Below are 57076 nucleotides of genomic sequence, written 5' to 3'. Positions count from 1 at the left end.
GGTCGAGAACCATGAATAAGGCGTTGCTGGCGACAGCTTTGTCATCTGCATAATCAACGGGTAGATATTGGCGGTTCTCGGAAGAGTGTGCGGCAACCAAAATTGACGAGGCTTCGCCTTTGCCGGGTGACTGGACAAACCGGTGGGGTGTTCGAGCATACTTTTGGGTTGAAGCAGCGGAGCTTGCGGCGCGCATTTTTGCGACTTGATCAAGGCGACTTTGAATGCCGAGAATCTTTGAGGCTGCATCCGCTTCGCTATCTTCAATCCAAAGACAGTAGCGCAGCGTCCCGTTTATGAGTTCCTCAGCCCCCAGATAGCGGGCCACATAAGCCTTGGCCTCAGGGTAAACCCTCAAAAAGTCAGATTTCTCTTCGAAGTTGAGGCTTAGATGGCCACCATCACGAGGCATATTTCCGAACAGCATTTCAGGAAGGCCGGATATGTTGACCTCACTCGGAGAAACAGCACTCACATTCGAGGCTGTCAAATATGGACTGATTGCGTCCGCCTCCTTTACAACCGTGCCTTCGAAAATCAACCGTGTCGGTCTGGTTCCCTTCGCTGCAACTCCAACGATTGCAACGGTGACTCCCGCTGCATTAGCGGCGAGATTGCCCCATCTGAAAGATTGGTGTGCGAAGATGATTTCGAGATCGTCTTTCAACACGACCGGCCATAACAGGCCAACCTGTAGGCCCTGATTCAGCGAGTTTGTCGCTACGAATGCAAATGCCGCTTCGGTCTTGCGAATATAGTCTGCAGCTTTGATAACCCATCCAGCGACATAATCCAGAGACTTCCACGACCTGATTAGAGGTTCAAGCACAGGCCCAAGATCGTCCTTATGCTCCTTCGACTGTGTGCGGCTGCCAATGTATGGAGGATTGCCGCAGATGTAGGTCTCGCCCCCTGCATTCTCGAAGTCGATCTCCGACTGATCAAGCGGAGTCTCGAATAGATCGTCACTGCGCACCCTCACGCCCGTTCCAGTTGGCGGGAAAATGCTCGGCCAATCAAGCCGCAGCGCATTGCCGCAGGTGATCCAGTTCGCTGAATCTAGAGGTAGAAATTCGGCCAGCGCCTCCTGTTGGCCGCGATACAGCACATCGCATTGAAACTCGGCGATAATGAGGGCGAGGCGCGCAATTTCAGCAGGGAAGTCGCGAAGTTCGATGCCTCGAAAGTTGGTTAGCGGTATGTCGCTGCGCCGATCGGGTTCACCCCGTTGCCGATTAATCTCAGCCTCTATCTCTCGCATCTGCTTATAGGCGATGACGAGAAAATTGCCCGACCCGCAGGCCGGATCGAACACCCTGATCCGCGCCATGCGGTTGCGCAGGTTGAGCAGCTTGCGGCTATTATTGCCCGCTTCTTCCAGCTTTCCTCGCAGATCGTCGAGGAACAACGGGTTCAGCACCTTCAGGATGTTCGGCACACTGGTGTAGTGCATGCCAAGCGCGCCGCGCTCCTCGTCGTCGGCCACGGCTTGAATCATCGACCCGAAGATGTCCGGGTTGATCTTCTTCCAGTTCAGGTTGCCTATATGGTTGAGGTAGGATCGGGCGATCTTGGTGAAGCGCGGCACCTCGGTGCTGCCGCTGAAAAGCTGGCCGTTCACATAGGGGAACTGGTTGGCGTAGCGCGCGATTCCCGCCGACTGGCGATCCGCGATCTTCGTGTCCATCGCACGAAAAATCTCGCTGATGACTGCATGCGTGTCCGAGGAATCCCGCGCGCTCATCTGCTCGACGGTCTTGGTGAATAGCCCTTCGCCGACGAAGATGTCGGTATCCTCCGCGAAGAAGCAGAAGATCAGCCGCGCCATGAAGTGGTTCATGTCTGGGCGGCGCTCGGCCTTGGCCCAGTCCGGGTTGTCCTTCAAAAGCTCGACATAGAGCTTGTTGAGACGACCCGTCGCCCGGATGTCGAACGAGCTTTCCCGGATTTGCTCGACGGTGGTTATGCCCGCCAACGGCAAGAAAAAGCCGAAGTGATCCGGGAAATCGGCATAGTCGCATGCGACCGTCTCACCGCTGGTCCGATCCTCGGCCTGAAAGGAATCGCCGTCCGTCGCGAGAATGAACTTCGCTTTGACCGTCGCCGTTTTCGGGCTGTCGCGAAGCAGGCCGAGCGTCGCCTCGACCTCACCGGCATCGCAAGTCGCGATGTGGATATTGCTGCGTTGGAGCACGCCGCCGACATCGGACTGGTTCGTCGAGCCGGTGCGCAGCCGCTTGATGGTCGTCTCAGGGTTGCCGAACGCGCGCAGGAACGAAAAGGGAAACTCCCCCCGATCAAAGGGTTCAAGCGCAAGCTGCGAAACGGCTTCTTCGATCTCAACAGGATTCATACAAGCACTATAAAGGTGAGCGCATCATGCCGCCAGCGAAACGCATCTTCATTGCAATTTTACGATCTTCAACCGATCTGGTGCCCGCAGAACGGGGGGGGGGAGGCTGACCAGCAAGAGAACTCACCTTTCAGGTTACGCAGCACCTTCTTGCTCCTCTCCGGCCATCGCAACTGGAGATCAGTCTGACTTTCGTGCCTTCTTCTCCCGCTTTTCCAGCGCCTCTTCCAGTAGCAACCGCACGAAATCCCCCTGCCTCGTCTCGCCGCGAAGGGCGTCGAGGCGCGCCCTAGTGCCCGCTTTCGCGCGAAAATGGATTGCCTCGTCAAAGAGTTTGGGTTTGGTCACGTGGCCACGAATAGCGATACCGCTTTCTTTCATCTAGTCCCCAACACATCGATCGTCGAAAAACTTATGCGATACCGGATAAGTTAAACGATACCGCTTGTAAACGGGTTGACGTGTATAAATGATACCGGTTATGGGCGTTACCCGGTATCGGTTTACAAGCTCAATGAGCTGCTCTTGGGGGTATTGATGGAAGGCTTGCGTCCACTTTTTCGCTATTTCGAACTGTCCGGGCGTTCGGGCCGTGCTGAGTTCTGGAAGTTCTGTGCGTTCGTGCTGATGGCTGAAACGCTGGCAGCATTTCTGGATACTGGATCGAACAACAAGGTCCCGGTCATCACCAGCATCATCGTGGTGGTCACAACCATTCCCCAATGGACCGCCACGGTCCGCCGCCTGCACGACATCGGCAAGAGCGGATGGGCTATGCTGTGGCCGATCGGCATTGCAGCCATCGGAGCTGTGGTTGCTGGCATGTCTCAACAGGTCAACGAATATGGCGAAAAGGCCCAGTCTCCGATCGGCCTGATCGCTATCCTGCTGATTCTCGGCAGTTTCGGATACGGGCTGTATCTGTTGACCAAGGCCGGGGATGAATATGAAAATCAGTATGGCGACCCAGACAACCATGTCCCGACCGCCTTTGCCGAACTCATCGGCATGTCCGTGGATAGCGCCGATCGCCCCTCTGCCGCGCACCGCCCTGCGTCGAAAGCTGGTGGCGTGGATGAGGCAATGGCCCAGATCGAACGGCTCGGCCAGTTGCGCGAGAAGGGCCTGCTGTCCGACGAAGAGTTTGCCACCCAAAAGAGCGCAATTCTCGCCCGAGTTTAGTGCCGATCTGACCGTTCAATTTCGCGCCGAGAGTAGCAATCCCGCCGCAAGCTGGAAGAATAGAAAGGCGATATTTGTGGTGCCTGACGGTCGATGGCGCGCGGTTGCGATGACCGTGATGTCGCTTGGTCTCGCCGGATGCGACGGAGCCGGGATGCCATCGTGTGATTCCGTCGAAGAGGATGTCATACGTCTGGAGGAGGGCGCGCTCATCAAAATCGTCAAGGCACGCGAGGTATCCCGCACATCCCGCGAGGTCGTCTGTCGAGGAGTGGCGGTCTATCGCGACGGCGATGAAATCAAAATGCGATACCGGGCTTACATCGACGAGGATCGCGATCTGATGATCGCCTACGATACGGATGAAGCACAACAGGAGGCAATCGACCGTGTAGAGGCAGAAGCCGAAGAGGCAGGCCGCAAGGCTGCTCAAGAATTCGAACGCGAGATGGATCAGTCTATGCGCGAAGCGATCGGCTCTGACCGCTGGGAGGCAGCTAAGCCCGATCCCGACGGTTACGGTTTCTGACCGTTGACCCGTGCGACCGCTTCAGCCGGGCCGACCCAAGAATAGAGGTCAATAAAGTCCTCGATCTCCCTTTCGGTGTTGCCCATGGCGCGGCGCTTCTCTCTAATGATCGGGACCATCTTGTCCCGCAGTCGCTCGAAGAAATTTGATGAAATGTCGTTCATAGTGAAGTATTTAGCGAGATTCCATGATCCCGCGCAGGAGGCCCGCCATGACAATATAATCTGATCTAGGAGAATGTTATGACGTCCATTGCACCCCTGTCGGGCTGGATGCTCGACCAAATCGTGCGTCTGGATGAGGTTAAGCCGGGCTTTGCAGGCGAGATGTTGCGTGCAAGCGCAGAGCGGCGGCAGGTCGTTTCTGCTTTCTTGGCGGTAACCGACCACGCATATGAAGCCCCGACCGATACAGCTGCTTTTCTCTCCAGTGCTGACCACCGCAGTATTTTGGGCAAAGCGTTTGGCCGCGTCCCCCACGGATTGCGCGGAGCCCTCAAGCGTAGTGGCCCGCAGCCGCATGATCGGAAATTCTATTACCGACTGTTCAAACATTTGGCCGACTCCCCACGACACGTCACCACTGCGATCGCACGATCTGAAAAACTTGATCAGGAGCGGTTTGCAGTGATCGAGGCGTTGCCCGCAGACTTGTGTGACATCCGCATCGTTTCACGCATCGACGATCGCAAAAAGGCCGCCGATATAGTGTTGGCCATCGACTTGATGGAAAGGCGTGGCCTTTGTCGTGCGACCGTCGTCGAGGGATTGCTGCGCTCGTCCCGGCCAATTGCAAAGGTCGTTCGGCGCTGGTCGCTCAATATGGCGTTTCCGCCGGGGCCGATCCCCGCGTGTCAAGGATTCCGGCCAATTACCAATGGAATCGAATTGAGGCGCGTAGCCAAGCAATACCGAAACTGTGGTCGCAACTACCTTATGCCGGTTCAGTGCGGCAACCATGCGTTTGGCGAATTTTCGCATGATGGCCGAGAGGTGCTGATCAGCTTTGACCGGGCCAATGGGATGTGGATCGTGGATGGGGTGTATGGATTCAGGAACAGGGACGTGCATCCGGATTTGTCGGCCGCAGCATATGCTTTTGCGGCAAGGCATGGTGTCCCGGCGCACGAAATTCGAAATAGGGGCGATCAGGGAGTCGAAGCTCTGCGTCGTTTGGCGCTGCGCTTCGTGGACTGGAACTCGTGACGAATGTCGATCAACCAGCACGGCCATTTGCCGTGGCATTCATCGACTGGTTCGCCGCCAAAGCCGATCTCCACGACGCCATGGTGATCGCACCGCACGCCGATCTCGATGCTATTACTTTCAAATTTAGCATCGGCGGCGGCGCACTTCATGGATATGCTCATCCGCGACACATTCTGGATGCACAACTAGCGTCTGGACGTGATCGAAATCGCAGATTCGCTTTATCCATATTCATATGCGCCAACGGATCACACGATATCGGGCTAATTTCTGTTCCCGTGTGATGGTGCCCACATCTACGAAAGATGAGTTGGTCGCATTTTCCCTTTTTATTCGCGCAAATTCCCGCTGGGCTTTCCTGATCGAATTGCCCCATGTGAAGACATCCGTCTTTATGGGCTCGACTTTAATTAACTTATTTTCATCGCCATGCCAAAACCGGCATAGAAGCCCAGCATCATCATCAACAAAGACGCCAATCCCTTTATCACTGTGCCGAATGATGTCGCCTGATCTCGGTCGGTGTTTTATTATAGGAACCCAAACCCCATATTTTTCTGCTACGAGATTCTGTTCGGCAACGATTTTCCAGAATGCCTCTTCAGACAATTGCGTCATTGAGCCAATTTTAAGATTATTTGGCTGAATATCGATCACAATAGCCCGATCGCGCCGCCTCTTTTTTCTCGCGATTGATACATCGAGTTTTTCCATAGTTTCTTTGGATCGCTCGGACAGTTCAAGTTCTCCAGTCATTATGTTCGGACGAGCGACAAGATGAATGGCTATGTCGTCCGATTGTTCGCCAGCCGGTCTATGGACATACTTATGCAGCGCCTTGATGGAGATGCCCATCTTGACCATTTCCACAGATGCCAGCGGTCGCGTCCATGCTACACCCGTTCTTGTCGGAACCGGCGGAGAACCATCGCTCCAGTTGTTGAGAATGTCACATAGCTTTTGAAGACTGTTCGCTCCTAAGGAAGCCGCTCTCGCAATTTCGAGGGCAATGCGAAGGTCATGCCGTTCCGCGCGCTCCCTTCGACCCTGAAGGATTTTCTGTCGGCCGAGGGCGCTGTTAGGCGGCTGCTTATTCATCAGGATAAATTAATCTATCTGAGTCGCTTGGTCCATCTGGCTGACGGGCATTTCGCCACTCTCGACCTTGTTGATCATTTCTGTCGCTGCCCTGAAGCTCTGGGCGACGTCGCTGTCTCGTCCAGCGTCTATTCGTTCTTTCAAGTTCATGTTCCGTTTCCTTGTGCTTGCCAGTGTGCGTAATAAGAGGTCGACCTCCCGGACCGGGCGCTTGAGGGCGCGACGATCCAGCCCGCCGGAGCGGACATTTTTTTAGAAAACCTTGGGAAGCCCCCGTGAGGGCACCAAGATGGCGCTCGATCAAGGAGCCGTGGCTACCCTGATCTCCCTACGCCGAAGGGATGGAACGGCTGATGCCCGTGGACATCGAACCGGTCTCGCGCTGGCCAGCATCGTGACAAGAAGCGTCTTACATGCACCGTTTTTCAGGGTCGAACGATTGATCTCAAGATTCAAAGCGAGGTGAGGGGAAATCGTATCGCCTCGGATTGATCAGGCTATAAATGGCCAGAATACTGACGTTCGAGCAGGAGCCGCCCACGCGCTATTCACACCAGTGGCGGGTGCTATGATATAGTTACCGGCGCAGGGGCGATCGCGTGGATCATCGAGACAAGAGGTCAGTCCGGCTGATACGTCGCTGATGATTTCGACTGATGGATGTCTGCGAGGACGCTCTCGGCTCGGCCGCCTTCGCGTCGCTCGTGATCAAGGACGGATCATCCGCTCTGCTACGCGCCGCGTCCATCCGTCCCTGATCAAGTGCTTTGAATGGCTGATTGCCCCCCAGAGGGGGGGGCTAACTGGTTTTCCTAATAATATAGCCCAATACCGATAATACCCCCCCGCGAGAGTGGGGGGGGAGCCAACGGCTGGGGGGTAGCGCAGCGGGCGCGCGCGGGCGGTCCAGTATCAGCCGGACTCGGCCTGCTTCCCGTTGATGTGCATTGAGATCAACTGACAACGATCGAGGAGCTGGTCCCGGCGGGAGCAGCGGGGTGATCGGCAGGCAGTCCGAGTGACGCCGCCGGGCGTCCTCGCCGACAAGATCACGCCATCGGATGACCGGTCGTCCCTTCCACCTCATTGATCAGCATCACCGACATTCCTGTCCGCGATTTTGACCACACGATCCCGCCATCACGATCGGCCGCCGACACTTCTTATATACGGTGCTCCCACAGCCCTGATTCCACGACGGTCGCGCCCGTCACTTCATTGATCATCAGGCTGGACGATCCCCAGCTTTCCCCGATCATCCCCAGACGATCTCCCGGCACGATGCCGTCGATGATCTCCGGGCTGACGATTTCCACCGACGATCTCGCCCAACTATGGCTGACCACCATTGATCGCGGGCAAGGTTCGCCGGGGACGATCCTCCAGACCATACATCTGGATGTCCTCGGGGCTGGCCTTATATATGGTCGGCTTGTCGGAGGCGTCGATGCGATAGGGATATGCGGTGCCGGTGGTGATATCGACCCAATCACGGCATTGGAAGCCAGCGTTCAAATAGCTGATCCTCGCACGGATGTGCAGGACCTCGCCGATCAGGCGACCGTCGAGCTGGTCCTCTTTAATGACGTAGTCGCCGAGGCGGAGATCGTAGAGGTCCATCGTTGGGCTCCCATCGTTGCCGGTCGATCATATGCCCAGATCGGAATTTTGTCGAAGTTGTTCAACAGCTTGCCTATGATCCGACTTCATGAGAATCTGCCCCACATGGGTAAGGGGTGGCAATACGATCGGCGATACGCGATCGGCGTGCTGTATGGGGCCAATATCGGCTTACAAGACAGTCGGATGCCAACCTCTAGACCCATATGGGGCGATTGGAGACAACATGGGCAAGGTTCTCGGTTACGCACGCATCTCGACTGATCAGGGGCAGGACATCGCCTCCCAGAAGGCCAAGCTGGAATCGCTCGGTGCCGTGGTCGTGTTCTGCGATGTCGGGAGCGGCATGAGCCTGACCGGTCGGGACCAGCTTGAGGCTGCACTTCGACTTCTCGATTGTGGGGACCAACTTCTTTGCCTTCACCCGGATAGGATCGCACGAGATACCTCCGACCTCCTCGCCGTCGCCAAGCGCATCATCGAGAAGAAGGCGATCCTGCGCATCCACGATCCCGCGATCACGATCGACGGCAGCGATCTCATGGGGGAAGTCCTCCTGACCGTCTTCGGACTCGTCGGTCGCATCGAGAAGCACTTCATTTCTGCCCGGATTCGGCGCGGAATAGATGCCCGCAAGCTCAAGAATGACGGTGCCTATATCGGCCGCCGCCCTACCATCGATCCGGACCGTATCCGGGAGCTTCGGGATCAGGGACTGGGACCTACCCAGATCGCCCGCACGCTCAAAATCGGCCGCGCCAGCGTCTACCGGCTTCTCGCCGCCTGATCATCTCGTCGACCAGATAGGCGTCCAATCGGAACCCCACCTTCACCGCCCACGGTCATCACCAGCATCGCGCCGAGATCATCTCGCCCGATCGTCGGCCCGGTATCGTCGCGGCCGCATCGTCATCCACCGACTATCGACGCTCATGCTCTGGGCGACCGTCGATCCACATCATGGAGACCAGCATGAAATCACGCTCGAAGAAGCCGGAGGCAGCGTCTGCCGCCCATGCTCCTTCCCATGATCAGGGAGAGAGCGTTGCCGGGATCATCATGGATATCGAAGGCGAAGCTGGGGACGATGGGGTGGAAATGATGGGTATGGACGCTGGTTCACCGAAGCACGCCAAAGCCACCCGTCAGTCCCCCGCTACCCGCTCCACGCTGTTTCAGCGGCCCGGCGACGGCGGTCCCGAACTGCCCCTTTCGACCAGCGTGAACAGGAATTCCGGTGCATCGACCGGGCCGTTGGCGAGCGCGTCGATGACGGACCGGCCCATCTCCTCCAGCGGTTGGCGCACGGTGGTCAGCGGCGGCCAGGATGTCAGGCTGGCGCTGGTGTCGTCGAACCCGGTCACCGACAGATCCTCCGGCACGCGCAGCCCGATACGATGCGCCAGCGTCAGCACGCCCAGCGCCATCTCGTCATTGGTGGCGAATATGGCGCTGGGCGGCTGGGGCAGCGCCAGCAACGCCTCACCCGCCTCGATGCCGGACGCGAAATCGAACTGGCCCTGCACGAACAGCGCATCGTCGACCGGGATGTCCGCCCCCCCCAACCCGTCGCAAAACCCCTCGACCCGGCGCAGCGCCGCGCGGTGGGTCGGGGGCGGAGTGATGACGCCGATGCGGCGATGGCCGAGCGCGATCAGATGATCGGCGACCATGCGCCCTGCGGCGCGTTCCGGCGTATGGATGGTGAAGCTCGCCGCGACCACCGACCCGGCGATGCGCGCATAGGGCAGCTTCATGTCCGCCAGCCGGGCCAGCAGCCCTTCATCGTCCGACAGCGGCGGCACCAGCAGCACGCCGTCCGGGCGCAGCGCCGCCACCAGCCGGTCGAGCACCTCGAACCGTTCCTCGCCACCCGGCGAGATCGGCTCCACCACCAGATGATAGCCCAGTTCGCGGCATCGCCAGGCCGCGCCGATCTGGATGCGGCTGACATAGCCGGGCGCGGGGTTGTTGTAGAGGAAGGCGATCATGAAGGACTTGCCCCCCGCCAGCCGACGCGCCGACTGGTTGGGGCGATAGCCCAATTGCCTGATCGCGGCGTCTACCCGCGCCTGCAATTCTGGACTGACATTGGGCGCCTTGTTGACGACGCGCGACACCGTTTTGATCGATACCTGGGCGAGAGCGGCGACGTCGTGGATGCTGGTCATGGATCTTCGCAATGTTGGAGCGGAACGACTGGAACGGGAAGCGTCGACCATGGCGACAGCGGATGGCGATTGGCAAGTCGGCCGTCGCAAGTTTATGATCGGGTCGCGGCACAAGAGCGACGGGAAGACCGATCATGACCAACATCGTCAATCTGCGGCAGGCGCGCAAGGTGAAGGCGCGCACGGACAAGGCGCAAGCCGCGCAGGAGAACCGCGCACGCTTCGGCCGGACCAAGGGACAGCGCCTGGCGGATACGCAGGAAGAGCAGCGCCGCGCCGCCCTGCTGGATGGCGCAAGACGCGAGTCCGAAGAAGGCTAGGGCGTCGCACCATATCTATAGTTATTATTGGTGCGATATGCGGATTATTCTGTAAATGAGCCGTTCATATTGAGATGAACGCCTATTCATCTCGTTCATCCTGACTGCGAACTGTCACAATTCGTCGCGATTCTGATCCACTGGCTGCGTTGAATCGCGCGGTCGGCCGTTGGTCCTCTGCTATGACTGGAAATATTCGCACAAACCGCCCCGCCAGGGCCGCGATTGCCGCTGTTCTGGCTTTGACTGCAACTCCGCTGCTGGCCCAGACCGCCGCGCCGCCGGTCGCCCCGACCGTTGCGCCCGCCACGCCTGCCCCGGTTACGGCCGCGCCTGCGCCCATGGCCGCCCCGATGACCGCGCCGGCCGCCACGCCGACCCCCGAATTCACGCCCGGCCAGCCGGTGGTGCAGGCTACCCCGCCGCTGGAGGAGCGCATCGCCGCCGCGACCGCCGCTGCGGAAGCGGAACAGGCTGCGGTCCAGGCCGCCAAGCCGCGTTCGACGCCCGCTAAACCCATCGCCCGGACCACCGCACGCACGGCTGATTCCGTCGCCCAACGCCCTGCGCCGCGTCCCGCCACTGTGACGCCGATCGCAGCCGCACCCGCGGAAACGGCGGCGCCGGCACAATCGACCCCGGCCGTTACGCCGATGCAGGAGGCCGCGCCCGCTCCGGTCGCCCAATCGCCCGCACGCACCGACCAGGCGATGCTCTGGGCGCTGGGCGGCGGCGCGCTGCTGCTGCTGGGCCTGGGCGGCGCTGCGCTGATGCGCCGTCGTCGTCCTGACGAGGATGCCGTCGATGCCCGCGTCGAGCCGGTCACCTACGCGCCTGCGCCGATTGCCGTCACACCGGCCCCTGCCATGGCGGCGAGCGCCCCGATCGCACCCCGCCCGGCGTCGGCTGCGGCGCGCACGCAGGATGCGACGCTCGAAGCCATGGTCGCTGCCGCGCCCAGTGCGGACAATCCGTTCCTCACCCGGACGAAGCGCCTGCGCCGCGCCCAGCATCTGATTGCTCAGCGCGAAGCGGCCGCGATCGCTGCGCCCGCGCCGCAGACGATCCATGCGGAACCGGGGCCCGCTGCGGCGCTCGACCGTAGCCAGACCGTCTATCGCTTTGGCAACGATCGTAAGCCCTCGGGCTTCCTGAAGCCGCGCACCAGCTAACGGCGCGCAACAGCTCATCCCATGGGACGGAAGGCCAACCGGCTTTCCGTCCCTTTTTCATGGGCCGCATCGGTTGCGCTTTGGGCCCCCGCCTGTTACCGGCGCGCCGGTCATTCCCGCGCCATTTTACAGAAGGCTCGCCCGCACATGTCCGACAAGATCAACCGTATCGTCCTTGCCTTTTCCGGTGGTCTCGACACCAGCGTGATCCTGAAATGGCTGCAACAGACCTATCAGTGCGAAGTGGTGACCTTCACCGCCGATCTGGGGCAGGGCGAGGAGCTGGAACCCGCCCGCGCCAAGGCCCGCCTGATGGGTGTCAAGGAAGAGCATATCTTCATCGACGACCTGCGCGAGGAGTTCGTGAAGGACTATGTCTTCCCGATGATGCGCTCCAACGCGCTCTATGAAGGCCTCTACCTGCTCGGCACCTCGATCGCCCGTCCGCTGATCGCCAAGCGCCAGATCGAGATCGCCAAGCAGCTGGGCGCCGACGCCGTGTCGCATGGCGCGACCGGCAAGGGCAATGACCAGGTCCGCTTCGAACTGGGCTATTATGGCCTCGCCCCCGACATCAAGGTGATCGCCCCCTGGCGCGAATGGGATCTGACCAGCCGCACCAAGCTGATCGAATTCGCCGAAAAGCATCAGATCCCGATTCCGCGCGACAAGCGTGGCGAAAGCCCCTTCTCGACCGACGCAAACATGCTGCACACTTCGTCGGAAGGTAAGGTTCTGGAAGATCCGTGGGAAGAAACCCCGGACTATGTCTATTCGCGCACGGTGAACCCGGAAGATGCGCCCGACGCGCCCGAATATATCACCATCGATTTCGAGCGTGGCGATGGCGTGGCGATCAATGGCGTCGGCATGTCGCCCGCGACCCTGCTCGAAACGCTGAACGAATATGGCCGCAAGCATGGCATCGGTCGCCTCGATCTGGTCGAGAACCGCTTTGTCGGCATGAAGTCGCGCGGCATGTATGAAACGCCGGGTGGCACCATCTATCACCTCGCCCATCGCGGCATCGAGCAACTGACGCTCGACCGGGGCGCCGCGCATCTGAAGGATGAGCTGGCCCCCAAATATGCCGAGCTGATCTATAACGGCTTCTGGTTCTCGCCGGAGCGCGAAATGCTCCAGGCCGCGATCGATTACAGCCAGGAAAAGGTGGCCGGCACCGTCCGCCTGAAGCTGTACAAGGGCAGTGTGTCCGTCGTCGGCCGCAAGTCGCCTTACTCGCTCTACAGCGAAAAGGTCGTGACCTTCGAAGACGATGCGGGCGCCTACGACCAGCGCGACGCGGCGGGCTTCATCAAACTCAATGCGCTTCGCTTGCGCCTGCTGGGACGCCGCGATTGTTAATCAAGGGAAGTCAGAGGGTTAGCAATCTGCACCCGCGCGCTCATCGCGGGATGATTGAGGGCGGGGTCATCGGATAACGGGATACAAATTGCGACATTTGCCTCCGTTGCATGACATATCTGCGGGACAACTTCCTTTCATAAGCGTTTTCAAGGACGGCGATCAGCCGTTCGTGAGACACACGAAAAGGAAGACAGACATGCTTCGCAAATTCTTCACCACCGTCGCGGTCGGTTCGTTGTTCGTCGGCGGCCTCGCGGCGACCCACCTCGCTTATGCCCAGCCGGGCGCTAAAGGCGGCCACCGTGGCGGCATGATGGCCATGGCCGACACCAACAAGGACGGCAAGATCAGCAAGGCGGAATTGACCGCCGGCCTGGAAGCCCGCTTCGCCAAGATGGACGTCGATAAGGACGGCCAAATCACCCAGAAGGATCGCGACGCGATGCGTCAGCAGCGGCAGGACGCCCGCTTCGCCGCGCTCGACGCCGACAAGAACGGCCAAATCAGCAAGGCGGAATTCACCGCCGCGCATGAAGCCCGTGCCGACAAACGTCAGGAACGCCGCGCCGAGGCCGGCAAGCCGGGTGGGCGTGACGGACGGGGCTGGGGCGGCCGCGGTGGCCATCGTCGTGGCGGTATGATGGGCCATGGCGGTCCGGGCGGCGGCTTCGGCGACGCGAACAAGGACGGCGCGATGACCAAGGCCGAATTCATGGCCCGCCCGATCGCCATGTTCGACAAGGCGGACGCGAACAAGGACGGTTTCGTCACCGCCGACGAAATGAAGGCGGCGCGCCAAATGATGCGGGCGGAATGGAAGGACCGCAAGGGTCCGCCGGCTGCGCCCCAAAACTGATCATACGCTGATCGACCCATCGGGTGGCGCAGGACGCGGGGTTCCTCCCCTGGCTCCGCTCAGGCGCCACCGTCGTGGAAGGGCGAAGGCTTGCCCCCCTTTGCCTTCGCCCTTCCAACCTTTCTCCAGCCATGACACACAGGCAGCATGAGCGACCGACCCCATCTCCTGCTCGTCGATGACGAGCGTTCGATCCGCGAACCGCTGGCTCAATATCTGGGCCGCAACGGCTTTCGCGTCACCGCCGTCGAAAGCGCGTCCGAAGCGCGGCTGCGCTTGAACGCCAATGCGATCGACATGGTGATCCTCGACATCATGATGCCGGGCGAGGACGGCCTGTCGCTGTGTCGCCATATCCGTGAGACGAGCGAAATTCCTGTCATTCTGCTGACAGCCCGGACCGAGGAAACGGACCGCATCGTCGGGCTGGAAATGGGCGCGGATGATTATGTGCTCAAACCCTTTTCACCGCGCGAACTGGTCGCCCGGATCAAGGTGATCTTTCGCCGCGTCGCAACCGGCGGCCAGCGCGTCACCGCGCCCGACGGGGCCAATTACAGCTTCGCCGGCTGGCTGCTCAAAACGCAGGAACGCACGCTGGTCGATAGCGAAGGCGTATCGCTGCCGCTCTCGACCGCCGAATATAATCTGATGCTCGCTTTCGCCACGCGCCCCAATTCTGTGCTGAGCCGCGACCAGTTGCTCGACATCACTCAGGGCCGCGAAGCCAATGCCTTCGACCGGGCGATCGACAACCAGATCAGCCGCCTGCGCAAGAAGATCGAACCGGACCCCAAAAACCCCACGCTCATCAAGACCGTGTGGGGCGGCGGCTACACCCTGTCCGCTGAAGTCCGCAAACTGTGAAGCGGCCCGCATGAAAAAGCTTCGCCTGTGGCCGCAAAGCCTGGTCGGCCAGATCATCGCGCTCGTCGCGATCGCATTGTTCGTGGCGCAGGCGATCAATTTCGGCCTGCTGCTGCGCGAACGGCAGCGGCTCGAACTGACCGGCCAGACCGCGCCCGCCGTCTATCGCGTCATCGATGCGCTCGACAATCGGGCCGACCGCCGCGTGGAGCGGGAACGGGAAGGGGATCGGCAACGCGGCCGTATGCGCGCGCGCTTCGTCACCGGCGCGCCCGAACTGACCGGGCAAGCACGCCCGGATGTCGAACGGCGTGCGACGGCGATGTTCGAAGATGTCGGCCTGCGCATCCTGAGCGTCCGCGCCGTGCAGTCGAGCGAAGTCATGCCGGTCCGGCGCTGGGAACGTATCCGTATGCGCGCCAATGGAGATGGGCCGCACGATCACAGCATCGGCCTGCTGACCCTGGCGGCGGAATATGAACCGGGCAAATGGGTGGTGGCGCAGGCGCGCTCCGGTGCCGACCGGCCAAAGCGTTTTGGCGGCTGGCTGGTTGGTCAGACGCTTATCCTCTATGTCATCGTCCTGCTGCCGCTGCTCTGGGTCGGCAGCCGCCTCGCCCGGCCCCTGAAGCAACTCACCGGCTCCGCTCAGCAATTCGCCCGCACCGGCGCGGCCGACGCGGTGGACGAACGCGGGCCGGGCGATGTCCGCGACCTTACCATGGCGTTCAACGCCATGCGCGCGCGGATCATCGCTATGCTAGACGAAAAGGACCGAATGCTGGGCGCGATCGGCCATGACCTGCGCACACCGCTCGCCTCGCTGCGCGTCCGCACCGAATCGGTCGAGGACGACGCAGAGCGCGCGCGCATGTCCGAAACGATCGAAGAAATGAACCGGATGCTGGAGGATATCCTCTCCCTCGCCCGCGCGGGCCGCAGCACCCAGGCCGCGCAGAAGGTCGATCTCGCCGCGCTGGCCGATGCGGTAGTGGAGGATTTCATCGAACTGGGATCGCCGGTCGATTTGGCCGACTGCGATCGCGCCGTCGCCTTCGTCCACCCCCAGCAGATTCGTCGCGCGCTGCGCAACCTCATCGAAAACGCCATCGTCTATGGCGACCGCGCCCATGTGTCGGTGCTGCATGAAAACGGCGCCATCCGCATCGCAGTCGCCGACGAAGGGCCGGGCATCGGAGAGGACCGGATGGAAGAGATGCTGGAACCCTTCACCCGGCTGGAAGGCTCCCGCAACCGCGAAACCGGCGGGTCTGGCTTGGGCCTGGCGCTGGTCCGCGCGATCATGGCCGAACATCAGGGCGAATTGCGTCTGGCGAACCGGGCGGAAGGTGGACTGGAAGCGAGTTTGGTGTTGCCGGGTTAAAGGTCGCCTAACGACCATGATCGGACATGTTCCCCTCCCGCTGGCGGGAGGGGAATGGTTGCTACCCACCCAAAGCCGGCCATTCTCACTATCGTTGCTCTGCCGGCAGCCAACGGCGCCTGCCCCCTCAGGCCGCTTTCCCCTTCAATGCCTTCTGCCGCCGCCTTTGCACCGATGAGCCGATGCCCAGCGCCTCGCGATATTTGGCGACAGTGCGTCGCGCTATGTCCATGCCCTTGGCGCGGAGCAGGTCGACCAGCGTGTCGTCGGACAGGATCGCCTGTGGGTCTTCGGCGCCGATCAGCGCCTTGATGTGGCTCTTGACCGCTTCGGCCGAGACGGAGCCGCCATCGCCGCCCGATGACGACACGCCGCTGGTGAAGAAATATTTGAGTTCATACAGCCCGCGCGGGCAGGCGAGATATTTGTTGGAGGTCACGCGGCTGACGGTGCTTTCGTGCATCCCGATCGTGTCGGCCACCGCGCGCAGGGTCAACGGCTTGAGATGCGCGACGCCCTGCTGGAAAAAGGCCTCCTGGCTGCGCACGATCTCGCTCGCGACCTTGATGATTGTCTTTTGCCGCTGGTCCAGCGCCTTGACCAGCCAGTTGGCGCTGGCGAGGCAGTCGGCCAGCCAGGCCTTGGCGCTCTTGTCCTGCGGCCCGGCGGCCAATTCGACATAATAGCTGCGGTTGATGAGCAGGCGGGGCAGGGTGGCGCTGTTGATCTCGATCGCCCAGCCGCCCCTGGTCGGTCGCACGAACAGATCGGGGGTGACCGGGGCGGCGCGGTCATTGGCGAAGCGCAGGCCGGGTTTGGGATCGTAACCGCGCAGTTCGGCGATCATGTCGGCCATATCCTCTTCGTCCACGCCGCAGATGCGGCGCAACTGGGGCAATGCCCCCTTCGCCAGCAGGTCGAGATTGGCGAGCAGCCGCGCCATGCAGGGATCGTGGCGGTCGGCTTCCTTCGCCTGGAGCGCGAGACATTCGGCCAACGAGCGCGCGCCGACGCCGGTGGGATCGAATGTGTGAATGACGCCCAGCACCCGTTCGACATCGAAGAGGGGCACGCCAAGGCCATGGGCTGTTGCAAGCAGATTCGCCTCCAGATAGCCCGCCTCGCTGATCTGGCCGATCAACTGGGTGGCGATGAACAGGTCCATGTTCGTGCACGCGGCGCGGGCCTGCCCCATCAGATGTTCCTGCAAGCCGATGTCGGGCGCGGCGAAACTGTCGAAGTCGGGCGCGTCCTCGGCATAGCTGCCCGACAGCGCGTCCATGCCGCCGCCGCCCGCGCCATGGGCGTCGGCCATCCGGTCGCCGGGGCCGTCGTCGATGAAGCTGTCAGCGCCATGATCGACGTCGAGCGGGCTGTCCGCGCCGCCCAGCCCCTGCGCGATCAAATCGTCGCTCGCGCCGGTTTCGGCGGACAGGGTGGGGGCGTCGATCGTCCGGTCGATGCCGTCGGGCGCGGGCGGAGCGTCGTCGCCGCTCGATTGTTCGAGCAGCGGGTTTTTTTCCAGCTCGCCTGCGACGAACGCCTCGATCTCCAGATTGGACAGCGCCAGCAGCTTGATCGCCTGCTGGAGCTGGGGCGTCATGACGAGCGACTGGCTCTGGCGAATGTCGAGGCGTGGCCCGAGCGCCATTATCGCGCTCCCCGATCGCAAAGGAGAGTGCGCGCGATCATCATATCAAAGCTGGAAATTCTCGCCCAGATAGAGGCGGCGGACGTCGGCATTGGCGACCAGTTCGGTGGGATTGCCCGCGAACAACACCTGGCCGTCATAGATGATGCAGGCGCGATCGACGATTTCCAGCGTCTCGCGCACATTATGGTCGGTGATGAGGACGCCGATGCCGCGGGTCTTCAAATCCTTCACCAGATCGCGAATGTCGGCGATGGAGAGCGGATCGATGCCCGCGAACGGCTCGTCCAGCAGCACGATCGACGGGTTGGCCGCCAGCGCGCGGGCGATTTCGCAGCGACGGCGTTCGCCGCCCGACAGCGCCATCGCGGCCGAATCGCGGAGGCGCACAAGGCCGAACTCGCTGAGCAACTGTTCCAGCCGGGCGGCGCGGGCGGCCTTGTCCGGCTCGGCCTGCTCCAGCACCGCGCTGATATTCTGCGCCACGGTCATGCCGCGGAAGATCGACGTTTCCTGCGGCAGATAGCCTAGGCCCAGGATGGCGCGGCGATACATGGGCAGGTTGGTGATGTCCTGCCCGTCCAGCACGATGCGGCCATGATCGGGACGGACCAGGCCCATGACCGAATAGAAGCAGGTCGTCTTGCCCGCGCCATTGGGGCCGAGCAGGCCGACGACCTCCCCCTTGCCCACGGTCAGCGACACGTCGGACAGGACGACGCGCTTGTCATAGCTTTTGGCGATCGAAATGACTGACAGGCCGTCGCTCACTTCCTGCGGGATTTGCGGGCGTTGCGCCGTCCGTTCCGGGGTCATCACGTCGTCCATGCGTCTTGTCCTTGCAGCCCTTTGACCAAGCACCCCTTGAATTTCGGAACGCATACGGCAGTTGGCAAGCTTTGTGCATGGGATTGCCGTCGGGGCAAGGGGAAAATGCGCCGGTGCGCGCCGATCGGGCGGCAGGCGGCCTCAGCGATCCCAGTCGAGCAGGGCCGGTCCCAATGCCTGTTCCAACGGCCCCAGCCAGGGGGTGAAGCGTTTCCAATGGTCGATCCCGTCGGTGAAGATCGGCTGGCGCACCTGTTCGCTGCTGGCGGTCCGCACCGCGCGCTTGTTGCTCCAGAAGGCGAGGCAGGCGTCTTCGAACGGTAGGTTCAGGTGGGCGAGCAGGCGCGCGACCTCGCCGGGGGTGTCGGCGACCATCTGTTCGTAGAGGACACGGTGGACCCGGCCGGGCGCGGCGCTGTCGAACGCGGCCATCAGGGCGACATAGTCGCGATAATAGAGGCCAATGTCGGTCAGGTCGTAGCTAAACGCCTGGCCTCGGGCGAAATGCTGTTTCCAGCCTGAAAAGCCGCAGGCCATGGGATGTCGGCGTGCGTCGATGATACGGGCGTTGGGCAGGATTAGCCGGATCAGGCCGACATGCTGCCAATTATTGGGCATCTTATCGATGAAGTGCGGCCGGTCGGTCTGGCGATGGACGCGGGTGCGGTCGATATATTCCTCGCCTAGTCGGAGCCGGTCGGCGGGAGTGAGGGAGGCGATCATCGCGGCGAAATCGGGAAATTCGCCATCGTCCACGCGCGACTGGAGGCGGCTGGCGATCATCATCATCTCCGGCAGCTCCATCGTGCCTTCGATCCTGCTGTGGCTGGACAGGATCTGTTCGACCAGCGTCGATCCCGCGCGCGGCAGGCCGACGATGAAGATCGGGTCGGACGTCGCGCAGCCGCCTGCGCCCCGGTCGGCGAGGAAGACGCTGGTGAAGCAGGCGCGCGCGGCGGCGACCTCGGCGGAAAATTCGGTCGCGTCGTGGCGGATCATCGTGCGGCGCAGGCGATTGCCCTGGTCATAATGGCCAAAGGCGGCTTCGTCCTCGCCTGCATCCTCCAGCGCCTTGCCCAGCGAGAAATGGAGGTGGAAGACATCCTCCTGCCGGGTCGCGGCGTCGGGCGCGAGGGTAGCGAGCGCGTTAGTCATCGTGGCGATGTCGGCCGCATCCAGCTTTACCGTCTTGAGGTTGGCGAGGCTCCACCAGGCTTCGCCCATGGTCGGTTGATGCGCCACCGCCTGACGATAGGCGTGGACGGCGTCATCCTGCCGTCCCAGTGTCTTGAGCGCATGGCCCAGATTCTGCCAGACCTGGGGCTGGTCGGGTTTGAGCGCGAGCAGGCGTTCGTAGATCGCCCGCGCGCCATCCTGATCGCCCAGTCGCACCAGCACGGAGGCGCGGAGGAGGTCGTAGCCCGGATGCTTCATCGGCGAGGCGGTCAGGATGTCGGCATGGTCCAGCGCCTCAGTCAGCCGGTTGTTCTGGAGCAGCAGGCGGATCAGGAAATCGCGCGCCAGGTCGAAACCGGGGGCGAGGGCGACGGCGCGGTCGACCAGCGCCAGCGCCGCGCTCATGTCGCCGCGCCGCCACTGGATTTCGCCGGCCATGCGGATGGCGGGCGGATCGTCGCGCGCCGCCAGTCGGGCGTTGGCGGCGTCGAGATTGCCTTCGTGCATCGCCATGGCGGCTTCGAGCAGGGTGCGGTCGCGGGAGGAGGCGTGGACGCCGGACAGGTCGGCGCGCCAGGCGTCCTGGTCCTGGCCAACCTTGCGCAACTGCGCGGCGAGCAGAAACCAGCCGGCGGCCAGGGCGGGCTGCTGCCGCAACAGGCTTTTCAGCAGGGCGACGCCTCTGGCGGTATCGCCGGCCGCGATGGCGGCTTGCGCCGAGGCCCATGGCGAAAGGGGCGGGCGAGCGGCGGCGGTCGAAACAGGGTTCATCGTCTGTCCTATTTCCTTTCTGCCTTGCAGCATGAACGGGATTGTGCGGCGGCGCAACAATCTATGAAAGCGACTGCAACTAAGCTGTTGACTCCTGCTTTCGTTGCCGCATTATCAAAGCTGGACAATCGTCATGGAATGGCGAAAGTCCAAGGGGTAGTCATAGCATTACGGATGGCGCGCGGAGGCGCGGCTGGTCTGGGAACCACCCGGTTTCCGGTCGCGGAGGCCTGTGCCTTTGCGAAGGCCAGAATGAAATCATGCCCGTCAGGGCAGGATGCAGTGCGTCATAAACACGCGGGCAAAATCGCGGGACGGGGAGAGTGAGGCGGAAGGCGCGGTTTATTCAAGGGGGAGTCAAAACAAGATGAAAGTCCCGTCGCGTCGCCGGTCGCAGTTGATGAAGATTTTGGGGGTGACCACCATATTGGCCGGGCTGTCCGCGCCGGCCGTCACCTTTGCCGCCGAAGCGGCCGAGCAGGTCGCCGCCGATCCGGCTGCGGTCGCCGCTGCCGATGATGCCGGGGGCGGCCTCACCGAAATCGTCGTCACGGCGACGCGCAGCGCCCAGTCGATCCAGAAGGTGCCGATCTCCATGCAGGCGCTGGGCGCCGAGACGCTGGCGCAGCGGCAGGTCAAGGGCCTCAGCGATTTCGCGGCGCTGCTGCCATCCGTGTCGTTCGAAGGGATCGGGCCGGGCCGCAACACCGCCTTCTTCCGCGGCATCGTGCCGGCGGGCGGCGCCTATGCCTCTGTCGGCTATTATCTGGACGACATTCCGATCACCGGCACCGAAGTTCCCGATATCCATGCCTATGACATGGAGCGGGTCGAGGCGCTGGCCGGACCGCAGGGCACGCTTTATGGCGCGGGATCGCTGGCGGGTACGATCCGCCTGATCACCAACAAGCCCAATCTCGACAAGTTCGAATTCGGTTATGACGTCGAAGCCAATAAATATGGCAAGGGCGATTTCGGCGGCCAGATCGAATCCTACATCAACATTCCGCAGGGCGACACTATGGCGCTGCGTGTGATGGGCTATTATCGTCGCGATGGCGGCTATATCGACAACACGCCCAACAACGGCCTGCTCAACAATGGCAGCCCGGCCATCTATACGCTGGGCGACAATAATCCGAACACCAATTTCGCGCTCGACAATAGCGACATCGCGAAGGACGATTATAACACGATCAAGGAATTTGGCGGCCGTATCCAGATATTGTGGCAGCCGGCCGACGGTTGGGAGATCACGCCGCAATTCACCGGCCAGCGCCAGGTGTCCAAGGGCTATTTCGGCTATGATCCGCGCGTCGGCGACCTGGAAGTCCATGACTATGACCAGACCAAGAATGACGACCGATGGTATCAGGCGGCGCTGAGCATCCATGGCCATATCGGCGACTGGGACGTCGTGTCGGCCACCGGTTTCTTCAAGCGCCGGACCAAGACGCTCAACGACTATACCTATTATACCGTCACCTATGACGGTTTCGGCGCGGGCTATGAAAGCTATCTGCAATTTTTCGACAATTGCACCGGATCGGGCGCATCGCAGCAATGTTCGCTGATCGATCCGACCCAATATTATCACGCCGACACCCACCGCAACAAATTCACCCAGGAATTGCGCATCTCCACGCCCAAAGACTGGCCGTTCGACGTCACGGTTGGCGGATTCTATCAGCGGCAGAAGAACGAAACGAACACCTATTACGCCATTCGCGGGCTGGACACGATCACCGGCTATACTGCGACCGGTGGCGGCGATGTGGCGGGCGGCCTGATCGGCGTGCCGGCGATGTATGGCATCGCCTATGACGAGGATGGCAATCCCTTTTTCGACACGAGTGATGTGATCAACCCCAACGGTAATCCGCTGGGCACGATGTTGCTAGGCACGCAGGCGGTGAAGGGCGACGGCTTCTATATCACCGAACAGAACCAACTTTATCATGACAAGGCGATCTTCGCGGAAGGCCATTATAACATCACGCCGACGCTGAAGCTGACCGGCGGCATCCGCTATTTCTGGACGGATTATGCGGTCAAGGGCTTTGCGGGTGTGGCCGGTTCCGCCGCCAATACGATTACGTCCATCTATATCCCGACAGGCGAAATGGGCTGCCCGACGCCTTTGCCGGCCGAACGCCTGCAATGCCTCAACACTAACTTCCGGGCGGCGGACCAGACCGGACGGTATAAAGAGGATGGCGAAACGCATAAGGTCGCGCTCGACTGGCAGTTCCAGCCCGACAAGATGGTCTATGCCAACTATTCGACCGGCTTTCGCCCCGGCGGTTTCAACCGGCCGCTGCGCATCCGCAATTTCGGCCCGGTCGATGTGGCGCCATTCAAGTCGGAAACGCTCACCAATTTCGAACTGGGCGTCAAGACGACCTGGAACAATATTTTCCGTTTCAATGCCGCCATCTATTATGAAAAGTGGAATAATATCCAATATGGCGTTGTCGTGTCCGGGGCGCAGGGCGCGGGCATGACGGGCAATGCGGGCAAGGCAGAGGTCAAGGGCATCGAATATGATGCGGACCTGAAACTGGGCAAGGTGACGATCTCGACCTCCGGCGCTTATAATGATGGCAAGCTGAAGGGGAATTTCTGTAATTTTGCGCTGGACCGGACGACCTCGTCCATTTCCCAGCTGTCCAGTTGCACGTTGGGTGAGGATGTCCCTGAGTCCAGTCCGCCAACGCCGCAGGTCGCCGCGGCCAATGGCACCCGCCTGCCGCGCCAGCCCAAGTTCAAGGGTACGTCGTCGATCCGCTTCGACACATATATGGGCGATTACAGCGCCTATCTGCAGGGTGCGGCACTCTACCAGACCAGCGCGACGCAGGATCTGAACGTCGACAGCAATGCGCTGCTGGGCAATACCAAGGGTTTTGTCAGCTTCGACTTTTCCGGCGGGATCAAGAAGGACAATTGGAGCCTGACGCTGTTCCTGCAGAACGCCTTCGATAAGCGCGGGCAGTTGACGCGCAACACCTTCTGTTCGATCGACTTCTGTTCGGGATCGTCGCGCACCTTCACGATCAAGCCGCAGTTTTTCGGTATCCGCTTCGGCCAGAAATACTGACGGCCTGACCTTATCGACCAACGATGCGCCGCCGCCGAATCGCAGGATTCGGCGGCGGCGCTATTTGGGGAGGGCGATGAACCGGGTATCGCATCGGGCCAGCAGAAGGCGCAAATCCGCATCGGGTTCATCCACAATTCATCGAAGTTTTTGGCGGAATAGCGTGCTTTTGCATATGGCTCCATTCAACCGGCCGGATGCACGCCCGGTCATAATCACGTTGCCGAAACGGTCCGGGGCGGCCTCCAACGATCGGGTCATGTTGACTATCAGGAGAATAATATGTCGCCCTCTTTGACGAAAATAGGGGCCCTGACCGCGGTTCTGGCAGGCTCGATGGGCCTGACGGGCTGCGCCACCAAAGGGTTTGTGCGCGAACAGGTCGCCACCGTGAACCAGCGCGTCGATGCGCTCGATGCGAAATTGCAGACGACAGACGGCACCGCGCAGCAGGCGCTGGCGGAAGCCCGGTCCGCATCGGGTCAGTCGCAGCAGAACAGCCAGCGGCTCGACCAGTTGAACGGCCGCGTCGATGGCGTCGAACAGCGGATGCAGGAAGCCCAGCGCAAGCGCGCGCGCAACTGATAGGCTTCACAGATCGGGGGCGGCCTTGCCGCCCTGATCGCGATCGGGTCGGCGCTTCCCTTGGCGCCGGCCCTTTTTGCCGAACCCCTCTTCGAGGTTATCCCATGAAGTTTGCGATATTGCTGACGGTTGCGGCGCAGGGGCTGGTGGTGGCCGGGGCGGTCGAGGCGGCGGGAACCGGCAAGGTCGCTGCCCAAGCGCCTGCGACTGACGCGCCGGTGATCCTGTCGGATGGCGCCACGCGCGTCGCTGAGTGGGTCGCCACGGCGCAGGATAATCATGCGCTGCCCTATATCATCATCGATAAGCCGGGCGCTGCCGCCTATCTGTTCGACGCGAAGGGCAAGATGCTGGCCCATGCGCCGGTCCTGATCGGCATCGCGCCGGGGGACGATGCGACGCCGGGCATCGGAACCAAGAACCTGTCGGAGATCGGACCCGCGGAAAAGACGACGCCGGCAGGGCGTTTCCTGGCGAAATTCGGCGTGGCGGCGGGCAAGCAGCGGGTGTTGTGGGTGGATTATGCGACGTCGGTGGCGCTGCACACCATTCCGCCGGGCAATCCGAAGGACAAGCGCAAGGAACGGATGCTGTCCCCAGCGATCGACGATAACCGCATCACCTTCGGCTGCATCAACGTACCCAAAATCTTCTATAACCAGAGCGTCAGCCCGCGTTTTCGCAAGAAGGGCGGCTATGTCTATATCCTGCCCGACAGCAAGCCGCTGGAAGACGTGTTCCCGCGGCTCAGGGTGCAGCCCTTCCTCAATGCGGCGGCGGGCAGCGCCGATGCGGTTGCCGGGCAGTAAGAGGCCTAGAGCGGTTTGCGATCCGACTGCATCGGATCAACCGCTCCAGATTATTGGTTTTACGCGATTTCCGAGTCATCATATGAGTCCATCTGATTAGAAATCGCTCTAGCCTTTTTCGCCCGGATAGAGCAGCCGCAGCGAGGCGGGCGCCTTGCACTGGCGGATCGCGGCATCGACATGGCGGGCGCGTTCGGCCTTGAGCGCGGTGGTGGACAGGGGATGCAGCCGTTCGCGCGCGACTTCGTCGGCCGTGAAGGGCGCGGCGCCCGGTGGCGCGCTGGGGCCGCCCAAGCCGAAGACGACGAAATTCATCATGTCGGCGAGTTGCTGATTATCCTTGATCCGGCTGTGCGCGACATTGGGCAGGCGGATGAGATAGGCGCGGGCGGCCGGCGTGCAGAGGAACCAGCCAACCCGGCCGCGCAATTCGGGTAGCCGGGCAGGTGCAACGCTGCCGGACACGCCATGGCAGCCGGCGCAATGTTCGACATAGTCAGCGCGCGCCATCTCTGGGTCCGTGATCGCGGCGGGGAGCAGGCCGATGGGGGGGAGCGCGGCGCGCAGGCCGGTGGTGGCGCCGAGCAGGAGCAGGGCGGCAAGGATCAGTGGCTTTAGTCGTCCGTCGCGCAAGGCCATTATGCCTAGCTTGCCGCGCCCACCAGAACCGCGGTGGAGCAATGATAATCCATGCTGCTGGTGCCAAAGCACCAGATCACGTCATTGTTGAGCTGCGGCACGTACAATTGCGTTTCGCGATCGGTATTGTCGCACCCGCACTGGCCGCAGGCCGGCTTGCCGCAACAGTCGCGATAGGCGATGAGGTACGCCTTGCCGTCGTCCGGGTTGATGCAGGTGCCGACCCAGGAGACGGGCGAAGGCTCCGCGCCCGGCGGGCAGCTATGGATGCCGCCGCCGCAGCAGGTGCAGAGCGCGCCGTCGATCGCGCAATAGCGCCAATAGTCGCATTTGCTATCGTCCTTCGTCTGCGCGGTGCGGGCGAAGAAGGTCTTGGTTTCGGGCGAGCGATCGGGCTTGGCGGCCTCCGCGCGGCTGACCGGCAGCAGCGGGAAGACGGGGGCGGCGACCAGCGCTGCGCCCAGGCGGGAGAGCATCGAGCGGCGCGAACTGGCCCCGGCGAATTTGCGCAGCAATTTTTCGCCCATGCTGTCGGCGTTGAATTTTTTCATGACCTTGCCCCCATTTCTGCCGTCAGGCCGCCTGCGCCTTGAGCCCGCCTATATAATCCTGCACCGTGGCGATGCCCATTTCATGCGCGACCACCAAGCTTTCGAGATGTTCGCGGCTGTTGACCAGCCCCTTGGACAGGATCGCTCCTTCCTCGTCCAGCAGCACCGCGAAGGGCAGCTTGGCGACCTGATAGGCCTGGCCCACTTCCGGTCCATTGAGGAAGGCATGGCCCTCCAGCCCATGCTGCGCGATCATCGCGCGCTGGGCTGCAACATCGTCGTCGCCCACGAAGGTCAGCGCCACGCGCTCGGCGCGGGCGAAGCTGGTCGCCATCGGGATCACCGCCTTGCAGAGCGGGCATTGCGCCGACACGAACAGCAGCAGCCGCAACTTCACGCCATGGGCATGGCCGCCGACGCTGACCGACTGGCCATCGAGCGTGGTGGCCGGGACCGCGCCGATCGCGCCGCCGACCGCCGGGCCGCCACTGGTGGCCAGCGCGCCGGCGGGGGCCACGCGGATGTGCAGCACGCCGACCTGTCGCGCCAGCGCCAGCAGCGCGACGACAAGGCCGATAATGACGATCCAGGACAGGATCTGGGAGACGATCAGCGAGGTCAGCATGGTTATCTCCGATGGGCGGGCGACGCTGCGAGCGCGGCCAGCGACTGGAAGAGCAGGCAGAGGAGCGCGCTGGCGATGCCGGCGGCAACCGCCGTGGCCAGATCAATCGCGCCGAAGGCGGGCGGTGTGGGCAGGCGCAGCGCCAGAAATGCGGCTAGCGCGCCGTTGCGGATGACCAGCGGCCAGCCGATCGTGTGGCGCAGCGCGCCGTGGCCGCAGCCGCAATCGATATGGCCGCGCCCGCGCGCGATGTTGATCGCCATCGCGGCGGCGAACAGCAGCAGCAGCGCTATGCCCAGCAGTTGCGGCAATGGACGCAGGCCGACCAGCAACGCCGCGCCGGTGGCGACCTCCACCACGGGCAGCAGCCGCGCGGCGAGAACGATCAGCCGTCGGGGCAGCAGGCGATAATTGGCGATTACGCCGGGCAGCAGCGTGCGGTGGCGCCACTGGTCGATGCCCGCGACCAGGAAAAACAGGCCGACGCCGATCGAGGCGGCGAGGCCTGACAGGGCCGGCAACTGCTCCCCCAACATCATGGTCAGGACGGCTCCAGCACGGTGATGATGCCGCCGCCAGCCTTTTCGATCTTGTGCTTTTCCTCGCCGGTGGCGACGTCCATCACATGCACCTCGCCCTTTTCGCCGTTCATGTAGAGCAGCGGCTTGTCGGTCTGGGACACCTCGATATTGTTCATCGGCTCTTTGAGCACGAAGCGCTTGACCACCTTCTGCGCGGCGACATCGACCTGCCACACTTCGTCGCCCGACGCCTTGTGCGACCAATACTCGCCCTTGTGCATCAGCACGAACAACATGTCGGTCGCGCGGTGCAGCGCCATCGGCTGGCGGCCGCCCGGATACCAGTTGACGTCGAGCGGCTTGGCGTCGCCGACGCGGATTCCGGCCGCCGCCTGGATCGAGAAGGGCGCGGACACGGTCGGCGTCGCGCTGATTTTCGCGGTGTAGATCTGGCCGGTATAGGTCAGGAAAGTGGTCTGCTTCTTGATCCGGTCATAGGCGAAATTGTCGAAGATCGGATCGTCGCTCGCGGCGAAGAAGGGGGCCGTGTGGGTGATGTCCGCCTTCGTCCCCTTGATCGCCACGGTGGCGATCGATCCGTCGGAACAGAGCGCCGAGAAGCCGACGCCCGGATTGGGCATCAGGCTGGCGCAGCCGGGCAGTTCGATCGCGGTGATCAGCTTGCGCTTGGCCAGGTCGACGATATTCACACCCGACGTCGGGCTGAAATCATAGACATAACCGGTCTTGCCATCGTCGCTGATGATGAAATTATTCTTGCGCGATCCGATCAGCAGGCGACCCGGCATCGCGATTTCCGTGACCAGGTTCAGCGTCTTGCTGTCATAGACGGTGACCATGTCCTGCCGCGTGCCACGGTCGTTTTTCGACCAGATGGTTTCGGCGACATAATAATATTTGCCGGCCGGATCGATCGCCATGTCGGCGAGTCGCCGGGTTTCGACCATGCCCTTCATCTTGCCGCTTTCGCCGTCGAAGATGCTGGTGCCCGGCATGTCCCATCCGCCGTCGACAAAGAACCATGTCGGCTTGGGCGGATCGATGGTCAACGTATCGGATTCTTCGGGTTCGACCGAAGCCTTTGTATCGGCCGGTGCGGCCTGCGCCAAGGCGGCGCTGGCGAGCAGCGATCCGCAGAGGGCGGCGGCGAATATCCTGAAACTCGTCTTCGACATGCTGGCTGATCCCCCTGATCCCTGCTGCGCCGGGGACAAGGTTTGACAGCTGTCCAGATTTGGTCAAGGGGTGGAAATGACGTGGCGACAAATAAATGTTGCGGCGCAGCGTTTTGTTATCAGGCCAGTTCGGGTTCGCGGGCCGGAGCGAGAGCGGCGATGTCCGCCGATGTCGCGTTGCGGGCCAGCGCCACCAGCGACTGGACGGCGAGCGCGGTGAAGGCGGGCATCTTGTCGGCCCAGGGCTTGCCATGGCCCAGGAAGGGCGTGGCGCCCTCCATCGTCGCGCTGATGAACAGGGCGACGGTGCGGACGTCGTCGGGCGACAGCGCCGGGTTGATCGCGGCGACATGGTCGCCGATCACGCCATGGACCCGATCGTAGAAAGCCTTGACCCGTTCGGCGACGAAGGGGTTGTGATTCGCCAGCGCCCATAATTCGGTGAACAAATGGGTGGTCCGCTTCGACCCGATATCGTCGAGGCACAGGATGATGACCAGCTTCAGCCGCTCTTCCGCGGTCAGGCCAGGCTTATGCACGACGGCGTCGAGCAACTTGCCATAGCTGTCGACCAGCTCGTCCAGAAGCACCTGGATCAGCATTTCCTTGCGGGGAAAATGATAGCTGACATTGCCCACCTTCATGTCGCAGCGCGCGGCGATGCGGCGGATGGTGAAGGCATCCGCCCCTTCGTCGATCAGCACGTCCATCGCCGCCTTGAGTATGGCGTCGACCGTTTCGGTGCCGCGAGCATAAATGCCGGGACGGGAAGGGGGGCGTAACTGCGTCATTTAACTTATTTCGGGATGTATCATCCCTTTCCTGTGCTGACCAGAGAAGATGGACCGGCCATGGAGGGTTTGGCCCGGTGCTTCGTCCTTTACTCTTCAAACAATTTAAATTCCGCCAGACGGGTCGCCTTGCCATTTGGCTGTGTAAAGAGAAGGCGGATCTTGCTGGTGCGCAGCCGCGGCCAGCGGGCGTCGGTGACGCCATTGGCGACCGGGCTGCCCCTGGGCGTTGCTATATCGCGCCAGTCGCCATCGACCCAGGCCTGGAGCCGGTAGCTTTGGGGAACCGCGAAACCCTTCCCGTCGGCGAAGAAAGCGAGTTCGGCGCGGACGAGGGCGACCGGATTGCCCAGGTCGATGGCATACCATTGAGCGGCCGGGGACGACGCCGACGACCAGCCGTTCGGCAGTTCTGGGAAGAACCATGTCCGCCCGTCGATCGCGTCGTGGATATTTTCGGCGTCGCTGTTGCTGGAGGCCGACCCGATCGGGAACTGGCCGCGCACCAGTTGCACCGCGCGGTTGATCGGGCGGGCGATGGCCGGGGTGGCGGCGCGCGCGACCGGGATTTCGACGCGGCCCAGCCTGTCGCGGCGGGCGACTTCCTTGCCATCCACTTCGATCGACAGGCCCTTGCCACGTTTGTAATGGCTGCCGTTGTCGTCCCATGTCACCGCGATCTTGTGGCCATGATAGGGCACGTCCTGCACCCGGAACCAGGCGAGGGCCTGACTGTCGGCCGCATCGGGCAGCAGCGGGTTCACCTCCAGCATATCGTCGGCGCGGGGGCGGATGCCGACCAGGCCAGTCAGGATCAGGTCATTGAAGCCGGAATGGAAATAATGGTGGCTGCGGTCGAGGCCGACGATCGGCTTGCCGGTTTCGGGGTGGTAATCCTCCTCGATGTCGAGGCGGCTTCCCTGATAGTGAAGCGCGGCATATTGGCGCAGCAGGCGCATATAGGCGCTGCGGGTGATGGGGCCAGTCGCCCTGGCATGGTCCAGCAGGTTGGCCATGCCGTGCAGTATCTGCGTGGTCTGATAGGGCCAGACCGGGCCGTTCCATTGGCATTCCGGGGCGGCGCCCAGGTAGCGATATTGCTGCATATAATATTCGTAGCTGGCCTCTACCGTGCGCATCCCCGCCTTGCCGGCGAGCGAGGCGGGGTCGAGCAGATGCGCCCAGGCGGCGGCATAGTGCGCGTCGTCGGGCACCAGGTCGAACATCCAGGGGAGGTAGCCGACCAGCTCGCGGTTGCGGATCGGTTGCCAGTAGTTGACATGCTCATTCTTGCGCGACTGGTGGCGGTCGATGAAATGGGTGAGTTTCTCGCTCCACAGGTCGGCCAGCACGCGTTTTTGCAGGGCGTCGGCGCGGGCGGCGTAGTCGGCGGCCATGGCCGTGTGGCCCGCCATCGTCGCCATTTTGGTCAGCGCGCGGGCATTCGCGAACATATAGCTGTTCACGGAAGGGCGGAAGGCGTCGCCGCCCCTGAACCCGTCCTTGCCGCCCGATGCGTCGATCGAGGAGACGGTATATTCGGTCGCATCGAGCAGCGGTTCGACGAAATAGAGTCCCTTGTCGAAGTCGTATTTGTCGTCCCAGAGGCGATAGATGTGGTTCATGACGGGCAGATGTTCGATCGCATCCGCGCGGTCGCCGTCTACGAGGAAGCGGCCCCAGACGCTGTCGGCCATATGATCGGTGAAGTGGCGATCATTGCCGCCGCTGCGATACATGAAATTGATATAATCGTCGGCGAAGCGCCGGTCGTTCAGCCAGCGGCCTTCGCCGATATGGAAGCCGCTGGCGTCGTTCAGGCTGGCATAGGGATGGCGTTGCCAATCGACATCGTCGGCAAATTCGGTGGTGATATAGCCGTCTGCGCCCAGATCGCGCTGATGCGCGCGAAAGACCTGCCAGCGATAATAATAGACCGCGTCGATCGCCGGGTCAGCCGATTCGAAGAAGGGGATGCGGTCCCGATACCAGGGCGCGTCATTGCCGAAGCGCTGGGCGGTGATGGCGGCCACGTCCATCGCGGGTTGCGGCGGCACTGCGCCGTTCCCGATGATCGCGGCCCCGGCCAGCAGCAGCATCTTCATGGCGCGCATCGCATCCTCCCTATCATCCACAAACAAATATGGCGGCCGTATCGGGACTGGAGAGAGTCCCGATACGGCCGCCAATCATGGGACGCGGCGAGGAGACGCCGCATCCCATGGGGCGCTTAGTCGAACTTGAAACGGACACCCAGAGCGAAGGTGCGGTCGATCAGCAGCGTGCTGGAGTTGAACTCGGTCGGGTTGCCGACATCGCCGAACTTGTAATAATCCTGCTGCTTCGCCTTGGTGATGTTTACGGCGTCGAAAGTGATGCCGATATCTTCGGTCAGGTTCAAGGTAAGCTGGAAGTCCAGGCTCTTTTCTGGGGCGCGCCACACGCCGATCGGGTTCGCAAAAGCGCGGGCTGCGTTGCCCTGAAGGAAACCCTTGCGCCATATATAGGACAGACGAGCACCGACCGGGCCTTTGTCGTAAGCAAGCGTGGCATTGTAGGACAGTTTCGACACGCCGAAGAAGGCGGACTTTGTCGTGCCCGTAATTTCGCCTTCATTGTTGACGACCGGAATGGTCTGTTCGGAATCCAGGATCGTCGCGCTGCCGGTAAAGCCCAGACCATCCAAGAAACGGGGCAGGTAGGACGGGAAGTAGGTCAGCCCCAGTTCCAGGCCCTTCAGCGTGCCGTTGGAAGCGTTGGCCGGACGGGTGATGTTGAAAAATTCGGTATAGGTTTCATTGCGCGGCAGATAGTTGTTCGGGACGAACTCCCGCACAGTCAGCGGTACGACCAAGCCGTTGATCTTACGCTGGAAGGCGGTGGCGTAGATGGCGCTGTTGCGTTCGAAATACCATTCGATCGCCAGGTCCATATTTTTCGAATGGGTGGCCCGCAGGTTGGCATTGCCCGCGGAGCCGGTGCCGAATCCGATGCGCGACAGATCGCCCGTCAGCGACAGGTTCGGGTTGAGGTCGCCAAAGGCCGGACGGCGCAGGACTTCGCCATAGTTGAAGCGGATGCGCAGATTGTCGGTGATATTGTAGCGCGCGGTAAACGACGGCAGGAATTTCTCCGAGCCGGTCGACACGGTGGTCTGCGCGAAATTGTTACCGCGGTCGAAATAGTCGTAGAGGGTGTCGATCGCCACGAAGCGCACGCCGCCCTGCAACTGGAGCGGCCGGCCGAAGATTTCCAGCTCGCCATCGGCCAGTATATAGGCGGCCAGATTGCTTTCGTTGATGCTGAACACGCGGCCGAAGGTCAACTGGTCCGACAGCAGCAGGCCGGGTGCGACAGCACGGTAGAGCTGACGCACGGCGTCCTTATTCATGCTGCGCGGGTCCGCCAGCACCCAACTGGTCGGGATATCGGCGCGGCCGTCGAAGAAGCCGGTATTGGTGAAGGGGCTGCCTTCGCCGAAGGCGTCTAGCGTACTGCCCAGGCCACCGGCGCCCTGATCGCGGACATAGCTGTCGGCATCGCGGTTGTCGTAGCGGAAGCCCGCCTTGATGCGGCGCAGGAAGCCTTCGTCCCACTTATATTCGCCGTCCAGCATCATGGTCAGCGCGCTTCCGGCCGTTTTAGTGCCGCTGTCGAACAGGTTGCCCACGGTCCACTTGCTGGCGTCGGTCAACACTTCCTGATTGCCGAAGCTGTAGGCGGGCAGGCCGCCGCCGGCGTTGAAATCGACATTCAGGTCGAGCGGGCCGCGATCGGTGCGGATGGCGAAGAAAGAGGTTTCGTTCTTGCTGTCCTGATAGGCGACGTCCGCCACGATCTTGCCGTTGCTGCCCACGTCCCACTTGGCGTTCAGAGCATAGACATAGCTGTCGGTGCGGTTGGTCGCCATGTCGCCACTGTTGAAGCCCGCGACCGAACCCATCTGGCGCGACTTGATGATGTTCGTGCCTTCATACAGTTCGAAGCTGTTGGCGACGTCCGCAGGCAGGTCGCCCCACCAGTCGGCGAAGCTGAAGTGCAGGCTGTTGAAGCTTTCTCCGCGGAAGCCGGTGTAGAAGACTTCGGCGGTGTAGACCGAGCTGTCATTGGGCGCCCACTGGAGCGCGGCGTTGATCGAGGGCCGCTCGCGCTTGCCATAGACGTCGGACGCGATGATCGCGTCACGAGACAGATAATAGGGCGTGTCGACGCCATTGATGTTCAATGTCGAACCCGGCGCGGTCGGTAGGCCCGCGTCGAGGCCGGGCGTCCAGTTTTCGTTCGTGGCGCCGGGGAAGATGCGCTGCAGCGGCGTAAGACCCGAACCGGCGGTCGGATTTTCCGTCGCGAACGGCACCATGGCGCCGGCCTGGAGATTCTGATTGCGGAACTGGGCCTTGGTATAGCTGGCGTTGACCAGGAAGCCGATGTCGCCGATGCCGGTTTCCCAGCGGTTGCTGACGAGCAGCGCCACGTTGGGATTCGCCTTGTCCGCCAGTTCCGAATAGATGCCGCGCGCCAGGCCCGAAATGGTGAAGCCTTCGAAATCGAGCGGACGACGGGTCTGGACGTCGATCTGACCAGCGAGACCGCTTTCCAGTTGGTCGGCCGAGCGGGTCTTGTAGACGTCGACCTGCTTCACGAGGTTCGCGGAAATATCCTGCAACGCGAAAGACGTGCCCGCGGCGGTGAAGATGTTGCGGCCGTTGAGCGTGGTCAGCGGATCAGTCAGGCCGCGGATAGAGATGGTGGCGGCTTCGCCACCCGCCCGATCGGTGACCTGAATGCCGGTGACGCGCTGGAGCGCTTCGACGACATTGTTGTCGGGCAGCTTGCCGACGTCTTCCGATACGATCGAATCGACGATCTGGGTCGAATTTTTGCGGACGTTCAATGCGCCGACGATCGAGGCGCGGACGCCAGTGACGACGATGTCGGCGGCTTCGTCATCGGCCGCCGGCGGCGCGACGGAAGCTGGGGCGGTCTGGGCGTGGGCGGCGCCCGCCAGCATCAGCGCGAACATGGACGCGGAACCCAGTGCAATCGGCTTGATAGCCATTTCAAAATCCTCCCCTGGCGCTGGCCATCGGCCATGCATGAATTACTCTGACTAATTATTGCTCCGACAAATGAATCGCAAGCGGAATTTTGCAGTTCATTGCAGGGAAATTTCAGGGATGTGATATTATTGCCGCACAGCAGGGTTGCGCGGTTTTCCGGTATGTTTCCGTAAGGGTATGAATTGAAAAAGGGCGCCTCGCTTGTCGCGGGGCGCCCTTGGGCCATTGAATAGTCAGACTTATGCTGTCAGTCGATATGCCACCAAGCGCTCGAATCCCGGCTGGCGACCAGCGTCAACCCGGCTTCGGACAGGCCTATGGCCTTGCCCGGCACCGCGATGGATACGAAGCGAGCGGCGTGGAGAGCCTTCTCGTCGAAGCGGACGAACTGGCTGCGCAGATTGAAATCAGCGCTCTTGCTGTCGGGTTGCAGGGTCAGCGATCCATCCTGGCCCGCGACCAGATAATGATCGGGCATCAATATGGGGGATAGCATGATGCTGCGGGCGCCGGCGCGGCCGGGCAGTTGGCGGAATTGGGTTTGCGCCAGCGACGGGTTGCCCGCGATCAGTTTCGTGCCGTCATGCGCCATCAGCCGCGTCGGGTCGGTGGACGAAATGAAGCGTTCGGGCAGGGGTCCATTGCCCACCGGCACGCCGAAATCGGGCGCGCCGTCAGCGGTGTAGTAAAGGCGCTGGACACGGGTGTGGCGGTCCGGGTTGAACAGCGGATCGCCCTGGATCGCTTCATAATCGCGGCCATGATAGACCAGGATGTCGCGGCCCTGTTCATCCACGGTGAAGCTGTTGTGGCCGGGGCCATAGACGCTGGTGGCCGTGTTGGTGACGAATACTGGCTGGGGCGACTTGGCCCAGCTTTTGGCATCCAGCAGGTCCGCATTTTCGTCGGCCGTCAGCATCCCCAGGCAATAGCGCGCATCGGTGGCGCTGGCCGAATAGGTCATGAACAGGCGGCCGTTGCGGTGCAGGATGGCCGGGGCCTCGGCCACCTTGTAGCCGCGAATTTCCCAGTCGAGTGTCGGCACGGTCAGGCGGGTGACCTGACTGCCCAGCTTCAGCGGGGATTCCAGCTTGGCGATATAAAGGTTGCTGTTCGTTTCGATTCCCGGCTCGCGCTGCGCCCAGGCGAAATAGCGCACGCCCTTGTGGACGAAGCTGGTCGAATCGAGGTTGAAGCTGTCCCAGGGCGTTTCCAGTTCGCCCAGCAGGCTCCACTTGCCGGTCATCGGATCGGCGCCGTCGCAGATGACGGCATAGGTGCGGATGCGGAACACATCGTCGCCACCACCGCTGGGGCCGGCGGCGAAATACATGATCCACCGGCCGTCGATCTGGTGCAGTTCGGGCGCCCAGATGAAGCCGGAACGCGGTCCGTTCGCCTCGTGCCGCCACAGCACGGCTTCGGTCGCGGTGGTCAGGCCAGCGATCGTCTTTGACCGGCGTAGCACCAGCCGGTCATATTCGGGCACGGAGCCGGTCAGATAATAATAGCCGTCGTCGTGCCGGAACACCTGGGCGTCGGCGCGCTGCTTGACGAGCGGGTTGATCGGGCCGGGCGCGGTCGCCGGGGGCGATGCGGCGCGGGCGACGCCGGACGCGGCGGAGAGGGCGGCGGCGGTGCCGATGAAACCGCGGCGGGATAGGGCTAGGGACATCAGTGTCTCTCCGAAGGTGTTAGTCGGACTAATGGATTAATAGTGGACTTGCGGCCAGCCATCGGCACCCCAGGTGACGGGGGCGATGCGCAGGGTGGGGGCACCGTTCGCCTGTTTGTCATAGGCGTGGTAGACGACATAGTCTTCGCCGTCCTTGTCGTGGAGCCAGCCCGCATGGCCGGGACCGCGGAATCGCTGCTGTTCCTGCAGATCGGCACGCAGGAAGATGGTGCCGCCGCCTTCCATCAGGGGGCTGCCATCCTTGCCCAGATAGGGGCCGGTGATCGCCTTCGATCGCCCCATGACGGTATAATAAGTGCTGTTCACGCCCTTGCAGCAATAGTCGTAGCTGACCATCAGCCAATAATAGCCGCCATGGTCGATGATGAACGGCGCTTCGACCGGAGCAGGGCCGCCTGCGGGGGCGGGGCGGCGGGCGATACTGACCGGCTTGGCCTTCGCATCCTTGGGCTTGCCGGTCTTCGGGTCCAGTGCGAACAGCTTGATGCCGGTCCAGAAACTGCCCAGCGACAGCCAGTGGCGGCCTTCCCGGTCGATGATGAAATTGGGGTCGATGGCGTTATAGTCGTCGTCCTTGGTGGACAGGACGACCAGCCCTTCGTCGCGCCAGCCGTAATTTTTCGCCTTCGGGTCCAGCGTCGGGCTGGTGGCGAGGCCGATGGCGGAGCGGTTCGATCCGAAGGTCGAGACGGAGTAATAGAGCCGATAGCGGCCGTTGACATAGGAAATGTCGGGCGCCCACATGCCGTCGCTGCCGGGGATCGCTTCCTTCGCCCAGGCAGGCAGCGCGGTGAAGATCGGATCGCCCGCGGTCCAGTGGATCAGGTCCGGCGAGGTGCGCGTCTCGATCAGCCGTTTGCCATGGCCGGTGCTGAACACATGATAGATATCGCCTTCGCGGGCGATGACCGGATCATGGGTGGGCACGAGGTCGCCGGTCAGGCGGCTGCCCAGCGTGGGCGCGGCGGGCTGCGCCGCCGCTTGCGCGCAGATGGGACCGGTCAGGAGGGCGAGGCCCAGCAATGTCACAAGCGTCTGCCGCTTCATGCGGGCCTCTCCATTCATCATCGCATCCAGGGGATTGGAGCGGGCGATGATTCCACCCGCCGCCCGCTCCAAACAGGTTATTGCAGTTCCAGCACCACCACCGATTTGGCCGGCAGCGTCACGGTCAGCGTGCCGCCGCTGACTTGCGCGCCGGTGAAGGCGACGGGCTTGACGGTTTCGGGCGCATCGAACGTGTTGTGGGCGTTCATTGCGCCGGCGGTCAGGATACGGCCGGTGACGCTGGCGGCATTCAGGCCGCCGAGCTTGACCGTGACCGTATTGGCCTGATTGGGATCGAGGTTGGACAGGCCGACATGGAGCTTGCCATCCTTGCCACGCACCGCAGAGCCGCTGACGGCCGGCATCACGAACTGGTCCTTATTATACCAGGGCGTGTCGATGCTGATCGGCAGCACCGTCGCGTCCTGCCACGGCTTGTACATTTCGAAGACATGATAGGTGGGGGTCAGCACCATCTTCTTGCCGTCGGTCAGGATCATCGCCTGGAGGACGTTCACCATCTGCGCGATCGCGCTCATCTTCACCCGATCGGCATGACGCGCGAAGATGTCGAGATGGATCGACGCCACCAGCGCGTCGCGCATCGTGTTCTGCTGGCGCAGGAAACCGGGATGGGTGCCAGGATCCTGGGCATACCAGGTGCCCCATTCGTCCACCGCCAGGAAGATGCGCTTGGCCGGGTCATACTTGTCCATGATGGCGGTGTGCTTGGTGATCAGTTCATCCATGTGCACGGCCTTGGACAGGGTGTCGGCCCAGAGCGTCTCGTCGAAATTAACCGGATCGGCCTTGGGTGGCCAGCCGCCCTGGGGCAGGGTGTAATAATGGAGCGAAACGCCATCGAGCTGCGCGCCGGCTTCCCGCATCATCACTTCGGTCCAGTTGTAATCGTCGACATTGGCGCCCGCCGCGATCTTCAATATCTTGGTGCCGCTCGGCGCCTTGATGAAGGTGGCGTAGCGACGCGTGACGTCGGCGGCATATTCGGCGCGCATGTTGCCGCCGCAGCCCCACAGTTCGTTGCCCACGCCGAAATAGGGCACGGCCCAGGGTTCCTTATGGCCGTTCCTGGCGCGTTCGTCGGCCAGCGTGCCGGCGGGCGAGGTCATATATTCGACCCATTCGGCCATTTCCTGCGGCGTGCCGTTGCCGACATTGCCCGCGACATAGGCTTCCGCGCCGATCTGACGGATCAGTTCGAAAAATTCATGGGTGCCCACGGTGTTGGGTTCGGTCACGCCGCCCCAATGGGTGTTGATCTTGACCGGGCGCTTGGCTTTGCCGCCAATGCCTTCACGCCAATGATATTCGTCGGCGAAGCAGCCGCCGGGCCAGCGCACGACGGGAACCGATAGATTCTTAAGCGCCGCAATCACGTCGTTGCGGAAACCGTTGGTGTTGGGGATCGACTTGTCGTTGCCGACCCACAGGCCACCATAGATGCCGTTGCCCAGATGTTCGGCGAACTGGGTGAAGATGCGCCTGTCATAGACCGGGCCGGGCTTGGCGGCGTCGATCGTAGCGGTCGTGGGCTTGCCGCCGGTGTCGGCGCTGGCGGGCTGCCAAACCAAGGCGCTGGCGCAGAACAGCAGCGCGCTGGCGGTGCGGCGCAGGGTTTTTGTCATGTCCGTCCTCTCCTGTTGATATCAGTCGTGAAATGCTTGCGTGGTCTGGCGGGTGCCGCGCAGGAAGGCGTCGGCGACCAGCCGCAGCGGGCTGGTGTCGACATCCGACCGGCCGCCCCGGATCAGCGTGGCGAAACGGGCGTAGAGGCCGGCATATTCGACATCCTCGCCATGTTCGGTGCCGCTGGGCAGGGTCAGTACCGCACCGCCATGGGCGAGTTTGAGCGCACCCGCGTCGGTGTCTACGACGATGTCCCAGCTTTGCGGGCCGGTCTGACGCCAGTCGAGATCCATATGGATCGCCGCGCCCGCGGTATCGCGAAAGCTGAGGTCCGCGGCGATCGGCGCGGCGCGATTTTCCGGCAGCACCAGCGTCGCGTCCTTCAGGAAGAAGGGACGCGGCAAGATATGGGTGACGATCGACAGCGCGTTGATGCCGGGATCGAAGACGCCGAGGCCGCCGGGCTGCCAGATCCAGGCCTGGCCCGGATGCCAGACGCGGACATCCTCGCGCCAGACGATCGATACCTTCTCGATCTTGCGCTCGGCTAGCCAGGCGCGCGCCGGGGCGACCCCGGCGGCGAAGCGGCTGTGCCAGGCGGCGAACAGGCTGACCCCGACCTTGTCGGCCTGGACCTTGAGCGCCTCCACCTCTGCCAGAGTCGCGCCGGGCGGCTTTTCCAGGAAGAGGTGGACGCCCTTCGTCAGCGCCTGCGTCGCCAGATCGTAGCGGACCTGGGGCGGTGTACAGAGCGCGATCGCGTCCACCGCCGGCCCCTGCGCCAGCAGATCGTCCAGGCTGGCATGATGCGGCACGCCATCGAGGCCCGCGTCGTGCGGGCTGACGGTGGCGGCCAGGCTGAAGGCGCTGTTGCCCCGGATCGCGGGCACATGCTGATCGCGCGCGATCTTGCCTATGCCCACGATCGCGATACGGATCGGGTCCATGTCGACGGGTTCAGAGCTGCTGGACGGCGACCTGAACGGGCGCGGCGCGCTTCAGCGGGTTGCGCACCGGCAGGGTGAAGGGGGCAGCGAGGATTTCGAACACATCGCCTTCCTGCGGTACGATGCCGTCGCTGAAGGACAGGGTCGCCGTGCCGAAGAAATGGACATGCACGTCGCCCGCGCGGCGGAACAGGTCATATTTGAAATGATGATGTTCCAGATTGGCGAAACTGTGCGACATATTGCCTTCGCCCGACAGGAACGGCTTTTCCCAGATCACTTCGCCATCGCGCAGGATGCGGCTCGACCCTTCGATATGGTCCGGCGGGGTGCCGACCAGCAGTTCCGGGCCGAGCGCGGCCTGGCGCAGCTTGGAGTGGGCGAGCCACAGATAGTTATGACGCTCGGTCACATGGTCGCTGAACTCGTTGGCGAGCGCGAGGCCGAGGCGATAGGGGGTGCCGTCTTCGCCGATGATGTAGACGCCGGCGATTTCCGGCTCCTCGCCGCCATCCTGGGCGAAGGCGGGCATGACCAGCGGATCGGTGGGACCAACGAGCTGCGACCCGTCGCCCTTGTAGAACCATTCGGGCTGCTGGCCCGCGACGCCGGGGGCGGGCTTGCCGCCTTCCAGGCCTTCCAGGAACATGCGCATCGAATCGGTCTGCTTTTCGGCGGCGGCGGCTTCGCGGTGCATCTTGTCGCGGCCTTCGGCGGAACCGAGATGGGTAAGGCCGGTGCCGGTCAGTTGCACATGCGCACCATCGTCATGATCGATGGGGGCGAGCAGGCGGTTCGCTTCGAATTCGGCGGCGATATCGACGGCGGCACCCCGGCCGGCAGCCTCGACCGCGGCGGCGAGGCTGATCTTCTGCGCGATCGCATGGAGCGCCAGCGCGCGGATCGTGGCAAAGCCCGGCACGACATAAGCAGCGTCGCCCTGCGCGGCGATGACCGTCCGCTCGCCACTGTCCGAACGATGCTGCAACAGGCGCAATGTCATGAAAACTCTCCTCCCGCGCGCCTGGAAACGGCGCTCAATCCAAATCACAAGCCTCTTGCCGCGCGCCTGAACATCGTCCGGTCGAACGAGGCGGCGGCGGTGAATCTGCTAATTACTCCGACATATTACAGGATGATGGTAATGGCAATGCTTGTATTATAGGGACGGATGTGCCTGATTGGGGAAAGGCGAGAGGAGCGGAAATGGTGAAGGAAAATCCGTCTTTGCACAGTGATGAGACGGAAAACGGCGGCGGAGCTAAGGCGGTTCGGGGTCCGGGACGGCGGTTGCACGGCGCGATCGCGCACAAGCTGGGCATGGCGATCTTGTCCGGCCAATATCAGCCGGGCGACGTGCTGTCGGGCGAAGTTGCTTTCGCCGAAGAATTGGAAGTGTCGCGCAGCGCCTATCGCGAAGCGATCCAGGTGCTGACAGCCAAGGGGCTGGTCGAAAGCAGGCCCAAGGCGGGCACCCGTGTCCTGCCGCGCAACCGCTGGAACCTGCTCGACCCCGAAGTGCTGGCCTGGGCCTTTGCCGGCGAGCCGGACATCCAGTTCGTGCGCGACCTGTTCGAACTGCGCGCCATCGTCGAGCCGGCCGCCGCGCGGCTGGCGGCGCAGCGCCGTGACAAGGAGGATCTGCGGATCATGAAGGACGCGCTTGCCGCGATGCGCCGCCACACGCTGGCGACCGAGGCGGGGCGGGCGGCTGACCGCGATTTCCACAATGCGATCCTGCACGCGACGCGCAACGACGCGCTGCTGGTGCTGACCGCCAGCATCGGCGCGGCGGTGAACTGGACGACGCAATATAAACAGCGCGCCCGCGCTTTGCCGCGCAACCCGATTCCCGACCATGTCCGCGTCTATGACGCGATCGCCGCGGGCGATCCCGCGGCCGCGGCGGAGGCGATGGGCGTGCTGGTCGATCTGGCGCTGGAGGATACGGCGAGCGCGATGGAGCGATGAAAAAAAGAGGTTTGCCAAAATAAAAAGGCCGGAGCGGATATGCCGCTCCGGCCCTTTTTGCCATCCGAAGTGCGACCCTCGGCCCGTTATGCTTCGACCTGCTGGTCCGGCAGCGCATTGGTCGTCTTCGACCCCCAGAGCGCATAGAAGAGGATGTAGAGTTCGCAGATCGCGGTCAGCAGGAAGCTGGTCTGCAGGCCGTAATGGTCCGCCAGCCAGCCCTGCACCACGACCAGCGCGCCGCCGGCGATCGCCATGATGAGCAGGCCCGAACCTTCTTCGGTCAGCGGGCCAAGCCCTTTAATGCCGAGCGTGAAGATGGTCGGGAACATGATCGAATGGAACAGGCCGACCAGGATCAGCGACCACATGGCGACCGGGCCGGTGGTGAAGACCGTGACCAGCATCACGATGAACGCGCCGATCGAGAAGGCGGCGAGGACATGGCCCGCGTCGAACTTCTGCATGATCGCAGACCCCGCGAACCGGCCGATCATCATGCCGCCCCACAGGAAGGTGAGGTAGCGGCCCGCCTGCTCATGGGTCAGGTTGGCGATGTCGGGCTGGCTGACGAAGTTGACGAACAGGTTGGCGACGCCGATTTCGGCGATCAGGTAGATGAAGATCGCCGGGATGCCGAACACCAGGTTGCGGTGGTTCCAGAGCGAATGTTTCTTGCGCTCTTCCTTGTTGTGGCGCTGCGTCGCATTGCCCATGGCGGGCAAGGGAAAGCGGGCGATGACGATGGCCAGCACCGCCAGCACGACCGCCACGATCACATAGGGCAGGATCACCGACTGGGCGTCGGCCAGCCGTTCCGCCTGGGTCAGGACGACGTCGCCCTGCGCCGTGCCGCCCTTGGACCGGCCCAGAATCAGATAGGCGCCGAACAGCGGCGCCAGCATCGTGCCGGCCGAGTTCATCGCCTGCACCAGATTGAGCCGCGACGAGGCGGTTTCGGGCTTGCCGACGATCGCGACATAGGGGTTGGCCGCGACCTGCAGCAGGGTGATGCCGCTGGCGATGACGAACAGCATGACCAGGGTTACGCCATAGGAGGGGATCGACGCTGCGACCGTCATGCCCAGCGCGCCGGCCGCCATGATGAGCAGGCCGATGACCAGCGACTTCTGGTAACCGACCCGTTCGATCAGCTTGGCTGAGGGAATCGACGCCACGAAATAGGCGATGAACCAGACCGATTCGATCAGGGTCGTCTGGGTGTAGCTCAGCTCGAACACGCTGCGCAGATGCGGCAGCAGCGTGTTGTTGATGACGGTGATGAAGCCCCACATGAAGAAGAGGCTGGCCAGCAACGCCAGCGCGGGGCCGTAGCGCGTGCCGGGATTGTGCGTCGCGGTTACGCCCGCGCCTGATGAGATCGGTCCTGCCATTCATCCTTCTCCACTGCAGTTCCAGCAGCGGGCCGCCCGATCAAGGGTTGCGCCCGCTTATTTTGTCGGAGTATATCTCCCTCAACCGCCCGTCAATGGGCGCAGCTACTGGGAGGAAGTCCATGCGAAAGGTCGTCGATTTGAAAACAGCGTTGTCACCCGCTGTCGGTCTGTATGCGCTGGCGCTCACGCTCGCAAGCGGCACGGCGCTCGCCGCCGACGCCAGCCGCGCGCCGGCTGGCACCGCCAATGGCGCGGCGGTCGAGGCGATCACGCTGAAGAATGGCGCGGGTGTCTCCGCGACGATCCTGACCTACGGCGCGACGCTTCAGTCGCTGTCCGGTCCCGGCAAGGATGGTCAGATCGCCGACGTGCTGCTCGGCTATGACGACCTTAAGGGCTATGTCGATTTCCCCAATTATTTCGGCGTGACCGTCGGCCGCTATGCGAACCGTATCGCGGGCGGCAAATTCAGCCTCGACGGCAAGGCCTATCAGTTGCCGCTCAACGACAAGGTCAACACGCTGCACGGCGGCGGCAAGGGCTTCGACAAGCAGGTGTGGAAGGTCGTGTCGCTCAAGAGCGGCCCCAAGGCCAGCCTGGTGCTGGGCCTGACCAGCCCGGACGGCGATTCGGGCTATCCCGGCAAACTGGACGTGACCGTCACCTATACGCTGGATGAAAGCGGCAACCTCGGCATCGCCTTCGACGCGAAGACCGACAAGCCCACCATCGTCAACATGACCAACCACGCCATCTTCAATCTTCAGGGCGAAGGGTCGCCCGACGGCGCGATGGGCCATATGCTGACGATCCCGGCGAAGGCCTATACGCCGGTCGACGCCAACCTGATCCCCACCGGCGCATTGAAGCCGGTCGAAGGCGGTGTGTTCGATTTCCGTGCGCCCCGCCGCGTCGCCGACGGCCTGCGCGACGGTCGCGATGCGCAGATCATCGCCGGTCGCGGCTACGACCATAATTTCGCGCTGGACAAGGGGCTGACGAAGAAGCCCGAACTGGCCGCGCGGCTGGAAGACCCGGTGTCGGGTCGCGTGCTGGACGTGCTGACGACCGAACCGGGCGTGCAATTCTATGCCGGCAATTTCCTGGATGGCACCCTCATCGGCAAGGGCAGCCATGTCTATCGCATGGGTGACGGCATCGCGCTGGAGCCGCAGAAATTCCCCGATGCGCCTAACCAGCCCGGTTTCGTGTCGGCGCGCGTCGATCCCGGCAAGCCCTATCATCATGAGATGGTCTATCGCCTGTCGGTGGTGCGCTGATGCCGGAGTGGCGGCTGATCGACCGCGCCGTCGCGGACAGTTTGGGGGAGGGGACGCTCTGGTCGGCGCGCGATAACGCCGTCTACTGGGTCGATATCCTCGCGCCAGCGCTCAACCGCTTGTCGCTGGAGAGCGGCGCGGTCGATCGGTTCGCCATGCCCGAACCGCTGGGCTGGGTGGCGGAGCGGGAGGCTGGCGGCTTCATCGGCGGCTTCCAAAGCGGCTTTGCCGAAATCAGCCTCGATCCGCTGGCCGTCACGCCGTTCGGCGACCCGGAACCGCATTTCCCCGGCAACCGGATGAATGACGGCAAAGCGGATGCGCAGGGCCATATCTGGTGCGGCACGATGGAGATGGCGGAGGCGCATGACCGTGGCGCGCTCTACCGGCTCGCGCCGGATCGTAGCTGGACTGTGGTGGACAGCGACTATCGCGTGCCCAATGGCCCCGCTTTCTCGCCCTGCGGGACATGGCTCTATCATAGCGATACGGCCAAGCAGCAGATGTACCGCTTTCGCCGGACCGAGCATGGCGCGACCGGGCGGGAACCTTTCATCCGGTTCGGCGATGCGGATGGCTATCCCGACGGCATGACCGTGGATGCGGACGGCCATATCTGGGTCGCCCATTGGGGCGGTAGCCGAATCAGCCGTTTCACGCCCGAAGGCAGGCTGGACCGCGCCATCGCCCTGCCGGCGCGGCAGGTGACCAACATCACTTTCGCCGGGCCAAATCTCGACCGCATGTTCGTCAGCTCGGCGACCGTGGGGCTGGACGATCCGACCGAATATGATGGCGGGTTCTTCGAGGTGGAGAGCGGTGCGCGCGGCCTGCCGACCAACCTGTACGCAGGTTGATTATGGCCCATTGGCGCTGAGTGGGGCGTGCCCGTCAGATGATGGCCGCGCCTTTTCCGTTTTTACCGATCAAAGTCGGTTGCGTCGCGCGCGCTTATCCTCTAGAGCGCCAGGACAGCGTTGTCATGGCCTCTCCAACGTCGGGCGACGCTGCGATCCCGGACGGCCTCTTGATGAACTGCACGCATCATTGGCCGTCCGGGGCGATTTCCCCCTCTGCTTCCCATCGTTCGCATATCGGTCAATGGCCATGCCATCGGGACGCGACGCCGATCGGCTTCCATAGGTCCGGACCCAGCAGCGATAGCGCCACGCCCAAGCTGGCGCTAAGGAAACAAGCGGCAGCCAGCAGCAACTGCGTCGGCGTGATCGCACTGGACTGACGGACGAGCGCGCGCAGTTCCGCGCCCTGCGGCGCGAGGCTGGCGATCAGCGCGAGGCCCAGCAACCGCAGGCCGATCTGCGCGGCGGGGCGGGGATGCCAATTGACCATGAGCCATGCGCCTCCGTCATCGGGAAGGCGCTTTATCTATCGGTCGACGTAGAGGGTTTCGAGAGCGGGAAAAGCCGGGCGGCGTAGAAATAGCGTAGAAATGGACGGCTATTTCCGCCGCCAACGCCGGAACAGCGACACGCCCAGTACGCCGCCGCCCACCACCGCCGCGATCGCGCCGCCCGCCGACGCCAGCGCCCAGGCGCCGGCCGCCAGCAGGCCCGTCAGGAAATCGACGATGATGAGCGTGAGATGGATCATGTCAGGGACAAGAGGGAGCTATTGCCCCAATTCCTTGGCTTCCTGATATTTGAGTTCAAGAAAACGGTTCTGCGTCGCCAACTTGTCGAGATCGCCGCTGGCCAATGTCTCGCTCATCCGGCCGATTTCGGCGTCGATCACGGATAGCCCGTCGACCAGTTGCTTTTCCGGCACGCGACCGTTCCGCTCTTCACGCCGCAGCGGCTGGGGGATAGATTGATAGCCAGTGACCAGTTCGGGCAGATGATCGGCCAGCAGGCGGCGAATCTCCTGCGCGGCCGGTTCCTGATCGTTCAACCGCTCCAGTTGCGGCGCCAATATCTCCAGCTTCACGCCGATGCTGTCGACCAGGGTGATGGCGGGGGAGGGCAGGGCCTTGCGCTGGTTTTCCAGCCAGATTTCGGTCTTGAGCGGCAGGGCGGTCAGTTCGGTCGCGGCCAGCGCCTCCGTCTTCACCCGGCTTTTCGTCGGCATAAGCGCGATCAGCAGCAGCGCAGCAATCATCACGCCCAGCGCGATCATGACGCCGGTGGTGCCCAGCGGCAGCATGAACCCGGCCACCGCGCTGGCCAGCAGGATCGCCAGCACCGCCCAGAAGGCATATTTGACCTTGCGCATCAGCCCGGCATTGCGCCGCTGCCGCGCGCGCCTGGACAGGCTCTGCCCGCGATCGCTATGGCGGCGGAGCACGGCCTCGGCATCGGCCAGTACGCGGTCGGATCGGCTCACAAGCTTCTCTCCGGGAAGAGGGGGAGCATGTCTTTCACCCCTCGATCGCGCTCAGCAACGGATTGTCGGCGCGCACTTCCTTGGCGGCCTGCGCCTGTCCTTCGGCGCGGGCGATATAGCCCTTGGACTTTTCCACTTCGCCCGACAGGGTGTTCACCGTCGTCTTCATATTTTCCAGCGCCTTCAGCTTGAAAGCGTCGATATTGTCCATCGTGTCGTAGATATTCTGGAAGGCGCGCTGGAGCGTCTCGATCGGGATCGTGCTGCTGGCGGCCTGTTCGTGGATCTGCGCGGTCTGGCTTTTCAGCAATTCGCCGGTGCGATCGATCATGTTGGCGGTCGTGGTGTTGAGCGCGCTGATCTGTTCCAGCACCAGCCTTTGCCCGGCCAGCGCCTGCGCCACCGTCACCGCCGTGCGCAGCGCCGCGACGGTCGTGGTGCTGGCGCGATCGACGCCCTTGACCAGTTCGACATTATTCTTCTTGACCAGATCCAGCGCCAGATAGCCCTGCACCGTCACCGCCATCTGCGTCAGCAGATCCTGCGTGCGCTGGCGGATATAGAAGAGCGCACTTTCGCGGATCGCCTTGGCCTTGGTCGGGTCGGTCGAATCCAGTTCCAGCGCCTTGGCTTCCAGCCGCGCATCCATCGTCTTGCTGATATGGATCATCTGCTCCAACCGGCCCATGGTCTGCCACATATTCTGGCGTTCCACGTCGATCGCGGCATTGTCCTTGATGAGGACATCCTTACCGCTGGCCAGCGACCCCAGGATCGAATTGATATGGCCCTGCGCGCTCTTGTAGCCGTCGAAATAGTCGCGCATCTTGTTGCCGAACGGAATGATCCCGAACAGCTTCTTGGGCGCCAGCAGATTGCCGCGCTTGCCCGGATCGAGATCCTCTACCGTGCGGCGCAGTTCGGCCAGGTCCGCGCCGACCTTCGTATCGCTGTCCATGGCGCGCACGGGGCGATCGAGGAAGCGGTTGGAATGGCCCGCGGCCTCGGCGATTTCCTTGCGGCCCATATTGGTCAACTGGTCGACCCGCGCGCCGAATTCGGGCGAATTGGCGTCCTGCGCAACGAGGTCCGCAACGAAGGCGTCGACCTTCTCGTCCAGCTTCGACTTTTTCTCATCCTCGATAGGTACGAGGCCGGACGCCTTTTCGGGCGCGACCACCGGCACCGGATCGGGCGGGGTCAGGTTGAGCGCGTCAGCGGTAACGGTCGTGGTGGGCGCGGTCGTGGCCATATCGTCTCCCAACGGCATTGCGAACCAGCTGTCATATGTGACTATAACAGTGGCGGTTCAATGGCGAATATGGCCCGGTCCCGCGCCCGATGCAATCAGCGCGCGCCTTGCGCGTAATAGCGCTCCATGTCGAGCCGCATCTGGTGCAGCGCCTCCGGGTTCAGATAGACCATATGGCCAGCCGGATAATATTTGAACTGGAGGTTCTGGCGCAGCGCCGGCTCCAGCATCATGTGCTTCAAATCGCGCTCGGTCGAGAAGAAGGGCGTCGCCATATCGTACCAGCCGTTCAGGGACAGCACGCGCAGATGCGGGTTGGTGCGCATCGCGGCGGAAAGGTCGGCGGTCACGTCCGCGACATTCTGCTTGCCGCCTTCGGGGGGCGTATGGCTCCAGTCCCATTTGAAGTCGCCGCCTTCGCGCGCGCTCAGGCGATAGTTGAGGTCGGTCTTATAGCCGATCTGGCGCGTCACCTGATCCAGGAAACTGCCGACATAAAGGCCGGTAATGCCGGTGCTGGACGGATCAAATTCCGGTTCCTCGCCCGCCGCGTCGGCGTCGATCCCCTTGTAGCGGCTGTCGAAGCGGCCGATCGTCTCATGCCCGTCGCGCAGCAATTCCTTGCGGAAGCGGCTGAGGCTGACGCGCAGATTGGCGCGCTTGAGATAATCGACCGACAGGCCGGTGAAGCGGCTGAGTTGCTGGGCGATCGCGTCGGTTTCCTGAGGGGTGATGTCGGACCCTTTGAGCAGCGCGGTAGCATAGGGGCCGTTGGCGAAGACGCGCGATTCCTCGACGAACGCCTCCAGGCTTTCGGGACGGCCGCCCGGCACGCGGTTATGATACCAGGCGGTCGCGGCATAGCTGGGGATATAGCCGATATGGATCGTGTCGAAGCCCGACTGGCGCACGCCATAATTCATGATCGACGACAGCAGCACGACGCCGTTCAGCGCCAGGCCACGATCCTCCAGTTGATAGGCGAGCGCCCCGGACCGGGTCGTGCCATAGCTTTCGCCGAAAATATATTTGGGCGACGCCCAGCGGCCATTCTTGGTCGTGTAGCGGATGATCGCCTTGGCGAAGGCGTCCACATCGCCATCGACGCTGTAGAAGTCGGACGGCTTGGCGTCGCCCAGGATGCGCGAATAGCCCGAACCGATCGTGTCCAAAAACACCATGTCGGTGCTGCCGATCAGACTGTCATTGTTCGGGCCGACGTCGAACGGCGCGGGTTTCACCGCTTCGGGATTGCCGGTGCGCACATGTTCGGGTGCGAAGCTGCCCATGCGCAGCCACAGCGAGGAGGAGCCGGGGCCGCCATTATAGAGGAAGGTGACGGGGCGGTTCTTACCCGTCGCCGTATAGGCGGTGTAGAACATGCTCGCGACCGGCTTGCCCTTGTCATCGCGGATGGTGAGCGTGCCGGCGGTCTGGGTATAGGGGATGGCCTTCCCATCGACGCGCGCCGTACCCTTGCTGCTCTGCGTCACTTCTTCGACCGGGGCGCTGGCCCAGTTGGCTGCGACATCTTCGGCGACCTTGTCGGCATGTTGCTTCGCGGCGTCGGGCGCATCCTTCTGCGCGAAGGCGGGAGAGGCGAGAGCAATGAGCGAAGCGAAAGCGACGGTGGCGGCAGACCGCATGAGGGGTAAGCTCCTTGGCGACAGGCTATATTATTGGCGACGCGCGGCACCATAGGAATGTCGGCGCGAGGGGCAAGGGGATATTGCACTGATGTAAAGCAGGGCAAGCGGCGTTCACCGCCGCTTCGGTCGCGTGCTATCCTTGTCTACCGACCGATGTTCCGGCCGCCCTTGCCGCATCGCGTCATTTCCTGTAGGGGCGCGCCCGAAGCCTCTGCGTGACCTTGTGTCGGCGTGGACGAACCCATATCCCGAAGGCAAGACATGTCCCTGCGTAATATCGCGATCATCGCGCACGTCGATCACGGCAAAACCACCCTCGTCGATCAGCTTTTCCGCCAGTCCGGCACCTTTCGCGACAATCAGCGCGTCGAAGAGCGCGCGATGGACAGCAACGACCTTGAAAAAGAGCGCGGCATCACCATCCTGGCGAAGCCCACCTCGGTCGAGTGGGAGGGCACCCGCATCAACATCGTCGATACGCCCGGCCACGCCGACTTCGGCGGTGAAGTCGAGCGTATCCTCTCGATGGTCGACGGCGTCGTCCTGCTGGTCGATTCGTCGGAAGGCGCGATGCCGCAGACGAAGTTCGTGACCGGCAAGGCGCTGGCGCTGGGCCTCAAGCCCATCGTAGTCGTCAATAAAGTCGACCGTCCCGACGAGCGTATCCAGGAAGTGCTGGACGAAGTGTTCGACCTGTTCGTGTCGCTCGACGCGACCGACGAGCAACTCGACTTCCCCGTCCTCTACGCATCGGGCCGCAACGGCTATGCGAATGAAGATCCCACGCTGCGCGCGGGCACGCTCAAGCCGCTGTTCCAGAAGATCGTCGATCACGTTCCCGCGCCCGCCGTGGAAGTCGAAGGCGTGCCCTTCACCTTCCTGGTGACGTTGCTTGACCGTGACAATTTCCTGGGTCGCATCCTGACCGGCCGCGTGACCAGCGGTTCGGTGAAGGTGAACCAGGCGATCCATGCGCTCGACATGGACGGCAAGGTGATCGAAACCGGCCGTGCATCCAAGATCATGGCCTTTCATGGCCTGGACCGCGTGCCTGTCGAAGAAGCCAAGGCGGGCGACATCATCTCGCTCGCGGGCCTGGCCGTCGCGACCGTCGCCAACACGATCGCCGACACGTCGGTGACCGAACCGATCCAGGCCCAGCCGATCGATCCGCCGACGCTGTCGATGCGCTTTGCCGTGAACGATTCGCCCATGGCCGGCCGCGAAGGCACGAAGGTGACGAGCCGCATGATCCGCGATCGTCTGGCCCGCGAAGCTGAATCGAACGTCGCCGTGAAGGTGACCGAAAGCGCCGACAAGGACAGTTTCGAAGTCGCCGGCCGCGGTGAACTCCAGTTGGGCGTGCTGATCGAAACCATGCGCCGCGAAGGCTTTGAACTCTCCATCAGCCGCCCGCGCGTGCTGTTCGGCGAGGACGAGAATGGCGGCAAGACCGAGCCGTATGAAACCGTCATGATCGACGTGGACGATGAATTTTCCGGCACGGTCGTCGAGAAGATGAACATCCGCAAGGCGGAGATGACCGACATGCGTCCTTCGGGCGGCGGCAAGACCCGCATCACCTTCTCCGCGCCCTCGCGCGGCCTGATCGGCTATCATGGCGAATTCCTGTCCGACACGCGCGGCACCGGCATCATGAACCGCCTGTTCGAGAAGTACGGCCCGCACAAGGGCAATATCGAAGGCCGCAAGAATGGCGTCCTCATCTCCAACGGCGCGGGCGAAGCCAATGCCTATGCGCTGGGTCCGCTCGAAGAACGCGGCATCCTGATGGTCGGCGTGGGCGAAGCGCTCTATGAAGGCATGATCATCGGCCAGAACGCCAAGCCGGACGATCTGGAAGTCAACCCGATGAAGAGCAAGGCGCTCACCAACTTCCGCGCATCGGGCAAGGACGACGCCGTCCGCCTGACCCCGCCCTGGAAGCTGACGCTGGAGCAGGCGATCGCCTATATCGACGATGATGAACTGGTCGAAGTGACGCCCAAGACCATCCGTCTGCGCAAGCGCTACCTCGATCCGAACGAGCGCAAGCGCATGAGCCGTTCGAAGGCGGCGTAAGTCATCCAGTTCCTTCCCGGCACGGGGAGGTGGCGGGCCGAAGGCCCGGCGGAGGGGGCGGGCGGCAACGCACCGCCCCCCAATCAATTTACAGGAGTCTGCATATGGCCGACCTCTATCTCAAGGCGCTGACATCAGAGCGCCGGGCTCTCTGGGCCGAATGTCGCCTGAAAGGACTGGCCAAGGACACGGCACAGCGCCAGCGCATCGTCGAAATCGACGCGCTGCTCGCGGCGCATAAGGCCAAGCAGGGCGGCGCGAAACCGGGCGCCTGAGTCGGCGACGGACCGTCACCGTCCATCCGCATTGCGTCTTCGCGTCCTATCGTGTCACTTTGGGGTCGGTGCAAACCGAATCGCAACCTTAAATGGTGAATGATGATGTGGGTGGCTGAGCCTTCCCGTCCGGTCGTTCGTTGAACCGGCAGGCGGCTCACGCAGGAGGAATGATGAAGTGGCGGAAACCCTTCCGGCCTTGAGCGAGGGGGAAAAGCAGTGTCTGCGTCTGGTGGCGCAGGGCTTCAATTCCAAGGAAATCGCGCGCCAACTGCATGTGTCGGAGCATACGGTTGATCAGCGCGTGCGCACCAGCCTGCGCAAGTTCGGCGTGCCTTCGCGCAAGGAAGCCGCTCGCCTGTTTATTTCGGTTGAGCAACTATCGCCCCAAAGTGACACATATCAGCCCCTGATATATCAATCGGAGCGGCTTGCCTCCGATCCCGAACCTGGGTCATCCCTTGCTCAGCCGGACAGGCTGGATGAGCAGACGAAGCACAAAACGCTTCTGCGCCGCATCCTCGCCTTCGGCCCGCCGCTAGGGGGATCGACCAATGAACTGAGTATCGATGGCCGCATATTGGCGATGATCCGGGCCGCTGTGCTGACCGGAGTCGGTGTCGTCGCTTTGCTGCTGCTCATTCGCGGGGCCTTTACGGTCCTGGGCTGATCTGTCCCAAATCGCCATGCTGAAAGACGTACCGCTCTGTGAAAAGGGTGTCGTGCGAAGGAGATGACTTGTGCTCAACCTCGATTCCATCAAGACCCAGGCCGTCGCCGATCAGACCCGCCAGGCTTTTGCCGCGCTGGATAATGCGCTGGTCGATGCCGCGCAGTTGACCACCGCCTTCCTCACCGCGTCGCAGGGATCGGGGCTGACCGCCAGCGAGAGCCAGCGCATCCTCAAGCAGATCCACGACAGCGCGACCAAGATCATCGAAGGCCGCAGCGACATGGTCCGCGCCACCGCGCTGCTGACCCGCTGCATCGAACGCAGCCAGCACGAAGTGACGGCCTTTGGCTGCCCCATCGGCCTGGAGCTCGAACAGCGCGAAACCGCGCGTCACCTGACCCTGGTCGCCTGATCGGGGCGAAAGCCGTCGGCATCCGCATGACCATTGCCCTCCCTCTCAATCGGAAATGCAGATGCTGGCGGCTTTCTTCTGGCTCTTGATGCTGATGACCTGCGCCTTCGCCGTCTGTTTCGGCGGGCGCGAAGGGCGACTGCTGGTCGTGATTTCGGTCACGGCCGCGCTGCTCAGCATCCCTGCGCAACTCGCCGGGTCATGGCACGCCACTCAATATTGGCTTCTGATCGTGGATGTGGCGACCTTTGCGGCGCTGCTATGGCTGATGCTGGGCAGCAACCGCTATTGGCCGATCTGGGTCGCTGCCTGCCAATTGATGACGGTGCTGACCCATGTTGTCACCCTGTTGCGCCCCGATTTCCCGGACATGATCTATGCGGGCCTCAGCACGGTCTGGGTGATCCCGCTGATGCTGTTCGCCATCATCGGCATCGAACTCGACCGGAAGGCGTCGCATGACCGTGCATATCCCGCCTGACCGCCACATGCCCAGCCAGGAAGCGGTCGACCTGGTGGTCGCGCTGCAACGATGCCTGACCAATTTTCACGCGCGGCAGGAAGAGCCCGCGATACTGGACGGCGAGGGGAGCGACCAACGCCCCGCGCTGGCTCGCTATGTCGAAGCGCGGCGGATGCGGTCGATGCTGTTTGGGCATGACCTGTTCGCCGATCCGGCCTGGGACATATTGCTGCTGCTTTATCAGGCGGAACTGGAAGGCGGCGGGCTGACGCTGGAGCAGATGAGCGAAACGCTGCGCCTGTCGCTCAGCGTCGTCGTCGGTCAGGTCGGTGTGATGGAACGGCGCGGCCTGCTGGCTGAACATCGCAGTTCGCCCAGCAGCCGGCGTCGCCGCGCGATCCGCCTGTCGCCATTGGCGGTGGACGCCATGGCGTCCTGGGTCTCGCTCGCCTTCGAAAGCGGCGACTGATCGGCGATCTCTCCGGGGTTTCAGCGGTCCAGCGGCAGAGTGATGCTGGCCCGCAAACCGCTGGGGTTGCTGGCCCCGGCGCGGTTGGCGAAGGCCAGGGTGCCGCCATGGCCGTCCGCGATCCGCCGGGCGATGGACAGGCCCAGGCCTACGCCGCCCGTTTCCCGGTTGCGGGACGCCTCGCCGCGATAAAAGGGCTCGCACAGCCGCTCGATCGCCGCGTCCGGCACGCCCGGCCCGTCATCCTCGACCGCCACCGTGACGCGCCCGTTCGTCACGGTCATCGCGATCCGCGCCGATCCGCCATAGCGCACCGCATTTTCGACCAGATTGGCGATGCAGCGCCGCAGCGCCACCGCGTCGCCGCGCACCACCGCGCGGCTGCTGTGCGTCACCGCCACATCCTGCCCCATATCGGCCAGATCGTCGGCCAGCGTCTCGACTATGGCCGACAGGTCGACCCGCACCTGCGCCGCGCCCTCGCCCTGACCACGCATGAAATCCAGCAGGTCGGTAACCATCGCGCGCATTTCCTGCACATCCGCCTGCGCTTTGGCGCGCGGCCCGTCGGGCAGCGCCTCCAGCCGGAAGGACAGGCGGGTCATGGGCGTGCGCAGATCGTGCGCGATCGCGACCAGCATCGCCGTGCGCTCGTTCAGATAATCGGCGATCCGCGCGCGCATATGATTATAGGCCGCGCCCACCGCGCGCACCTCCGGCGGGCCGGTCAGCGGCAGGGGGTCGGCGCGTTCGGGCCGTTCGGTCGCCGCGCCGTCGGCCAGTCGCCGGATCGGTTGGGTAATGCGCCGCGCCACCCAATAGGCCGGCAGCAGAAGCAGGATGAAAATGCCCGCCATCAGCGACAGGGTGATGGCGTACCAGCGCCCATTGGCCCCCTGCCGCGCCTGAACCACCTGCCAGCCGTCGGCCGTGCGCCGCGCCAACAGGAAGGCGCGGTGCAGCATCGTCCCGTCCGGGCCGAAGCTTGGCCCGGAACCGGGCACGGGCCAAGCCTTCCGATCGGGATCGGCCATCCGCATCGGCGGTAATTCACGCACCAGGCGGACGTCAGCCGGGCGCGCGCCCAGCAGCGTAGCGACTTGCGCCGCAGCGCGCCGGTCCTCCATCTGTCCCGGTTCGGCCAGTGGGGCGGGATCGGACCGATAGCGCGCCACCGTCCAACTGCCCGCCGGGGCGGCGGCGCCCTGCAACAAGGCGGCGGCCTCGCCCAGCATCATCGGGCGGCTGTGCGGCGGCGGCCCGCGAAAGGCGACCAGCATCATCGCCCCCAGCGCCAGCAGCAGGGTCGCGGCGACCAGCGCGACGATGCGGGTCAGGATCGACGGGTTCAGGCGGCCCAGGCGCGGGTTCACGCCGGACGGACCTCGGCGGTGAACATATAGCCTTCGTTGCGGATGGTGCGGACCAGTTCGTCCGCACCCTCGGTCCGCGCGCTACGCTCCAGCTTGCGCCGCAGCCGGCTGACCTGCACGTCGATCGCCCGGTCATAGCTCTCGCTGTCATTGCCCGCCGAATAATCGAGCAACTGGTCGCGGCTCAGCACCCGGCGGGGATGGTCGATGAAGGCGCGCAGTAGCCGGAACTCGCCATCGGTCAGGGTGACGACGACATTGTCGGGATCGGTCAGCAGCCGCCCGGTCATATCCACATGCCAGCCGGCGAAGCGCAGCTTCCGGCCGCTCGGTTCGGCCGTCTCCGCCACCTGTCGCCGATGGCGGCGCAGCACGGTCCGGACGCGGGCGAGCAACTCGCGTGGGTTGCACGGCTTGGGGAGATAATCCTCCGCCCCCATTTCCAACCCGACGATCCGGTCGATGTCGCTGCCGATCGCCGACAACATGATGACCGGCAGGCCGCCGCGCGCGGACAGCCGCCGCAGGATCGACAGCCCGTCCTCGCCCGGCATCATCACGTCGAGCACCGCGATATCGAAATCCTGCGCCGCCAGCACATGATCCATGGCGGCACCGTCGGCCACCGCGGTCACGGCAAAGCCATGCTGCTTCAGAAAATCCGACAGCAGCGTGCGGATGTCCGCATCGTCGTCTACCACCAATATGCGCGAACCATCCATGGGCGCCAGCATATCGGCGGAATGCGCCTCCTGCAAAGTCATCTGCACGCTGATCCGATCAAATCGCCAGGCCGACCGTCACCGCGCCGGTATAGCCGTTGGTGATGTCGCCGGTCATCGTCGGCGTCATCGCCGTCACCTGCGCCGACGTATTGTCGCCGAACACATTGTCGCTGCTGGTCGATATGCTGGCGAAATTGCTCGTGCTGCTGGTATAGCCGCTGGTGGCGTAGACCGTGGTGCAGGCGTCGGCCGGCATGGCGAATTGCGACGTCAGCACGCGATTGGCGTAGCTGGTGGCGCGCGCCAGGCTCGGATAGACCTCGAAATGGATATGCGGGTAGCGGCCGGAATAGCAGCCGGGGAAGATGCTGGTGAAGGTTACCTGCCCGTTGGCGTCGGTCACGCCCACGCCGCGCAGATAATTTTCGCCCGGCACGGTGTAGAGCGAATAGAGCCCGTCGCGGGTGCAGTGCCAGATATAGACGGCATAGCCTTCCAGCGCGGCGCAGCTGCTGTTGACGTTCACGACCGTGATGGTCAGTGTCATGGTGATACCCGCCGCGGTGCCGCTCGACGATCCGAAGCTCGACCGGATGTCGGTGCGCACGATGCCCGTGTCGTCCAGCACATTGACCACGCTGCCGTTGCTGCTGTTGGACCCGTCGGCCGGATAGGGACCGTTGGTTTCGGTCGGATCGGCGATGCAGGTGCCGGTGGGTGTCGGGGTGGGTGTCGGCGTCGGGGTTGGTGTGGGCGTAGGCGTGGGGGTGGGCGTCGAGGTCGATCCGCTCGACGATCCCGATCCGCCGCCACAGGCGCCGATCAGCGCCGCGCCGCTCGCGGAAAACAGCAGCCGCAAGGTGCGCCGCCGCCCGATGCTCTCTCGCGCCAGCGCGCGCATCTGTTCCAGGTCGTGCATCAACCCATGGTCGTGCGCGTCGTCATGT

At 63.0% G+C, this 57076-nt stretch carries 54 protein-coding genes (2 of these 54 only partly in view); 22 read left to right on the top strand and 32 right to left on the bottom strand.

Annotated features, from left to right (window positions below; translation table 11 throughout):
* Positions 1-2353: the 5' portion of a class I SAM-dependent DNA methyltransferase gene (locus V473_RS13560; RefSeq protein WP_066605967.1), read on the bottom strand. It extends 389 nt beyond the left edge of the window; only the first 2353 of its 2742 coding nucleotides appear in the window; its start codon is at positions 2351-2353; its stop codon lies beyond the left edge, outside the window.
* A gap of 180 nt (positions 2354-2533) precedes the next feature.
* Positions 2534-2734, bottom strand: a complete 201-nt coding sequence (locus V473_RS13555) for a hypothetical protein (RefSeq protein WP_066605966.1) — start codon at positions 2732-2734, stop codon at positions 2534-2536.
* A gap of 144 nt (positions 2735-2878) precedes the next feature.
* On the opposite strand from V473_RS13555, the gene V473_RS13550 reads away from it, so the two are divergent.
* Entirely contained in the window at positions 2879-3535 is a 657-nt protein-coding gene (locus V473_RS13550) for a DUF805 domain-containing protein (RefSeq protein WP_148648398.1), read from the top strand.
* A 109-nt stretch (positions 3536-3644) separates the two neighbouring features.
* Positions 3645-4064: a hypothetical protein gene (locus tag V473_RS13545; RefSeq protein WP_066605961.1), complete on the top strand. Its 420-nt coding sequence runs from the start codon at positions 3645-3647 to the stop codon at positions 4062-4064.
* On the opposite strand, the gene V473_RS24115 is transcribed toward V473_RS13545, so the two are convergent.
* Entirely contained in the window at positions 4052-4228 is a 177-nt protein-coding gene (locus V473_RS24115; RefSeq protein WP_169793943.1) for a hypothetical protein, read from the bottom strand. The genes V473_RS13545 and V473_RS24115 overlap by 13 nt on opposite strands.
* Before the next feature lie 78 nt (positions 4229-4306).
* Here V473_RS24115 and V473_RS13540 point away from each other — a divergent pair, with 78 nt between their 5' ends.
* A complete protein-coding gene (locus V473_RS13540) occupies positions 4307-5269 on the top strand; it encodes a hypothetical protein (RefSeq protein ID WP_066605955.1) in 963 nt (320 codons plus the stop codon).
* Positions 5270-5503: 234 nt separating this feature from the next.
* Here the strand turns inward: V473_RS13540 and V473_RS23590 are convergent, their stop codons facing one another.
* From V473_RS23590 to V473_RS13535, 3 genes are all read right to left on the bottom strand, one after another.
* Positions 5504-6370, bottom strand: coding sequence for a hypothetical protein (locus V473_RS23590; protein WP_148648397.1), 867 nt, complete (start codon positions 6368-6370; stop codon positions 5504-5506).
* Positions 6371-7533: 1163 nt separating this feature from the next.
* A complete protein-coding gene (locus V473_RS24110; RefSeq protein WP_216628555.1) occupies positions 7534-7686 on the bottom strand; it encodes a hypothetical protein in 153 nt (50 codons plus the stop codon).
* 16 nt (positions 7687-7702) lie between these two features.
* Positions 7703-7990, bottom strand: coding sequence for a hypothetical protein (locus tag V473_RS13535; protein WP_066605953.1), 288 nt, complete (start codon positions 7988-7990; stop codon positions 7703-7705).
* A gap of 226 nt (positions 7991-8216) precedes the next feature.
* On the opposite strand from V473_RS13535, the gene V473_RS13530 reads away from it, so the two are divergent.
* Complete coding sequence (locus V473_RS13530; RefSeq protein ID WP_066605950.1) at positions 8217-8777, top strand: recombinase family protein; 561 nt, start codon at positions 8217-8219, stop codon at positions 8775-8777.
* Between the two features lie 388 nt (positions 8778-9165).
* Here V473_RS13530 and V473_RS13525 read toward each other — a convergent pair whose 3' ends face one another.
* Positions 9166-10161 (bottom strand): LacI family DNA-binding transcriptional regulator, encoded by a 996-nt coding sequence (locus V473_RS13525; protein ID WP_066605948.1) that lies wholly within the window; start codon positions 10159-10161, stop codon positions 9166-9168.
* Between the two features lie 134 nt (positions 10162-10295).
* On the opposite strand from V473_RS13525, the gene V473_RS13520 reads away from it, so the two are divergent.
* The 6 genes from V473_RS13520 (at position 10296) to V473_RS13495 (ending at position 16128) form a co-directional block, all read left to right on the top strand.
* On the top strand, positions 10296-10481 hold the full coding sequence (locus V473_RS13520; RefSeq protein WP_066605946.1) for a DUF4169 family protein: 186 nt from the start codon (positions 10296-10298) through the stop codon (positions 10479-10481).
* A gap of 242 nt (positions 10482-10723) precedes the next feature.
* Complete coding sequence (locus V473_RS13515; RefSeq protein ID WP_244884423.1) at positions 10724-11653, top strand: hypothetical protein; 930 nt, start codon at positions 10724-10726, stop codon at positions 11651-11653.
* Between the two features lie 147 nt (positions 11654-11800).
* Positions 11801-13018, top strand: coding sequence for an argininosuccinate synthase (locus V473_RS13510; RefSeq protein WP_066605943.1), 1218 nt, complete (start codon positions 11801-11803; stop codon positions 13016-13018).
* A gap of 199 nt (positions 13019-13217) precedes the next feature.
* Complete coding sequence (locus V473_RS13505) at positions 13218-13877, top strand: EF-hand domain-containing protein (protein WP_066605940.1); 660 nt, start codon at positions 13218-13220, stop codon at positions 13875-13877.
* A 147-nt stretch (positions 13878-14024) separates the two neighbouring features.
* Complete coding sequence (locus V473_RS13500; RefSeq protein WP_066605937.1) at positions 14025-14744, top strand: response regulator; 720 nt, start codon at positions 14025-14027, stop codon at positions 14742-14744.
* Between the two features lie 10 nt (positions 14745-14754).
* Positions 14755-16128 carry an ATP-binding protein gene (locus tag V473_RS13495; RefSeq protein ID WP_066605930.1) on the top strand — a complete coding sequence of 458 codons (1374 nt, stop codon included), beginning with the start codon at positions 14755-14757 and terminating at the stop codon, positions 16126-16128.
* Positions 16129-16255: 127 nt separating this feature from the next.
* Here the strand turns inward: V473_RS13495 and rpoN are convergent, their stop codons facing one another.
* The 3 genes from rpoN to V473_RS13480 form a co-directional block, all read right to left on the bottom strand.
* Entirely contained in the window at positions 16256-17779 is a 1524-nt protein-coding gene (gene rpoN, locus V473_RS13490) for an RNA polymerase factor sigma-54 (RefSeq protein WP_066605923.1), read from the bottom strand.
* A 45-nt stretch (positions 17780-17824) separates the two neighbouring features.
* On the bottom strand, positions 17825-18607 hold the full coding sequence (lptB, locus tag V473_RS13485; protein ID WP_066605921.1) for an LPS export ABC transporter ATP-binding protein: 783 nt from the start codon (positions 18605-18607) through the stop codon (positions 17825-17827).
* A 141-nt stretch (positions 18608-18748) separates the two neighbouring features.
* A complete protein-coding gene (locus tag V473_RS13480) occupies positions 18749-20554 on the bottom strand; it encodes a tetratricopeptide repeat-containing sulfotransferase family protein (RefSeq protein ID WP_244884422.1) in 1806 nt (601 codons plus the stop codon).
* A 400-nt stretch (positions 20555-20954) separates the two neighbouring features.
* Between V473_RS13480 and V473_RS13475 the strand changes: the two genes are divergently transcribed.
* From V473_RS13475 to V473_RS13465, 3 genes are all read left to right on the top strand, one after another.
* Positions 20955-23654: a TonB-dependent receptor gene (locus V473_RS13475; RefSeq protein WP_066607393.1), complete on the top strand. Its 2700-nt coding sequence runs from the start codon at positions 20955-20957 to the stop codon at positions 23652-23654.
* A 282-nt stretch (positions 23655-23936) separates the two neighbouring features.
* Positions 23937-24239, top strand: a complete 303-nt coding sequence (locus tag V473_RS13470; protein WP_066605919.1) for a hypothetical protein — start codon at positions 23937-23939, stop codon at positions 24237-24239.
* A gap of 104 nt (positions 24240-24343) precedes the next feature.
* On the top strand, positions 24344-25048 hold the full coding sequence (locus tag V473_RS13465; RefSeq protein WP_066605917.1) for a hypothetical protein: 705 nt from the start codon (positions 24344-24346) through the stop codon (positions 25046-25048).
* 108 nt (positions 25049-25156) lie between these two features.
* Here the strand turns inward: V473_RS13465 and V473_RS13460 are convergent, their stop codons facing one another.
* The 13 genes from V473_RS13460 to araD1 all read right to left on the bottom strand — a co-directional run bounded on the left by V473_RS13460 (position 25157) and on the right by araD1 (position 40771).
* Entirely contained in the window at positions 25157-25687 is a 531-nt protein-coding gene (locus tag V473_RS13460) for a cytochrome C (RefSeq protein ID WP_066605914.1), read from the bottom strand.
* A 5-nt stretch (positions 25688-25692) separates the two neighbouring features.
* Positions 25693-26238 (bottom strand): methylamine dehydrogenase (amicyanin) small subunit, encoded by a 546-nt coding sequence (gene mauA / locus V473_RS13455; protein WP_066605911.1) that lies wholly within the window; start codon positions 26236-26238, stop codon positions 25693-25695.
* Between the two features lie 22 nt (positions 26239-26260).
* Entirely contained in the window at positions 26261-26863 is a 603-nt protein-coding gene (locus tag V473_RS13450; RefSeq protein ID WP_066605908.1) for a thioredoxin domain-containing protein, read from the bottom strand.
* A 2-nt stretch (positions 26864-26865) separates the two neighbouring features.
* Positions 26866-27402, bottom strand: coding sequence for a MauE/DoxX family redox-associated membrane protein (locus V473_RS13445; RefSeq protein WP_066605906.1), 537 nt, complete (start codon positions 27400-27402; stop codon positions 26866-26868).
* Between the two features lie 2 nt (positions 27403-27404).
* Positions 27405-28580: an amine dehydrogenase large subunit gene (locus tag V473_RS13440; RefSeq protein WP_148648396.1), complete on the bottom strand. Its 1176-nt coding sequence runs from the start codon at positions 28578-28580 to the stop codon at positions 27405-27407.
* A 119-nt stretch (positions 28581-28699) separates the two neighbouring features.
* Entirely contained in the window at positions 28700-29371 is a 672-nt protein-coding gene (locus tag V473_RS13435) for a TetR/AcrR family transcriptional regulator (RefSeq protein ID WP_066605903.1), read from the bottom strand.
* Between the two features lie 89 nt (positions 29372-29460).
* Entirely contained in the window at positions 29461-31485 is a 2025-nt protein-coding gene (locus tag V473_RS13430) for an MGH1-like glycoside hydrolase domain-containing protein (protein ID WP_066605900.1), read from the bottom strand.
* Between the two features lie 116 nt (positions 31486-31601).
* Positions 31602-34430: a TonB-dependent receptor gene (locus V473_RS13425; RefSeq protein ID WP_066605898.1), complete on the bottom strand. Its 2829-nt coding sequence runs from the start codon at positions 34428-34430 to the stop codon at positions 31602-31604.
* A gap of 248 nt (positions 34431-34678) precedes the next feature.
* Entirely contained in the window at positions 34679-36106 is a 1428-nt protein-coding gene (locus V473_RS13420; protein WP_066605894.1) for a glycoside hydrolase family 43 protein, read from the bottom strand.
* Positions 36107-36142: 36 nt separating this feature from the next.
* A complete protein-coding gene (locus V473_RS13415) occupies positions 36143-37174 on the bottom strand; it encodes an arabinan endo-1,5-alpha-L-arabinosidase (protein WP_066607381.1) in 1032 nt (343 codons plus the stop codon).
* Positions 37175-37251: 77 nt separating this feature from the next.
* On the bottom strand, positions 37252-38820 hold the full coding sequence (locus V473_RS13410) for an alpha-N-arabinofuranosidase (protein ID WP_066605891.1): 1569 nt from the start codon (positions 38818-38820) through the stop codon (positions 37252-37254).
* Between the two features lie 21 nt (positions 38821-38841).
* On the bottom strand, positions 38842-39768 hold the full coding sequence (locus V473_RS13405; protein WP_066605888.1) for a Gfo/Idh/MocA family protein: 927 nt from the start codon (positions 39766-39768) through the stop codon (positions 38842-38844).
* A 10-nt stretch (positions 39769-39778) separates the two neighbouring features.
* Complete coding sequence (gene araD1 / locus V473_RS13400) at positions 39779-40771, bottom strand: AraD1 family protein (RefSeq protein ID WP_066605885.1); 993 nt, start codon at positions 40769-40771, stop codon at positions 39779-39781.
* A gap of 203 nt (positions 40772-40974) precedes the next feature.
* On the opposite strand from araD1, the gene V473_RS13395 reads away from it, so the two are divergent.
* Positions 40975-41739, top strand: a complete 765-nt coding sequence (locus V473_RS13395; protein ID WP_066605882.1) for a FadR/GntR family transcriptional regulator — start codon at positions 40975-40977, stop codon at positions 41737-41739.
* A gap of 86 nt (positions 41740-41825) precedes the next feature.
* On the opposite strand, the gene V473_RS13390 is transcribed toward V473_RS13395, so the two are convergent.
* Entirely contained in the window at positions 41826-43133 is a 1308-nt protein-coding gene (locus tag V473_RS13390; RefSeq protein ID WP_066605879.1) for a sugar MFS transporter, read from the bottom strand.
* A 122-nt stretch (positions 43134-43255) separates the two neighbouring features.
* On the opposite strand from V473_RS13390, the gene V473_RS13385 reads away from it, so the two are divergent.
* Together V473_RS13385 and V473_RS13380 are read left to right on the top strand one after the other, a co-directional pair.
* Positions 43256-44416, top strand: a complete 1161-nt coding sequence (locus V473_RS13385; protein WP_066605876.1) for an aldose epimerase family protein — start codon at positions 43256-43258, stop codon at positions 44414-44416.
* Positions 44416-45273: an SMP-30/gluconolactonase/LRE family protein gene (locus tag V473_RS13380; RefSeq protein WP_066605873.1), complete on the top strand. Its 858-nt coding sequence runs from the start codon at positions 44416-44418 to the stop codon at positions 45271-45273. The genes V473_RS13385 and V473_RS13380 overlap by 1 nt, the downstream gene beginning before the upstream one ends.
* Positions 45274-45514: 241 nt before the next feature.
* On the opposite strand, the gene V473_RS13375 is transcribed toward V473_RS13380, so the two are convergent.
* From V473_RS13375 to V473_RS13360, 5 genes are all read right to left on the bottom strand, one after another.
* The gene (locus V473_RS13375) at positions 45515-45766 is read right to left on the bottom strand and encodes a hypothetical protein (protein WP_066605870.1); all 252 of its coding nucleotides are present in this window, start codon (positions 45764-45766) and stop codon (positions 45515-45517) included.
* A 108-nt stretch (positions 45767-45874) separates the two neighbouring features.
* Complete coding sequence (locus tag V473_RS24105; protein ID WP_165363574.1) at positions 45875-46027, bottom strand: hypothetical protein; 153 nt, start codon at positions 46025-46027, stop codon at positions 45875-45877.
* A gap of 18 nt (positions 46028-46045) precedes the next feature.
* The gene (locus V473_RS13370) at positions 46046-46756 is read right to left on the bottom strand and encodes a hypothetical protein (protein WP_066605869.1); all 711 of its coding nucleotides are present in this window, start codon (positions 46754-46756) and stop codon (positions 46046-46048) included.
* Between the two features lie 34 nt (positions 46757-46790).
* Positions 46791-48008 (bottom strand): toxic anion resistance protein, encoded by a 1218-nt coding sequence (locus V473_RS13365; RefSeq protein ID WP_066605867.1) that lies wholly within the window; start codon positions 48006-48008, stop codon positions 46791-46793.
* A gap of 95 nt (positions 48009-48103) precedes the next feature.
* Positions 48104-49654 (bottom strand): S10 family peptidase, encoded by a 1551-nt coding sequence (locus V473_RS13360; protein ID WP_066605864.1) that lies wholly within the window; start codon positions 49652-49654, stop codon positions 48104-48106.
* Between the two features lie 264 nt (positions 49655-49918).
* On the opposite strand from V473_RS13360, the gene typA reads away from it, so the two are divergent.
* The 6 genes from typA to V473_RS13335 all read left to right on the top strand — a co-directional run bounded on the left by typA (position 49919) and on the right by V473_RS13335 (position 54031).
* The gene (typA, locus tag V473_RS13355; RefSeq protein ID WP_066605859.1) at positions 49919-51739 is read left to right on the top strand and encodes a translational GTPase TypA; all 1821 of its coding nucleotides are present in this window, start codon (positions 49919-49921) and stop codon (positions 51737-51739) included.
* Positions 51740-51843: 104 nt separating this feature from the next.
* Positions 51844-52014: a hypothetical protein gene (locus V473_RS24100; protein ID WP_165363575.1), complete on the top strand. Its 171-nt coding sequence runs from the start codon at positions 51844-51846 to the stop codon at positions 52012-52014.
* A 178-nt stretch (positions 52015-52192) separates the two neighbouring features.
* Positions 52193-52684, top strand: coding sequence for a helix-turn-helix domain-containing protein (locus V473_RS13350; RefSeq protein ID WP_066605856.1), 492 nt, complete (start codon positions 52193-52195; stop codon positions 52682-52684).
* A 70-nt stretch (positions 52685-52754) separates the two neighbouring features.
* Complete coding sequence (locus V473_RS13345; RefSeq protein ID WP_066605854.1) at positions 52755-53099, top strand: hypothetical protein; 345 nt, start codon at positions 52755-52757, stop codon at positions 53097-53099.
* 61 nt (positions 53100-53160) lie between these two features.
* A complete protein-coding gene (locus V473_RS13340; protein WP_066607378.1) occupies positions 53161-53580 on the top strand; it encodes a hypothetical protein in 420 nt (139 codons plus the stop codon).
* Complete coding sequence (locus V473_RS13335) at positions 53558-54031, top strand: MarR family transcriptional regulator (protein WP_066605852.1); 474 nt, start codon at positions 53558-53560, stop codon at positions 54029-54031. Before V473_RS13340 ends, V473_RS13335 begins: the two co-directional genes overlap by 23 nt.
* Before the next feature lie 20 nt (positions 54032-54051).
* Here V473_RS13335 and V473_RS13330 read toward each other — a convergent pair whose 3' ends face one another.
* The 3 genes in view from V473_RS13330 to V473_RS13320 are tightly spaced (at most 16 nt apart) and all read right to left on the bottom strand, a layout consistent with a single transcriptional unit that may run on beyond the window.
* Positions 54052-55404 (bottom strand): ATP-binding protein, encoded by a 1353-nt coding sequence (locus V473_RS13330; protein WP_066605849.1) that lies wholly within the window; start codon positions 55402-55404, stop codon positions 54052-54054.
* A complete protein-coding gene (locus tag V473_RS13325; RefSeq protein ID WP_066605845.1) occupies positions 55401-56168 on the bottom strand; it encodes a response regulator in 768 nt (255 codons plus the stop codon). Before V473_RS13325 ends, V473_RS13330 begins: the two co-directional genes overlap by 4 nt.
* Positions 56169-56184: 16 nt before the next feature.
* Positions 56185-57076, bottom strand: the 3' portion of a protein-coding gene (locus tag V473_RS13320) for an intradiol ring-cleavage dioxygenase (protein WP_066605842.1). 8 nt of this gene lie beyond the right edge of the window; 892 of the gene's 900 nt are visible here — the last part of the coding sequence; its start codon lies off the right edge, out of view; its stop codon occupies positions 56185-56187.

Origin of the sequence: Sphingobium cupriresistens LL01 (genome assembly GCF_001046645.1) — a bacterium.
GTDB lineage: Bacteria > Pseudomonadota > Alphaproteobacteria > Sphingomonadales > Sphingomonadaceae > Sphingobium > Sphingobium cupriresistens.
The sequence above is the reverse complement of the archived record's forward strand: the minus strand, read 5'-3'. Positions and strand labels throughout refer to the sequence as shown.

Coding starts and splice junctions, on each gene's coding strand:
- V473_RS13555 (WP_066605966.1), bottom strand. CDS start 2,734: ATGAAAGAAAGCGGTATCGCTATTCGTGGCCACGTGACCAAACCCAAA.
- V473_RS13545 (WP_066605961.1), top strand. CDS start 3,645: ATGACCGTGATGTCGCTTGGTCTCGCCGGATGCGACGGAGCCGGGATG.
- V473_RS24115 (WP_169793943.1), bottom strand. CDS start 4,228: ATGAACGACATTTCATCAAATTTCTTCGAGCGACTGCGGGACAAGATG.
- V473_RS13540 (WP_066605955.1), top strand. CDS start 4,307: ATGACGTCCATTGCACCCCTGTCGGGCTGGATGCTCGACCAAATCGTG.
- V473_RS23590 (WP_148648397.1), bottom strand. CDS start 6,370: ATGAATAAGCAGCCGCCTAACAGCGCCCTCGGCCGACAGAAAATCCTT.
- V473_RS13535 (WP_066605953.1), bottom strand. CDS start 7,990: ATGGACCTCTACGATCTCCGCCTCGGCGACTACGTCATTAAAGAGGAC.
- V473_RS13530 (WP_066605950.1), top strand. CDS start 8,217: ATGGGCAAGGTTCTCGGTTACGCACGCATCTCGACTGATCAGGGGCAG.
- V473_RS13525 (WP_066605948.1), bottom strand. CDS start 10,161: ATGACCAGCATCCACGACGTCGCCGCTCTCGCCCAGGTATCGATCAAA.
- V473_RS13520 (WP_066605946.1), top strand. CDS start 10,296: ATGACCAACATCGTCAATCTGCGGCAGGCGCGCAAGGTGAAGGCGCGC.
- V473_RS13510 (WP_066605943.1), top strand. CDS start 11,801: ATGTCCGACAAGATCAACCGTATCGTCCTTGCCTTTTCCGGTGGTCTC.
- V473_RS13505 (WP_066605940.1), top strand. CDS start 13,218: ATGCTTCGCAAATTCTTCACCACCGTCGCGGTCGGTTCGTTGTTCGTC.
- V473_RS13500 (WP_066605937.1), top strand. CDS start 14,025: ATGAGCGACCGACCCCATCTCCTGCTCGTCGATGACGAGCGTTCGATC.
- V473_RS13495 (WP_066605930.1), top strand. CDS start 14,755: ATGAAAAAGCTTCGCCTGTGGCCGCAAAGCCTGGTCGGCCAGATCATC.
- rpoN (WP_066605923.1), bottom strand. CDS start 17,779: ATGGCGCTCGGGCCACGCCTCGACATTCGCCAGAGCCAGTCGCTCGTC.
- lptB (WP_066605921.1), bottom strand. CDS start 18,607: ATGGACGACGTGATGACCCCGGAACGGACGGCGCAACGCCCGCAAATC.
- V473_RS13480 (WP_244884422.1), bottom strand. CDS start 20,554: ATGAACCCTGTTTCGACCGCCGCCGCTCGCCCGCCCCTTTCGCCATGG.
- V473_RS13475 (WP_066607393.1), top strand. CDS start 20,955: ATGAAGATTTTGGGGGTGACCACCATATTGGCCGGGCTGTCCGCGCCG.
- V473_RS13470 (WP_066605919.1), top strand. CDS start 23,937: ATGTCGCCCTCTTTGACGAAAATAGGGGCCCTGACCGCGGTTCTGGCA.
- V473_RS13465 (WP_066605917.1), top strand. CDS start 24,344: ATGAAGTTTGCGATATTGCTGACGGTTGCGGCGCAGGGGCTGGTGGTG.
- V473_RS13460 (WP_066605914.1), bottom strand. CDS start 25,687: ATGGCCTTGCGCGACGGACGACTAAAGCCACTGATCCTTGCCGCCCTG.
- mauA (WP_066605911.1), bottom strand. CDS start 26,238: ATGAAAAAATTCAACGCCGACAGCATGGGCGAAAAATTGCTGCGCAAA.
- V473_RS13450 (WP_066605908.1), bottom strand. CDS start 26,863: ATGCTGACCTCGCTGATCGTCTCCCAGATCCTGTCCTGGATCGTCATT.
- V473_RS13445 (WP_066605906.1), bottom strand. CDS start 27,402: ATGATGTTGGGGGAGCAGTTGCCGGCCCTGTCAGGCCTCGCCGCCTCG.
- V473_RS13440 (WP_148648396.1), bottom strand. CDS start 28,580: ATGTCGAAGACGAGTTTCAGGATATTCGCCGCCGCCCTCTGCGGATCG.
- V473_RS13435 (WP_066605903.1), bottom strand. CDS start 29,371: ATGACGCAGTTACGCCCCCCTTCCCGTCCCGGCATTTATGCTCGCGGC.
- V473_RS13430 (WP_066605900.1), bottom strand. CDS start 31,485: ATGCGCGCCATGAAGATGCTGCTGCTGGCCGGGGCCGCGATCATCGGG.
- V473_RS13425 (WP_066605898.1), bottom strand. CDS start 34,430: ATGGCTATCAAGCCGATTGCACTGGGTTCCGCGTCCATGTTCGCGCTG.
- V473_RS13420 (WP_066605894.1), bottom strand. CDS start 36,106: ATGTCCCTAGCCCTATCCCGCCGCGGTTTCATCGGCACCGCCGCCGCC.
- V473_RS13415 (WP_066607381.1), bottom strand. CDS start 37,174: ATGAAGCGGCAGACGCTTGTGACATTGCTGGGCCTCGCCCTCCTGACC.
- V473_RS13410 (WP_066605891.1), bottom strand. CDS start 38,820: ATGACAAAAACCCTGCGCCGCACCGCCAGCGCGCTGCTGTTCTGCGCC.
- V473_RS13405 (WP_066605888.1), bottom strand. CDS start 39,768: ATGGACCCGATCCGTATCGCGATCGTGGGCATAGGCAAGATCGCGCGC.
- araD1 (WP_066605885.1), bottom strand. CDS start 40,771: ATGACATTGCGCCTGTTGCAGCATCGTTCGGACAGTGGCGAGCGGACG.
- V473_RS13395 (WP_066605882.1), top strand. CDS start 40,975: ATGGTGAAGGAAAATCCGTCTTTGCACAGTGATGAGACGGAAAACGGC.
- V473_RS13390 (WP_066605879.1), bottom strand. CDS start 43,133: ATGGCAGGACCGATCTCATCAGGCGCGGGCGTAACCGCGACGCACAAT.
- V473_RS13385 (WP_066605876.1), top strand. CDS start 43,256: ATGCGAAAGGTCGTCGATTTGAAAACAGCGTTGTCACCCGCTGTCGGT.
- V473_RS13380 (WP_066605873.1), top strand. CDS start 44,416: ATGCCGGAGTGGCGGCTGATCGACCGCGCCGTCGCGGACAGTTTGGGG.
- V473_RS13375 (WP_066605870.1), bottom strand. CDS start 45,766: ATGGTCAATTGGCATCCCCGCCCCGCCGCGCAGATCGGCCTGCGGTTG.
- V473_RS24105 (WP_165363574.1), bottom strand. CDS start 46,027: ATGATCCATCTCACGCTCATCATCGTCGATTTCCTGACGGGCCTGCTG.
- V473_RS13365 (WP_066605867.1), bottom strand. CDS start 48,008: ATGGCCACGACCGCGCCCACCACGACCGTTACCGCTGACGCGCTCAAC.
- V473_RS13360 (WP_066605864.1), bottom strand. CDS start 49,654: ATGCGGTCTGCCGCCACCGTCGCTTTCGCTTCGCTCATTGCTCTCGCC.
- typA (WP_066605859.1), top strand. CDS start 49,919: ATGTCCCTGCGTAATATCGCGATCATCGCGCACGTCGATCACGGCAAA.
- V473_RS24100 (WP_165363575.1), top strand. CDS start 51,844: ATGGCCGACCTCTATCTCAAGGCGCTGACATCAGAGCGCCGGGCTCTC.
- V473_RS13340 (WP_066607378.1), top strand. CDS start 53,161: ATGCTGGCGGCTTTCTTCTGGCTCTTGATGCTGATGACCTGCGCCTTC.
- V473_RS13335 (WP_066605852.1), top strand. CDS start 53,558: ATGACCGTGCATATCCCGCCTGACCGCCACATGCCCAGCCAGGAAGCG.
- V473_RS13325 (WP_066605845.1), bottom strand. CDS start 56,168: ATGACTTTGCAGGAGGCGCATTCCGCCGATATGCTGGCGCCCATGGAT.